Consider the following 42436-nt stretch of genomic DNA (forward strand, 5'->3'; position numbering starts at 1 on the left):
AGAGATGGTGATGCCTGGAGACAACGTCAGCATGACGGTAGAGCTGATCTCACCGATAGCGATGGAGAAGGAACTGAGGTTCGCAATCAGGGAAGGTGGCCGCACGGTTGGTGCCGGTGTCGTCACCGAGGTCATGGTATAAACGTGAATCAGAAGATAAGAATAAAATTACGGGCATACGACCATAAGGTCCTTGACCAGTCACTGAAAGAGATTGTGGATACTGCGCAGCGTACAGGCGCACGTGTTGCCGGGCCAATCCCCCTGCCCACGCATATCAGCAAAATTACCGTGTTGCGGTCTGTTCATGTTGACAAGAAGTCAAGGGAGCAGTTTGAGATTCGGACACATAAAAGACTGATCGATATACATGATGCAACGCCGCAGACCGTTGATGCGCTCATGAAGCTTGAGCTGGCGGCTGGCGTTGATGTGGAGATAAAATTATGACAGGTATTCTTGGCAGAAAGCTTGGGATGACCCAGGTTTTTGATGAAAGCGGCAGGATATATCCTGTAACTGTTATAGAGGCAGGACCGTGCTGCGTAGTTCAGATTAAGACAAAAGAAAATGATGGATACGAGGCGATCAAGGTCGGCTTTGGCGAAATCAAGAAAGAAAAGAATGTGAATAGGCCCATGAAGGGCATGTTCAAAAAGGCGGGAACAGCATCTTATCGGCTCCTCAAAGAGTTCCCTATGGCTGACCTGAAGGTGGGTGAGATGATTACAGCCGAAAAGTTTCAGAAAGGTGATCTCATCTCGGTAGCGGGCGTGTCGAAGGGCAAGGGATTTCAGGGCGTAATGAAGAGGCACAATTACTCAGGCGGTCCGGCTTCGCATGGATCGACATCCTACAGAGAGGTCGGCTCTATCGGTGCAAGCTCTTTCCCTTCCAGGGTTTGGAAGAATAAGGGGATGCCAGGGCATATGGGATCCGAGCTCATTACGGTCAAAAATCTGAAGGTTGTTGATGTTAAGGCTGAGCAGAACCTTATTCTTGTTTTGGGTGCAGTTCCTGGATCAAAAGGGACATATCTCGAAATCAGAAAGGAAAACTAAGATGGCAGAGATCGATATAAAAGATAAGAATAACTCATCTGTTGGCAAAATAGCCCTTCCTGAAACTGTTTTCAGTGTATCAGCAAGGCAGGGAGCTGTTCACGACGCCATTGTCAATTTCCTGGCAAACCAGCGTCAGGGGACTGCTGCTACAAAGACCAAGGGTCTTGTCAGCGGCGGAGGGAAAAAACCGTATAAGCAGAAGGGTACAGGGCGGGCACGAGCTGGCAGCAGCCGCTCGCCTCTCTGGAAGGGTGGAGGCACAGTATTCGGACCTCAGCCGAGAGATTACTCCTACAGCCTGCCGAAAAAGGCAAAAAGGGTTGCTCTGCATAGTGCGCTTTCGGCAAAGCTTTCTGATGGAGAGATAATGGTTATAGACAGCATATCCCTGGATAGACCATGCACTAAGGATATCCTTGCGCTTCTCAAGAACCTTGGGCTTGAAGGGAAGTCAACACTTATTGTTATGCCTGAGAAGAATGACAACGTTGTTCTTTCAGCAAGGAATATCCCCGGAGTCAAGGTTGCCAGAGTGACAGACCTCAATACCTATGAAGTGGCAGTGCATCATATAGTGCTGATCACAAAGCAGGCTGTTGAGATGCTTGCGGAGGCGAAAAAGAAATGAAAAATGTTTTTGACGTGATCAAGCGGCCTCTGTTTACTGAAAAAGGAAGCAGCCTTAAAGAGGCAGAGAATAAGGTGCTGATTGAAGTTGCAAGAGAATCAAATAAGATAGAGATCAAGAAGGCGGTCGAAGAACTGTTTAAAGTAAAGGTCGAGAAAGTAGCAACCATAAAGGCCCATGGCAAGATGAAGAAATATGGCAAGTTCGCCGGTAAGACATCTGACCGTAAAAAGGCTCTTATTACCCTCAAAGAGGGCGAAAAACTCGACTTCATCGAGGGTGTATAATGGGAATAAAAAAATATAAACCGACATCTCCAGGTAGACGATTTCGTACGGTTATGGACTATGCTGAGCTGACCACAGACAAGCCGCTTAAGGCCTTGGTCACGAACCTGAAAAAAACAGGTGGAAGAAATAATCTCGGTCGTGTGACAGCATGGCAGAGAGGCGGCGGCAACAGGACAAAATACAGGATTATCGATTTCAAGAGAGATAAGGTTGGTGTGCCTGCTACGGTTGCCACGATTGAATATGACCCAAACAGGTCAGCCCGTATCGCGCTTCTGAGCTATAGAGATGGCGACAAGCGTTATATCATTTCTCCGGTTGGTCTTGGTGTCGGCGACGAGCTCGTTTCAGGCAGGGGGGCCGAGATAAAGGTCGGCAATGCCCTTCCTCTTGGCGATATGCCGCTGGGCACATTTATTCATAATATCGAGCTCAAATCGGGTCAGGGTGCAAAGATGGTAAGGAGCGCAGGGACTTCTGCGCAGCTGATTGCCAAGGAAGAAGACTATGTCCAGATCAAGATGCCGTCCGGTGAAGTAAGGAAGGTGCTTTCCCGCTGTATGGCAACTGTTGGCCAGGTAAGCAACCCTGAACATGAGAATATCTCCTTTGGTAAGGCGGGCAGATCGCGTTGGGTCGGGAAGAGGCCTCATGTGAGAGGTGTTGTAATGAATCCTGTCGATCATCCGCTTGGCGGTGGAGAGGGACGAAGCTCCGGCGGAAGGCCTCCGTGTACCCCTTGGGGCGTGCCTGAGGGAATCAAGACGAGGCGCAATAAACGGACGAATACGTTCATAGTCAAGAGGAGGAAGTAAATTGCCACGGTCACTAAAAAAAGGTCCATTCGTGGAAGAAAAACTGCTGAAGCGGCAGCAGGAAATGGTCGCTTCTGGCGATAAGAAGCTTATTAAGACCTGGTCGAGGCGCTCTGTGATATTACCTGAATTTATAGGGTATACCTTTGCAGTGCATAATGGCAGAAAATTTATCCCGGTCTACGTAACGGAAAATATGGTCGGGCATAAGCTCGGCGAATTTTCTCCTACAAGAACATTCAAGGGCCATTCAGGCTCAGGAAAGACTACTACGGTAAAGGGCTGATTCTATGGAGGCAAAAGCTATTCAGAAGTACGCAAGATTAACGCCGCGCAAAGCGAAGCGGGTGATGGATCTCATCAAGGGCAAGAGGGCAGGGGATGCGCTCATATCTCTGAGGTTTATGCCGTACAAGGGTGCGCGGTTTATTGAGAAAGTTCTGAAATCCGCGATGTCGAATGCGGAACAGAAGAGCACGAACACGGATTCGGAAACATGGGTGATCAGCAGGGCTGTTGCTGATGCAGGATCTACCATGAAAAGGATTGAACAGAGATCAATGGGCAGATCGAATGTGATCAAGAAGCGGTCCTGCCACATAACGCTGGTATTAACCGAAGAATAATCAGGAGGAGATTTTGGGCCAGAAGACACATCCGATAGGAAACAGACTGGGCATTACCAAGACATGGGATTCAAGATGGTATCTCAAGAAAGGATATGCTGACCAGCTGCTCGAGGACATTGCGATCCGCAAGGAGATTAAAAAGAGGCTGTTCCATGCAGGTGTGTCGAAGATCGAGATCGAGCGCGCAGGCCAGAAGATCAGACTCATCATTTTTACTGCCCGCCCCGGCATTATTATCGGGAAGAAGGGCTCTGAGGTGGAGAAGCTTCGTAAGGATGTCGAGGCAATGAGCGGCAAACAGGCTTCCGTCGATATCAAGGAGATCAGAAAACCTGAGATCGATGCTCAGCTGGTTGCTGAAAATATTGCCCTGCAGCTCGAAAAGAGGGTTGCCTTCAGACGTGCAATGAAGAAGTCTGTATCTTCTGCGATGCGGTTTGGTGCTCTTGGCATCAAGATAACCTGCTCGGGCAGATTGGCCGGAGCTGAGATAGCAAGGACGGAATGGTATCGCGAGGGAAGGGTGCCTCTGCATACGTTCAGGGCGGATATCAACTTTGGTTTCGCTCAGGCCCGGACAACCTTTGGAATCATTGGCGTCAAGGTTTGGGTCTATCTTGGAGATGTGCTGCCTGAAGTGGCCAAGACTGAAGCCCAGGCAGCTGCGATATAAGGGGTATACGTTATGTTAATGCCGAAGAAAGTCAAATTCAGAAAGATGCAGAAGGGAAATATGAACGGCAAGGCCTATCGCGGGTCTGATGTTTCCTTCGGAGAGTTCGGGCTTAAGGCCATGGAGCCTGGCTGGATAACCTCGCGACAGATCGAGGCAGCAAGAATTGCGATCAATCGGCATGTGAAGAGGGGTTGTAAGGTCTGGATCAGAATTTTCCCTGACAAGCCAATTACCAAGAAGCCTGCTGAAACAAGAATGGGTAAGGGAAAGGGTGCTCTGGAGTATTGGGTGGCGGTAGTTAAGCCGGGAAGGATCATCTATGAGATGTCAGGCGTAACCGAAGATGTTGCAAAAGAAGCCTTAAGGCTTGCGTCTCACAAGCTTCCCCTGTCAATGAAGTTTGTTAAGAGGGAGGAGAGCGTACAATGAAGGCTGCAGAGTTACGCGAAGTAACAGTAGAAGAGCTCAGGAAGAAGGAGCAGGACCTGAGAAAAGAGCTCTTTAACCTCAGATTCCAGCAGGCAACGGGAGAGATCGAAAATCCTATGCGTATCCGTGCGATCAAAAAAAGCATTGCAAAGATATTGACCGTAATAACTGAGAAGAGCAAAAAGGCTTCATAAAAAGGATCTGGAAGGGAACCATGATTAACAAGGTCTATACAGGAAAAGTAGTAAGCAATAAAATGGAGAAAACCGTTGTCGTAGCGGTAACCAGAATGTTTCAACATCCTGTTTACAAGAAGACGGTGAAGAAGGTCTCTAAGTTCAAGGCCCATGATGAGGTCAACCAGTGTAAGGTCGGCGATGAGGTTAAGATCACGGAGACACGGCCCATCAGTAAGGACAAAAGATGGATTGTCCTTGAAATTCTTGATAAATCGGCGAGGAGTACCAAAAAATGATCCAGATGAGCAGCGTCCTTGAGGTAGCAGACAATTCAGGAGCTAAAAGGGTCTCGTGTATAAAGGTCCTTGGCGGATCAAAGAGGCGGTATGCCGGGCTCGGGGACGTTATAGTCGTCAGCGTCAAAGAGGCAATACCCGAAGGGAACGTCAAGAAGGGTGCTGTTGTGAAGGGTGTTATCGTGAGGACAAAGAGAGACTCAAGAAGGCCTGACGGATCATACATTCGCTTTGACCAGAATGCAGTCGTCCTGATCAATGCCCAGGGCGAGCCCATTGGAACAAGAATTTTCGGACCAGTCGCAAGAGAGCTAAGATGGAAAGAGTATATGAAGATAATTTCCCTTGCTCCTGAAGTGCTGTAGGAGGAGAGATGAGCTTAGGAATAAAGAAAGAAGATGCCGTGGTTATTATTGCCGGCAAGGAGAAGGGTAAAAAAGGCCGTGTCCTTGCTGTCAACAGGGATAAGCATCAGGTCCTTGTCGAGAAGATCAATATCATCAAGAAACATATGAAGCCGAACAAGAAGTATTCACAGGGCGGCATTATCGAGAAAGAGGCACCGGTCCATATATCCAATGTCCTTCTTTCCTGTCCCAAGTGCAGCAAGGCAACGAAGGTGGCTGCGACTGTCCTTGACAGCGGCGAAAAGCACAGGACATGCAAAAAATGCAAGGAGGTCATTGACTGATAATGACTCCACGACTGAAAGAAAAATATATCAAAGAGATCATCCCTGCCATGATGAAAGAGTTTTCATATGGCAATATCATGGAAGTCCCCAAGGTTCAAAAAATTGTACTGAACGTAGGGCTTGGCGAGGCTATCCAGAACATCAAGCTTCTTGAGGCAGCGCAGAAGGAACTTGCGACGATCACCGGCCAGAAGCCGGTTGTCTGTAAGGCGAAGAAGTCAATCGCAACTTTCAAACTCAGGAAGGATATGCCGATAGGCTGCAAGGTCACGCTGAGGGACCGATCCATGTATGAGTTTCTGGACCGATTTATCAGCATTGCTCTGCCGCGAATCAGGGACTTCCGGGGTGTTTCGGGCAAGTCATTTGACGGCAGAGGCAACTATGCCATAGGCCTCAAGGAGCAGTACATATTCCCTGAGATCGATTATGACAAAGTGGAAATGGTCCACGGACTTGACATAATAGTATGCACATCGGCCAAGACAGACAAGGAGAGCAAGGCGCTCCTTCGTTACTTCGGCATTCCTTTTAGAAATTAGAGAGGTATTGAAACATGGCAAAGACATGCATGATAGAAAAGTCAAAGAGGCCACCGAAATTTGCGGTTCAGGCCCATAACAGATGCAAGATATGCGGACGGCCGCGTGGCTATCTCAGAAAGTTTGGGATGTGCAGGATCTGTTTTAGACATCAGGCGCTTCGGGGGCAGATACCCGGCGTTACAAAATCAAGCTGGTAGAGGTGACGGATGGTAACTGACCCAATTGCAGATATGCTGACAAGAATAAGGAATTCGGTCATGATAAAGGCTGAAAAGGTTGATATCCCTGCCTCTAAGATGAAGCTCGAGATCGCGAAGATCATGAAAGAAGAAGGCTTCATAAGGGCATACAAGATCCTGAAGGACAAGAAGCAGGGCATCCTGAGGGTTACTCTAAAATACACGGCTGACAATGAGCCTGTGATAAGCGGAATTAAGAAGATAAGCAAGCCGGGAAGAAGGGTCTATGTTGGTCACGATACAGTTCCTATGGTGATGGGCGGAGTGGGTATTTCCGTAATGACTACTTCCAAGGGCCTTATGAGCGACAGGACATGCCGCCGCGAGAATGTCGGCGGTGAAGTGCTCTGCTATATCTGGTAAAAGGAGAAGCGGAATGTCAAGAATCGGAAAGAAGCCAGTAGATATTCCATCAGGAGTGAATATCACATTGCTGGATAATACGATAAAGGTGAAGGGGCCAAAAGGAGAACTGCAGTGGGCTCACCCTTTTGGCACAAAAGTATCAGTTGCTGCCAGCAGTATTGTTGTCGAGCGTGCTGATGATACCAAGAAGAACAAAGCGCTGCACGGCCTTACGAGAAACCTGATCTCTAACATGGTGACGGGCGTGACGACCGGTTATCAGAGAGTTCTTGACATAGTAGGTGTCGGATACAGGGCCCAGGTTCAGGGGAATAAGATTGTCATGACCCTTGGTTATTCTCACCCTGTCGAATTTTCCCTGCCGGATGGGATCACTGCCGTGGTTGACCAGAAGCAGACACAGATAACCTTGAGTGGAATCGACAAGCAGAAGATCGGGCAGGCTGCAGCCAATCTTAGGGAATTGAGAAGCCCTGATGCATACAAGGGCAAAGGTGTAAGGTATTCCGGCGAACGGCTAAAACTGAAAGTCGGCAAGACGGGCAAAAAGTAACTATCAGCAGCAGTATTTAGCTCATGGACGGAAATCATGGGCTTCAATCAGGAGGATATTTTGGCAAACAGTAAAGAGATAGGCAGGAAGAGGCGCCATGTGCGCATCAGAAGAAGGGTTGTCGGCACAGCAGAGAAGCCGAGACTTTCTGTATATAGAAGCCTGAATCAGATTTATGCTCAGGTTATCGATGACACCAAGGGTGTGACCTTTGTAGCTGCATCGAGCCTTGATGTATCTTTTAAGGGTGCAAAGGGAAAAGGAAGCATTGCGATGGCAAAAGAAGTGGGAAGCCTGATCGCAAAAAAGGCTGTTGAAAAAGGGATCAAGCAGATAGTTTTTGACAGAAGCGGGTACCTGTATCATGGAAGGATCAAGGCTCTTGCGGACGGCGCGAGAGAGGCAGGACTCGAATTTTAATGACGATTCATATTGTTGCAAGGAGGTAAGGTGGGAAGGATTGACCCGGAAGGACTGAATCTCAAGGACAAAGTGGTGTTTATCAATAGAGTCGCCAAGGTCGTCAAGGGCGGGCGAAGGTTCTCGTTCAGCGCCCTCGTTGTAGTCGGAGACGGTGCCGGTACCGTTGGCATAGGTAAAGGCAAGGCAACCGAGGTTCCTGAGGCTATACGCAAGGCGGTTGAGCAGGCAAAGAAGAGTCTCCTGAAGTTTCCGCTCAAGGAGGGAACAATCCCTCATCGTATTATCGGAAAATTTGGAGCGGGAAGCGTTGTTATGAACCCGGCCCAAAAAGGAACAGGACTGATCGCAGGTGGCGCTGTCAGGGCAATCCTCGAGGTTTCCGGCATCCAGGATATTGTCGCAAAGTCGCTTGGCAGCAATAATCCCTATAACACGGTTAAGGCGACCGTTGATGGTTTGGTGAATCTCAAAGACCCTGATGTTGTTTCAAGATTGAGGGGCAGGACTGAAGAGGAAGCACAGGAGGCTGCAATCTGATGCTGAAGATAACATTAAGGAGAAGTTATATCGGAATCCCTGAGAAGCAGCGCAAGGTTCTTGCGTCACTCGGCCTAAAAAAAATCGGTTGTAGTGTTACTCATGCAGAAAATGAGGCAATCAAGGGAATGGTTCATAAAGTCTCTCACCTCGTGGCAGTGGAACGAGCAGATAAATAGTTCGGAGGTCGGTGTCCTATGAGAATAGAAGATATACAGCCTGCTGAGGGAAGCAGGAAAAGAAGAAAGAGAGTCGGCAGAGGTGTCGGGTCTGGACATGGCAAGACGTCCTGTAAGGGTCACAAGGGTCAAAAAGCCCGCTCCGGCGGACCGAAAGGAGCCGGTTTTGAGGGCGGTCAGATGCCGCTTCAGAGAAGGGTACCTAAAAGGGGTTTTACAAATAACTTCAGGGTCGACTATGCCATTGTGAATCTTGATGCCATAGAAAGACTGAGATCAGAAGGCACTATCACCCCTGAACTGCTCTATAGCAAAGGGGTGATTAAGAACATGAAGAGCGGACTTAAGGTTCTCGGTAACGGTGCTGTTCAGGGACCCGTTATAGTTCGTGCCATGATTTTTAGCGCATCTGCTGCTGCAAAGATCGAGGCAGCAGGCGGAAAGGCTGAGGTGTTATAGCTTTGACCTTCCTTTCAAGAATACAGAACATATTTAAGGTCGAGGAGCTTAAGAACCGCATCTTTTTCACACTTGCCCTCCTCACCGTATATAGAATAGGCTGCCATATACCAACTCCCGGAATTAACGGAGAGGAGCTGAGCAAGTTCCTGACGCAAAACGCCGGTGCATTCATGGGCTTTTTTGATATGTTCTCGGGAGGTGCTCTCTCAAGGGTTACCATCTTCGCTCTCGGCATTATGCCCTACATCAGCGCTTCGATCATTATGCAGCTCCTTACGGTGGTTATTCCGTCCATCGGCAAGCTTGCAAAGGAAGGCGAGGCCGGCAGAAAAAAGATCGTTAAATACACTCGGTACGGCACGGTCGTCATTGCGGCTATTCAGTCATTTGGCATAGCCGCAGGACTTGAGAAAATGCAGGGCGGCCTGTTTGTACAGAATCCCGGGATTGCCTTCAAGTTGATCACCATGATTACGCTTACGTCAGGCACGGCTTTTATCATGTGGCTCGGTGAGCAGATTACAGAGCGCGGCATCGGAAATGGGATCTCGCTCATTATCTTTGCGGGAATTGTAGCCAGGTTTCCCAATGCCATTGTCGATACCATTCGTCTTATCCAGGCCGGCGAGCTGAATCTCTTTTTTGTGATATTCCTTGTTGTAATAATGGTGGGAGTAGTTGCCGCAATTATTATGCTTGAACGAGGACAGAGAAAAATACCAGTTCAGTACGCAAAACGCGTGGTGGGAAAGAAAGTCTATGGAGGCCAGTCTACTCACCTTCCGCTTAAGGTCAATACCGCTGGCGTAATTCCACCTATCTTTGCATCGTCAATTATCATGTTCCCGGCGACCGTCGCTGGATTTATTGAGATCCCCTGGGTGCAGGCCTTTGCAAAGCAGCTTTCACCGGGAACAATTATTTATACCATGCTCTATGTCAGTATGATATTCTTCTTCGCTTATTTCTACACAGCTATTGTGTTCAATCCTGTTGATATTGCCGACAACCTTAAGAAATATGGCGGCTTTGTTCCTGGCATCCGACCAGGCCAGAAAACGTCAGAGTATCTCTATAAAGTGCTGTCGAGGTTAACGTTCGTAGGTGCGATCTATCTGGCAGTTGTATGCGTTATACCGGAAGTGCTTATACGAAGATTTAATGTGCCTTTTTACTTTGGAGGTACATCGTTGCTTATTGCCGTAGGAGTAGCGCTGGATACGGTATCCCAGATCGAGTCACACCTCGTCACCCGCTCATACGAAGGATTTCTTAAAAAGGGCAGGATCCGGGGAAGAAAGAGCTAGGCCGGCAGCGCGATCGTCAGACATAAGGCTGCGCATGATAATACAAAACGCATCACCTTATTTGAGTAATTGGTGATTTTTCTTAAGTCTCCTCAAGAGATAGAGATTATGGCCCAAGCCGGTCGTATCGTTGCTGAGGTGATGAGATCGCTGAAAGAAGTTATTGCTGTCGGTGCAACGACCAATGAGATAGAGCAGTTTGCTGATAAACGGATCAGAGCTCTCGGCGGCAAATCAGCCTTCAGGGGATACCGGGGTTACCCATCGAGCATTTGTGCTTCGATCAATGAAGAAGTCGTGCATGGCATCCCCTCCTTCCGGAAGCTGAAAGAAGGGGATATCATCAGCGTTGATCTTGGTGTCCTTTACAACGGTTTTTTTGGTGACGCTGCCTGCACGTTTCCGGTCGGAAAGATCGACGAGGAAACAGCACTGCTTATGAAGGTGACCGAAGAGGCGTTATACTGTGGCATAGAAAAGGCTGTTGTCGGGAACCGGGTGAATGATATTTCTCATGCCATACAGCAACATGCTGAGCAGCATGGATTCTCCGTGGTAAGGACCTTTGTGGGGCACGGCATTGGCCGTCAGCTTCACGAGGAGCCACAGATTCCGAACTTTGGTGCTCCCGGGCAGGGTCCCCGGTTGAAGCAGGGCATGACACTAGCAATCGAGCCCATGGTTAATGCCGGGACCTTTGAGGTGAGAGTATTACAGGATGGCTGGACCGCGGTGACTGCGGACGGCAAGCGATCAGCGCATTTTGAGCATACAGTTGTGGTAATGCCCGACAGGGCAAGAATATTGACTAAATTCGATTAAAGCGGGTATAATTCTCGTTCTATGGCAAAAGAAGATAATATTGAAGTTCAGGGAACTATTGTCGAAACCCTGCCCAACGCAATGTTCAGGGTGGAGCTGGAAAACGGCCAGGTTATCCTGTCCTATGTCTCCGGCAAGATGAGGATGAATTTCATAAAGATCCTGCCAGGCGATAAGGTCACGCTTGAGCTTTCCCCCTATGATCTGACCAGGGGGAGAATTACTTACAGGTTTAAATAGGAGCTGAAGGAGATAGCGTATGAAGGTTCGTTCATCAGTAAAGCCAATCTGTTCAAAGTGTTCGGTAATAAAGAGAAAAGGCGTCATCAGAATTATTTGCGACAACCCGAAGCACAAACAGCGCCAGGGTTAAGTTAAGGAGGTTTCAATTGGCAAGAATCGCCGGAGTTGATTTGCCCAAGAACGAGCGTATCGAGATAGGTCTCACGAGGATTTTCGGTATCGGTCGTCCGCACTCGAAAAAGATACTCAGTGAGGCAGGAGTAAATCCTGACACCAGGGTCAAGAATCTTACAGATGAGGATACGGTCAAGATAAGGGCTGTGCTTGAGAGGGATTATCGGGTGGAGGGTGACCTGCGCCGTGATATTTCCCTGAGCATAAAGCGGCTCACGGACATTGGCTGTTATCGCGGCACCAGGCACAGAGCCGGCCTGCCGTGCAGAGGGCAGCGCACCAAGACGAATGCCCGCACGAGAAAAGGTCCGAGAAAAGCGGTTGTCGGCAAGAAGAAGGAGGCATAGGGAATGACGCAGAAGAAAAAAGGCATCAAGAGAGATAGAAAGAGCATAAGCTCTGGTGCTGCTTATATACAGGCAACGTTCAATAACACCATTGTGACCATAACGGATATGACCGGAGGCGTGATTACATGGGCAAGTGCCGGCCATATGGGGTTTAAAGGATCAAGGAAGGGAACGCCTTATGCAGCGCAGATGGCTGCAGAAACTGCGGCCAAGAAAGCAGTTGATGCCGGTATGAAGCAGGTTGACGTTTATGTGAAAGGTCCGGGATCGGGCAGAGAGTCAGCCATTCGAGCGCTTCAGGCTGCCGGGCTTGATATCAATCTCATTAAGGATGTTACCCCCGTGCCTCACAATGGGTGCAGGCCACCGAAGAGAAGGAGAGTGTAAATTGGCCAGATATTCAGGAGCATTATGCAGGATCTGCCGCAGGGAAGCGGAAAAACTTTTCCTTAAAGGGGATAGATGCTATACGGAGAAGTGTTCGATTGAGAGGAGGCAGTACCCTCCCGGACAGCACGGTCAGCGCAGGAGCAAGCTTTCTGACTATGGTGTTCAGCTAAGGGAAAAACAGAAAGTAAGAAAAATTTATGGCCTTCTTGAAAAACAGTTCAGAAATACCTTTGGCAGGGCTGAGCGGAAGAAAGGCGTTACCGGTGAGGTATTGCTTCAACTTCTTGAATCAAGGCTGGACAATGTAATTTACAGAATGGGATTTGCGCCGAACAGGAACAGTGCCCGACAGCTTGTGACCCATGGCCATTTCCTTGTCAACGGCAGGAAGGTAGACATTGCTTCTTTTGCGGTCCGCGTAGGGGATATTGTGGAACTCAAGGAAGCGAGCAGGAATATCGTTATCATTAATGACAATATCTCCAAGATGGAGCACCGTGGTGTTCCTGTCTGGCTTGAAATGGATTTCCCGAACTTTAAGGGGAAGGTCACACAGGTGCCTACACGGGAAGATATCCAGCTGACGGCGAATGAACAGCTCATTGTTGAGCTCTACTCGAAGTAATACCGGCAGCGGAGTTCGTCTTCAATAACGAACATTTAAGTAATAATAGAATATAAATATACCCTACGGGAGGCCTGATGAACCTGAAGAAAAAAGGCTTTCAGCTACCTGAAAAGATCAGGTTTGATGAAGAGACATTAACAGATACCTATGGCAAGATTGTCGTTGAACCGCTTGAACGAGGCTTTGGAGTTACGTTAGGAAACGCTCTGAGGAGGGTGCTTCTTTCTTCGCTTGAGGGAGCTGCCATTACGTCAGTGAAGGTTGCCGGCGCACTTCATGAATTCTCATCCATAAACGGTATCAAGGAAGATACGATCGACATCATTCTTAACCTGAAGAAACTGAGGTTCAGATTTCATGGAGATACCAATAAAATAGCCCAGTTTATGGTAAAGGGCCCGGCCCTCGTGACTGGCGCAGATCTACAGTGCGATTCTTCCATTGAGGTTCTTAATCCCGGGCAGGTGATTGCGACGCTTGACAAGAATGCGAATTTCAATGCCGAAGTCTACATAAAAAAGGGCAAGGGTTATCTTTCGTCTGAGTATGGCAAGAAGGAAGATCTCCCTGTTGGCATGATCGCTGTTGATGCTGCATTCTCACCGATCAGAAAAGTGAAGTTCGATGTGGAGAAGACAAGGGTCAAGGAGTCCACTGACTATGACAGGCTCATTCTTGAGATCTGGACCGACGGCAGCGTAACCCCGCAGAGGGCGCTTTCTGATGCAGCTTCAATCGTGATCGATCATATGGATATTTTTGTGGCGGATGAAGAATACGAGACTGTTCAGATTGAAGCGGCAGAAGCCGGTGAGGGGCCAAGCATTTCCGGTTCTAATCCTAATCTCAATAAGACCGTTGACGAGCTTGAGCTTTCAGTCCGTTCCTATAACTGTCTGAAGAATGCTGATATCAAGACGATAGCCGAGCTTGTTGCCAAGAGCGAGCCGGAGATGCTCAAGACGAAGAATTTCGGAAGGAAGTCGTTAAATGAGATCAAGGAGATCCTGAGCAGAATGGGACTCCACCTCGGCATGAAGATAGATGCTGATACTAATAGCAAATAAGAGTCATAAAGACCGGAGGAAATAGATACCATGCGTCACAAGGTAGATGGAAGACTATTCGGGCGGCCTTCGAACCAGAGGAAGGCATTGCTTCGCTGTATAGTTACAGCACTTTTTGAGAACCAGAGGATCGAAACGACTGTTGCAAAGGCAAAAGAGGCAAAAAGGATCGCAGAGAAAATGATCACGTTCGGCATCAAAGGAGATCTTCACTCAAAGAGGCAGGTGCTCTCCTACGTAACGGCGAGAGATGTCGCGTCCAAGCTTTTCAATGAGATAGCTCCCCGTTTTGCCGGAAGGCCCGGCGGTTATCTGAGGCTTGTCCAGACCAGACAGCGGCTCAAGGACTCAGCTCCCATGGCTATTCTTGAGTTCATTGATTACGAAGCGGTCAAGAAACCAAAGGGCAAGGCTGCGAAAGCAGATAAGGCCGACAAGGCCGAGAAGAAAGATTAGTGCACGACCTGCTTGTAGGCATAGGCATTATTGCAGTCTGGATCGTTCTGCAAGTATTTGTCTTCCCCAGACTTGGGGTTCCTACTTGAGCGGTACCTGATCCGAAGGCTTCGGGCAAAGAGAAAAAAATCTGTAAATAAAAAGGGCTCGCAAGAGCCCTTTGACGTTTTCTGCGTTAGCTGTAGAGCATCGTTTGATGGTTATCAGCCGGTGCATTGGCTGAAATAGTTCAGATATCGTCTTTCCTCCTCATTCCTCAAACCGGCAGAGCCCGATCCTGGCAGCACCGCAACCTTTACATGACTTGCCGCCTTCAAACATTATCACGGCATTGCCGCCCTCTAGCTTTGCTAACAGCGTGTAGAAATGATATGACGTAGATCATAGAAAGTCAGCGCGAAAAGGATCATATTATGATACCGGCGGCAGGCTATTTATAAAGTCAACTATATCTAAATATTATTACATTGACTGTACATTAGAGTTTGATAGACTAGAGTTATAGTTCCTACATTTATGTCGGATGAACTGGCTGTAGGTGCAAGCTAATAGATGAGCCAACTGTGACGAGAATGTTACGAAGAGCAGCTAACATCGTATCACCAAAAGAAAAAGGAGGGTTCCATGAAGAACAAAGTTTATGCAGCACTGATTATGGCAATAGCAATGATCACCGGAATGTATTACACGGGAGCGGAAGCAGAGAAATATAAGCCAGCAAAGGCTGCTGAGGCCAAGCCAGCAGAAAAAGACGTGAAGACTGATACCTGTTATGGCTGCCACGCAACGGTCAAAGATCTGCACAAGATGGGAAAACATGCGAAGCTCAATTGCACCAAGTGCCACAATGGACTGGCCAAGCACCTGAGCGCACCCGGACCGGATACCCGGCCTGATACTGACCTCTCCTGGCAGGCATGCGGACAGTGCCATAAGGAGCAGTTCGAGAGCTTTATGAAGGAAACCTATCATCGCCCTGCTCGTGATGAGAAGTCCCAGCTCACTAACAGGGCTCCAAATCCATTCTGGGACAAGTTGATGGCCGGACATGGTTTTACCAAGGAGCATAACCTTACCAGAAGTCATAACTGGATGCTGATCGATCACCTGATAGTCGATCGTGCATATGGCGGAAGGTTCCAAGGCAAGAACGGCTGGCAGTACATGTTTGAAAAGGGCATGGCATGGGATGTTCTGACCGATACCAAGCCAGAGAGCACGGAGCATAAGGCATTCATTCCGCAGTCAGCAGCTGCAGCCAATTCGGTCTGCCTTCAGTGCAAGTCACAAGACCAGATCCTCAAGTGGTCATATATGGGCGACAAGGTCGAGGGCAAGACAAGCTGGGACCGCACATCCAATGTTGTCGAATTCGTAAAGGACCTGCAGCACGGCCTGAACTGTATCACATGCCACGACCCGCATGCCGCAAAGCCGAGAATTGTCCGCGATGGACTTATTCAGGCCCTCACCAGAAAAGAGGCAGATACGCTCTGGCACAAAGACCCGAAGCATACCAACATCAAGGTCATTGATATGGGAATCAGGGGGTTCACCAGAAAAATCGCACTTCTCGACAAATATGACACCCGTCTGCAATGCGGACAGTGCCATGTTGAGTATAACTGCAATCCCGGCACAGATACAAAGACAGGCGAGGCGGTGAAAATGACAGACCAGAGGACAAATCACTTCCCGTACAAAGATGTGTTCGGCCTTTACGAGCACTATGTAAACCAGATCAATTTCCTGGACTTTAAGCATGGGCTCACTGGCGGATTGCTCTGGAAGGCCCAGCATCCAGAGTCCGAATCCTATTACAATTCGAAGCATGCAAAGGCCGGCGTCGGATGCGACAGCTGCCATACACCAAAGATGAAGAACAAGGCAGGTAAGGTATATACGTCGCACTTTGCAGTCACTCCCCGGGTCCAGCTCAAGGAGACCTGTCTGAAATGCCATCCAAAATGGACAGAGGAGATGGCACGGTATTCTATTGACTCGGTAAAAGCCCATATCAGAGGTAAGATGCGGAAGGCAGAATTCCATCTTTCAGCGCTGATCGATAAGATCGTGGAAGGCAAGAGGATCGGCCTTGGCAATGATGCGATCAAACAGGCTCAAGATCAGCACCTCCGGGCTCATATACTCTGGGAATACTGGACAGCGGAGAACTCCGATGGATTCCATAATCCGGAGATGGCCCGTGAATCACTGACAAAATCAGTAGATGAATCGATAAAAGGCATTAAGATCATCAACGATGCAATTGCTGCCAAGACGGCTGCAGCTTCTCCGGTACCGGCTAAGTAAATCAAGGTCTGAAAGAGGCGGCGGTGCTTTCCCTGCCGCCTCTTTCAGCAGAGCATATTCTCCAACTGACAGCAGCAAAAGAACTGAGTGACACCCAAGGTTAAGCTGGCAAAGATATACGACCGAAATATTAAGCATACGTCTCAAGGAGGGTCAGATGAAACTCACGAGAAGAGAGCTGTTGAAAACGACTGCAGCCGTTGCTGCAGCGACAGCGGTTGGGATGACCGTGCCGCAAGAGCTGCAAGCAGCAGCAAAAAAGACTGAGGCCGGCTGGCGATGGGATAAGGCGGTCTGCAGGTTTTGTGGCACAGGCTGCGGTCTTATGGTCGCAACCAAGAATGACAGGATCGTTGCCGTGAAGGGAGATCCTGCTGCGCCGGTCAATATGGGCCTGAACTGCATTAAGGGATATTTCAACGCCAAGATTATTTATGGTGCGGACAGGCTTACGGAACCGCTCATGCGTGTCAACGACAAGGGAGAGTTTGACAAGAAGGGCAAGTTTAAGCCGATTACGTGGCAGAAGGCATTCGATGAAATGGCCAGACAGTTCAAGAAACACTACAGCACACTCGGTCCAAAGGGTGTGGCCGTGTTCGGATCAGGCCAGTACACCATCATGGAAGGGTATGCAGCTGCCAAGCTGATGAAAGCAGGCTTCAGATCCAACAACTTAGACCCCAATGCCAGACTCTGCATGGCGAGCGCGGTTGCCGCCTTCATGGAAACCTTTGGCATTGACGAACCTGCCGGCAACTATGATGACATGCATCATTCAGATACCATTGTTCTCTGGGGAGCAAACATGGCCGAGATGCACCCGGTGCTCTGGTCCAAGATCACGAACCGGAAACTTGCGGACTCCAAAAGAGTGAAGGTTATAAACCTTACGACCTTTACGAACCGGTGTTCGAGCCTGGCTGACAGCGAGATCATTATGAAACCGAACACTGACCTGGCGATCCAGAACTTCATTCTGCGCGAGATCGTGTATAACCGGCCACAGGCGATTGACTGGGATTTTGTGAACCAGAACTGTGTCTTTACAACCGGTCACGTGGACATAGGCTATGGCCTCCGACCGAAGATTGACCATCCAAAATATCGCAAGGAAGAGCTCGACACTGCAAGCAAAGAGTCCTTCAAGATCATTACGAAAGAGGAAGCAGTTGCCATGGGTGCGCTCGGAATTAAGGAAGGCAGCAGAATGGATATGAAGAATACCAATACTGCCGGTACACACTGGGCGATCAGTTTTGAGGACTTCAAGAAGGGCCTCGATCCTTACACGCTCGACTTTGTCGCAGCACTTGCCAAAGGCGATTCCAATGAATCTCTTGAGGATTTCAAGAAAAAACTGACTGCACTTGCTGATCTCTATGCAGAAAAAGACCGGAAGGTCGTGAGCTTCTGGACCATGGGCTTCAACCAGCATGTGCGCGGCACCTGGGTGAACGAGCAGATCTATGCTATCCATCTCATCCTCGGCAAGCAGTCACAGCCCGGCAACGGCGCTTTCAGTCTTACGGGACAGCCTTCTGCCTGCGGCACTGCCCGCGAGGTCGGAACCTTTGCTCACCGGCTGCCGGCTGACATGGTCGTTGCAAATCCCAAGCATCGGGCGATGACCGAAAAAATATGGAAACTGCCTGAGGGAACATTGAACCCGGTTGTCGGCTCGCATTTTATCAAGATCATGAGAGATCTTGAGGATGGCACGGTCAAGTGGGCCTGGGTCCAGGTGAATAACCCCTGGCAAAATGCTACGAACGCCAATCACTGGGTTGCTGCTGCGCGGGAGATGGACAACTTTATTGTTGTTTCAGACGCGTACCCGAGCATCTCGGCAAAAGTGGCTGATCTGATCCTTCCTGCTGCCATGATCTTCGAGAAATGGGGTGCGTACGGAAACGCGGAGCGCAGGACACAGCATTGGAAACAGCAGGTGACGCCTATCGGAAACTCCATGTCAGACACGTGGCAGACCGTGGAGTTTGCAAAGCGGTTCACCCTTGCCGAGGTCTGGAAGGAATGGAAGATCGATGACAAGAACACGCTTCCGAGTGTCATCGAGAAGGCCAAGGCCATGGGATACAAGGAGACGGATACGCTCTTCGATGTTCTCTTTGCGAACAAGGAGGCAAAGGCATTCAAATGGCCCGATCCTGTAGGTACAGGCTTCATGAACTCTGAGGCCGGTGGTGACAAGAGGAACGTTGAGGGCTTTAAGGGATACGGGTTCTTCCTGCAGAAATATCTCTGGGAGGAATACCGGCAGTTCGGTCTTGGCCATGGCCACGATCTTGCGGATTTCGATACTTATCATAAAGTCCGGGGACTCAGATGGCCGGTTGTTGACGGTAAGGAGACACTCTGGAGGTTCAATGCTGAATATGACCCCTATGCAAAAAAAGAGAATCGCGGCAAGTTCGCCTTCTACGGTGATGCCATGAAGGAAATTCCAAAGGGCGATCTCATGGGGCCGAAAGGCGATGAAAAACTGAAACTGCCGAACAAGGCTAAGATATTTCTGAGGCACTACATTGAGCCGCCGGAAAATCCGAGCAGCGAGTATCCTTTCTGGCTCTGCACCGGCAGGGTGCTTGAACATTGGCATACCGGCACCATGACCATGCGCGTGCCGGAGTTGTACCGCGCAGTGCCTGAGGCACTCTGCTTTATGAACGGAAATGACGCCAAAAAGAATGGCTTCAAGGATGGTGATCTTGTCTGGGTCGAGTCCCGGCGAGGCAAGGTCAAGGCCCGTGTCGAGACCCGGGGAAGGAATCTGCCGCCCCAGGGACTGATCTTTATACCGTTCTTTGATGAAAATGTTTTTATCAATAAGGTGACGCTCGATGCCACCTGTCCGATCTCAAAGGAGCCGGACTACAAAAAATGCGCGGTAAAGATGTACAAGGCATAGAGGTGATGGTTTTTCATGGTAAGTGGAGATAAGGAAGAGAAGATGCCTGAGAGGAGAAAATTCCTGTTTGACATGGTCAGGGGCCTTGGCGCTGCAACAGTTGGAGGGCTTGCATGGACAGACATGCTTGACGGGAAAAAAACCTTTGCGACTATTCTGCGGCCTCCTGGCGCAGTGGTTGAGCAGGAGTTTCTTGCAAAATGCACGAAATGCGGCCTCTGCGTCGAAGCATGTCCGTACAAGGCGCTTCTGCTTGCGAAGCCGGGAGATGAACGGCCAGTCGGCACACCGTATTTTCAGATGCGTGAGAATCCCTGCAGAATGTGCAGGGACATTCCCTGTGCAGTGAGCTGCCCCACCGGCGCGCTTCTCCCTTCGCTGGTAAGCGACAGTGATGAGCAGGGGAAGTCACGTTTGGATGTCAACCTGACAAAGATCGGCCTTGCATTGATCGACAGGGAGACATGCATCGCTTACTGGGGAATCCAGTGCGATGCGTGTTATCGGGCATGCCCTTTGATTGATAAGGCGGTTACGGTTGAATACACGAAGAACGAACGGACAGGCAAGCATGCGATGCTTGCACCGGTTGTTCACAGCGACCACTGCACCGGATGCGGCATATGCGAACATGCCTGCGTTACGAAAAAGGCCTCGATCTTCGTGCTTCCAAGAGAGCTTGCCATGGGAGAGTCATCAGACCGGTACATACGGGGATGGGACGATGCTGATGAGGAACGGATGCAAGGCCTTCCTGAGGAGACAACGACCAGGACACCGCGGTCAGAAAAGTCCCCGCTTGACTACCTGAACAAGGGAGACCTTTGATATGCCAATGTTCAGAGAATATAAGTTTATGGTACTGCGCAGGACCAGCCAGATTTCTATCATGCTCTTATTTGTGTCAGGTAACCTGCTCGGATGGCATGTCCTGAGAGGCAATCTCAGCACATCAAAGGTGCTGGATAGTGTACCGTTGACCGATCCCTTTACCCTTCTCCAGATATTTGCCGCAAAACACCTTGTTTCAGGGCAGGCGCTTGCAGGTGCTCTGATCATTGTCCTTTTTTTCGGCCTGATCGCAGGCAGGTCCTTCTGCAGCTGGGTCTGTCCTCTCAACATGGTGACCGATCTTGCTAACTGGCTCAGAAAAAAGACCGGCCTTGATGCTTTGGGTAAAGGCCCTGTGATCAGCAGGAAGACGCGGTACTGGGTCATTGGTACCAGTCTTGCTGTTTCCCTGGCAACAGGCGTTGCTGCCTTTGAGTGGATCAGTCCTATATCCATGCTGCATCGGGGCATTATTTTTGGCATGGGCATGGGATGGACCATGATACTTGCAGTTTTTTTATTCGACCTGTTTGTAAAAAGAGATGGCTTCTGCGGCCACCTCTGTCCTTTGGGCGGCTTTTACGCTCTCATCACACGGTTCAGCCTGGTCAGAGTCATGCACAGCAAAGAGAAATGTACACTCTGCATGAACTGTCTTGAGATCTGCCCTGAGCAGCAGGTTCTGCCCATGGTCGGAAAGGTCAGCAGCGCAGTGGCATCAGGAGAGTGTACGAACTGCGGCAGATGCGTAGAGGTATGCAATGAGAATGCCATGAAGTTCGGAATCCGGTTTTCTCCGGAGAAAAACAAAACCAGTATTGCATGATCATATAAGGAGGGTCCCATGAAAGACATCTGCAGAAAAGGATTCATAGCAATGGGGATGGCCGTTATACTGTCTCTCGGAATCAGTCCGGCTGTTGCTGACGAGAAGAAGCATAAAGAAAAGAGCGAAGAGGAGCTTGGGATCAGGAAGGAGACACTCTATGACGAAAGTAAGGTCATGCCTCAGCATGGCGAATACGGCAAGGCTGAGCCCGGCAAGAGCAAGAGGATAGAGCGGGCTTTTGAGAACAGTCCGCCGCTTATCCCCCATGACCTGACCGGTATGCTTCCGGTGGTAGAGACGAACAATGCATGCCTTAACTGTCATATGCCCGATGCTGCCCGGGCAATGAATGCCACGCCCCTGCCAAAGTCTCATTTTGTGGATATGGATACAGGCAAAGACCTGAAGGGCAGTCTGGATGGGAAACGGTACCCGTGCATGCAGTGCCATGTGCCTCAGGTGAAGATACCTGAGGCGATCAAGAACACCTTCAAGGCTGAGTTCAGAAGTAAAAAATCGAAGACCAGCTCGAATCTCCTTGACTCTCTGAACGAAGGGGTCAAGAGCGAATGAACAAGGATTATGCTGTCGTGCTATCCGTTGAGAAAAGAGGCGCTCTGTGAGCATATCGAGCATGGTTGTTATGACTCTGCCGGAGAACCTCGAAGCAGTTCTCGCAGAGCTGGAAAGATCGCAGCTCTGCGAGGTTTTTCTTTCAGATCAGTCGGGAAAGATCATTGTCACGATCGAGGCCGATGAGGTCAGAGGCGGGATGCAGAAGATGGGGGAAATACAGAATCTTCCCCATGTCCTTTCGGTCCAGCTTGCCTATTCGTATTATGAAGAACATGAAAAAGGCTCAGAAATAAACAGCCCTCCTGCTGGGTGAATAGTTTTCACCAGACGCGAACCATTGTCGCCTTCTTGACTAACTCATAAATATATGTTTATATATTTCTATGCGAGGCAGGGAGATGGCATATGCTTGACGCATTTGCATCATATATTACATACAGTCTGTTCAATGTTTCTCAGGGCAGCAGGCTCGGTGATGCTCTTCATTTCTTTATATACGACACCATAAAGATATTCCTGCTGCTTTCGGTCATCATATTCGCTGTTTCTGTTATCAGGAGTTATTTCCCCCCTGAGCGGACAAGGAAAATACTCTCACATAAAAAAGAATTTATCGGAAATATTCTTGCTGCGCTTCTTGGCATTGTTACTCCTTTCTGCTCCTGTTCAGCTGTTCCCCTGTTCATAGGTTTTATAGAGGCCGGTGTGCCTCTTGGCGTAACCTTCTCTTTTCTGATCTCCTCACCCATGGTAAATGAGGTGGCGGTTGTCCTCCTTTGGGGACTCTTCGGCTGGAAGATCGCTGCGATCTATCTGGGAACCGGGCTTCTGGTCGCCATAGTTGCGGGGTTGGCAATAGGGAAGCTGAAACTCGAAAAATGGGTGCAGGAATATGTCTACAAAATTCAGATCGGGCAGGGACAGGAAATTATTAAACAGGTCTTCAGAGACCGCCTGAAGTATGCGAAATGGAATACCGCAGATATCGTGAAAAAGGTCTGGCCTTATATTATTGTTGCCATCGGCATCGGCGGATTCATCCACGGGTATGTTCCCCAGGATTTTCTGGTGAAATACGCGGGACCGCAGAACCCATTTGCTGTGCCGATTGCTGTAGCGCTTGGAGTGCCGCTCTATTCCAATGCAGCAGGCGTAATCCCGATTGTCTACGCCCTTATGGAGAAGGGTCTAAGCACAGGGACAGTCCTGGCGTTTATGATGGCAGTGACAGCGCTCTCCCTTCCGGAGATGATCATCCTCAGAAAAGTATTAAAAGTCCCCCTGCTCGCAGTATTTGCAGGAATTATGACCATAACTATTACGGCTGTCGGCTATCTCTTTAACGCTATTTTATAGGAGGCATGCATATGGAGATCAAGGTATTAGGCCCGGGGTGTGCTAATTGCCATGCCATGGAAAGACTGGTTCAGGCCGCTGTCAGTGAACTCGGCATTATCGCCAATATCGAGAAGATTGCCGATATACAGGAGATCATGAAATATACGATGTCTACTCCCGGGCTCGTGGTGAACGGCAAGCTCAAACACTCCGGCAAACCCTTGCCCAGTCTTGAGAAGGTGAAAGAATTGCTAAAGGCTGAGGACTGAAAATATGCGGGACCTGCTTATTATATTTAAGGCTCTCTCCGACGAAACAAGACTCAGGATCATCAAGCTGCTTGAAAGGGGTGAACTCTGTGTCTGTGATATTGTCGCAGCGCTTGATATGGTTCAGCCGAAGGTATCGTTTCATCTTGCGGCACTGAAAGATGCCGGTTTTATAAAGGACAGAAAACAGGGGCGGTGGACCCATTATAGTCTTGATGATTCGGATTTCTTCAAGAGATCCCTTCTTTTGTCTGTAATGGAAAGGACACCAGCGAAAGCAGTAGCTTTGGACCGGGAAAAGCTTGAGGATTTTCTGGAGGGCAAGCCGGCAAAAGGAGACGTTGTTCCCATGCAAAGCAAAAAAAGATGCTGCGGAGAATGATGATGGCCGAAATCGCAGACAAAAGGCTTTCTTTTCTCGACCGCTTTCTAACGCTTTGGATATTCGGCGCAATGGTCCTCGGTGTCGGCCTTGGATTTTTTATTCCGGGAACAGAGGGGTTCATCAACCTGTTTCAGGTCGGCACCACGAACATACCGATAGCCATCGGTCTTATCCTGATGATGTACCCTCCCTTGGCAAAAGTTAAATACGAGGAATTGGGGGAAGTATTCAGAAATAAGAAGATCCTCCTGCTTTCTCTCGCACAGAACTGGGTTATAGGTCCTGTTCTCATGTTCCTGTTAGCCATAGCCTTTCTTTCCGGATATCCGGAATATATGGTCGGCCTGATCATGATCGGTCTTGCCCGATGCATTGCCATGGTCATTGTATGGAACGATCTTGCCTGCGGCGATACCGAGTACGCAGCAGGACTTGTCGCCTTTAACTCGATATTCCAGGTGCTCTTCTTCTCTGTCTATGCGTATGTTTTCATAACCGTCCTTCCTGCATGGTTCGGACTCAGGGGCGTTGTGGTCAATGTGACCATAGGCCAGATAGCTGAGAGCGTTTTCATCTATCTCGGCATACCGTTTCTGGCAGGCATGTTTACCCGCTTTGTCCTGCTTAAAGTAAAGAGCCGGGAATGGTATGCGAAGGTATTTATACCAAGAATAAGTCCGATCACACTCATTTCGCTCCTCTTTACTATTGTGGTGATGTTCTCTCTCAAAGGCAATTACATCGTGAAGTTGCCGCTGGACGTCCTGCGGATTGCCGTGCCGCTGCTGATCTATTTTGCAGTAATGTTTCTTGTCTCCTTCTATTTGGGAAAGAAGATAGGCGCTGATTATCCAAAGACAGCCACGCTTTCCTTTACGGCAGCAAGCAATAATTTCGAACTTGCAATCGCGGTCGCTGTTGCGGTCTTCGGCATCAATTCAGGCGAAGCCTTTGCTGCAGTCATCGGCCCGCTCGTCGAAGTGCCGGTATTGATTGGCCTCGTGAATGTGGCGCTTTATTTCCAGAAGAAGTATTTCAAACTTGAATACTGTCGGGTGAATAATGCTGATCTGTTGTGAACTTTTCATGAAAGCTGGACAGGGATAAGGTAATGACAAGGGATCTTATCTGTTACTGTTTTGCCTACTCTGAAGAAGACATTGTCAGGGATGTCAGGGAAAATAATGGCATTTCCTCAATTCTGGAACGAATACGCAGTGAGAAAAAAAGGGGTGGGTGCAACTGCAAGACGAACCACCCTGAGGGCAGGTGATGTCTCGGCGATGTCCGCCGTGTTGCGGACGAGGCAAAGAAGCGGTTGATTAATGTTTCCGCGGAAGACAGGGGATGAGTTTAATCTTGCATGTTGTAATAGAGAAATCCAGATTATTATCGAGTACCGGAATGGATAATAGTTCAATAAAACGCCTCGGCTGGAGCCTGGTCGTTACCCTGGTCATATTCGTCGCCGAGGTGATCGGCGGCGTACTGAGCCGCAGTCTTGCTCTCCTGAGCGATGCCGGGCATGCGCTGACCGACGCCTTTGCGCTTGGCCTGAGCCTCATAGCCCTTCTGATCATGGAGCGGCCTTCCGACCACAAGGCAACCTATGGGTACCAGCGCATAGGCCTGCTCGCAGCCCTTATCAACGGCATCAGCCTTGTAGTTATAGCCCTGTTCATCTTTATGGAGGCGTATAAGCGCCTTCATGCTCCGCCCGAGATCAATTCATCGGTGATGCTTTTTATTGCGACAGCAGGGCTCTTTGGCAATTTGGTCATGGCATGGATTTTAGGACACAAGCATCATGACCTGAATATGAAGAGTGCGTGGCTCCATGTGCTCGGCGATACCCTGGCTTCAGCAGGGGTTATCATAGCCGGGCTGATCATTAAGTTTACCGGTTGGGTGCTTGCCGATACCATTGCGAGCGCCATTGTCGGATGCATGATCATCATCGGCGGGACCCGCGTCATAAAAGAAGCCCTCTGGATACTCCTGGACCTCAGTCCGATCGGCTTTCATGCAGAGGATTTTGCAAAGGTTATAGCAGAAATGCCGGGGGTGCGCAATGTACATGATCTGCATATATGGTCCATTGGTCACGGCATACCTGCTTTTTCGGCACATGTTCAGGTTCATGACCAGAAGATAAGCGAAGCCGATGCCATTCGGAAGGAGATCGAGCAAAGGCTCGAACAGAGGGGAATAAAGCATGCCGTGATCCAGATGGAGTGCGAAGACTGCTGTAATAATGAGATCTACTGCCGCGTGAATGCAGAAAGCAGCCACCTTGGGCACCATCATCAATAAAAATCCGGATTAAGGTGCAAAGATGCTCAGCATGAATAACGAATATGAACACGAGTTTCAAAGAGTTTATGAACGCTTCCATGAAAAGATTCGACGCTATCTGGCCAGAATGGTCAACGAAACTGAAGCTGATGATCTATCCCAGGAGGTTTTCGTAAAGGTCAGCCGGGGGTTGAAGGATTTCAAACGAAGATCCAGCCTTTCAACATGGATCTACAAAATAGCAACCAACACGGCATTTGACAGGCTGCGTTCGCTCTCATTACAGAAAGAGACTTCGGATATTCTGCACGGAAACGATGAAGGAGACGTTGAGGCTGCATATCTGGAGACGGAAGACCATAAACCTTCGCTTGAGGCATCTCTGATCAAAAAAGAAATGAATACCTGCATTCGTGGTATGGTGGATGGGCTGCAGGAAAAGTATCGGACTGTGCTGGTTCTGAGTGATTTTGAAGAACTGGCCAGTGATGAAATTGCCCACATTCTCGGCATATCTTCGGATACGGTAAAGATCAGACTGCACCGGGCCAGAGCGCGGCTCAGGAAGGAACTGAAGGCAGGATGCAATCTCTATCGTGATGAGCGCAATGAACTGGCCTGTGAAAGGACTTCCACTTCTCTTATGTTTCTCAAATAATAGATGTATCCTTTCCTGCCCCTTCTTCGTCTATAGGACAGGAAGGAGGTGATATGCCATGAAGCTTGATAACCGGATTACAGAATTGATCGCGATAGGGGCATCGGTAACAGCAAACTGCCAGCCATGTCTGCAGTATCATGTTGATAAGGCGCTGGAAAGCGGGGCCAGTGACCCTGAAATTGCACAGGCAATTGAAGTTGCAAAAACAGTCAGAAAGGGCGCTGCAGGAAAGATGGATCAGTTCGCTGCAACCATCAGTAAAACTGCACCGTCAAATGCAGGAGCATCGATGCAAGGATGCGGATGTAGCTAGGGCTGCCGGAAAAAGCCTTGCAGCGGAGTGCAGAAGATGCCTCAGCTGCAAGGCTTTTCTTATATAGGCGAACAACGGGTAAAAAAAGCAGAAAGTCCTGCATGGTGGAGAAAAGACTTGAAGTGCCTGCTCGGGAAACCCCTCACTCTGGTGCACTACTGCAACGGCATATTTTAAATTTACGTGTTGTTTCCATGAGATAGCACATACGACTCCGGTTACCCGGCAGGGGAAATCAGCTTTTGAGCAGCAATTTTCTCGCATCCCCCAGCCGGAGGGTTACTCTCGCTGCGTCGAGGTGTTCGAGAAAGGGAAGAGCGAATTTGCGGGATGTATTGAGAAGGTCTCGGAATTCTGCTACCGTGAGCTCCGGTTTCCTGGCGAAGAAGGTCTTCAAGGCTGTTATCATCTTGTCATATGCAGCGGCAGACAGGTAGATCGATTCGTTGACCCTTACCACAGCGCGCTCTTTTGCCAATATGTTGAGAATATCGGTTATCTGCTTCTGATCCATCTTCAGGGCCTCTGCCATCTCTGTCTTGGTGAGCGGCTGAAACTCTCCCTGTGCGAGAAGGTCGACGATCTTCGCCTTATGGGCTTCAGCAGCGCCGGATAGCGCTACTCTGAACGTTTTCAGCCTGAGCAGGTCCTTATCAACGGTCACATCTTTGAGCGATGTCAGAAGATAATTAAAGAGCCTCGGATCGCTGTTCAGAAGAGTTCTTGCCTCTTCTTTTGGCATGCCCGGCTTGAGGGGATGCTCTTTATGGAATATTATGAGCAGGTTGCGCACCCTGCTGTTCAGGAGGTCAAAGGCATGTTTATGAATAAGCAACTCCTCGTGTTTTATGATCAGGCCAGACTGCACGAGGCCATTAATGGCATTTCGTATGGCCGTAAGGTCAGCACTGATCCAGCCATGGAGCGCATGCGCTGAGATCCCAGCGGGCCCTGCTTTTTCGATCTTCAGTGCAAGCTTCTGATCGAGCTTGCCTGTATGCAATATTGATAGATCCTGAATGCCATCCTTTCTTTTTCTTCTGACCGGTGAAGGATCAAGCACTTCTCCGCCGCCGAGCGTTTCAAGAGGCGAGAATCTTCTGATGATATACCGGTCTCCTGACATGGCAATAACAGGAGTCTGAATCCTGAACTGGCAGAAACAGCTTTCGCCTGCCTTGAGCTCTTCTTTTTCGTAGAGGATGACGCGGGCGACCGTCTCGGCGGTACCAGCATAGAAATGCACAAGGCTCCTGTTTTTCAGTACAGGAACATTTGTCAGCAGTTCAAGAAAAAGATCCAGGGTTCTCGTCGGAACAAAACTTGAAGGAGCAACGGCAACGTCTCCCCGCTGAAGGTCATCCTTTTCGACGCCCTGGAGATTTATCGCGATCCTCTGGCCGGCATATGCCTTTTGGATGGCCTTGCCGTGGCTGTGGAGACCTCTTACTTTGGTTGTTATCCCCGCCGGAAGGATCTCGACCGGCGTATCAACCGCTATCATGCCGGATACCGCTGTGCCTGTGATAACAGTGCCGAATCCCTTCAGGGTAAAGACCCTGTCTATCGGCAGCCTGAATATCCCCTCTGCTGTCTTGGGGCGGATGGTGAGGGCAAGGTCCTTTATCGATTTTTTGAGAGAATCAAGATTTTCGCCGGTTTTGGAAGAAACAGGAATGACGGCAGCCTGTTCCAGAAAGGTTCCTTTAACAAAACCTTTGATTTCGTCTGCAACGAGACCAAGCCATTCTTTTTCGACAAGATCTGCCTTGGTTATCACGATCAGACCTGCCTTGATCTTCAGAAGATCGCATATGGCAAGGTGTTCGCGGCTCTGGGGCATGATGCCTTCGTCAGCAGCAATGACCATGAGCACAATATCTATGCCGCCTGCTCCGGCAAGCATGTTGCTTATCAGTTTCTCGTGACCGGGCACGTCCACGATTCCGACCGTGAGGCCGTCCTCAGGATAGGCGAGGTCGGCGAACCCGATATCAATGGTGATGCCCCGGTCTTTTTCCTCTTTCAGCCTGTCAGGGTCAATGCCCGTGAGGGCCTTTACGAGCGAACTTTTCCCATGGTCTATATGTCCGGCAGTGCCGAGGATGATATGTCGCATACTTTTTATTATAATATTTTTCAGACAGTTCTGTAATTTGTTATAATATTAAATTACAAGAAAAAGACGCTTACAAAATAAAGAACTGTATTACGGAGGTAGTGATGAAGAAACGTAACTGCTGGGAGGTCAAACAGTGCGGTCGTGAGCCTGGCGGCACGCATGAAAGCGACCTGGGGATCTGTCCTGTTACCGTGGAAATCCGACTCAATGAAGCTCACGGCGGCAAGAATGCCGGACGAAGCTGCTGGGTTGTGGCAGGAACGCTCTGTAAAGGCGAAACGCAGGGGACCTTTGCCCAGAAATACAAGAGCTGTGAGACCTGTGATTTCTATAAGCAGGTAAAACAGGAAGAAGCTCATCAATTTGTATTGTCTGCTGTGCTCCTCAGCAAGCTGAGAAGCAAGTAACGGGTAGAGAGAAAGGACCGGTTACGGCCTTAGTGCAGAAGAAACCATCTTGACGAGTTCTTTGATATCCTGATCCTGTATCGTTCTGGCGTCAAGCAGAATGGCATTGTCTCTTATCCGGGCTATGACCGGCGTTGAGCCTGTTCTCAGCCGCGTTTCCAATACATTTGCAGCGATATTTATTGGGTTTATTGAAACAGCAAAGGTCTCAAATTCGGCCTCAGGCAAAGAGCCGCCGCCGGCCTTTGAGGAGTCTCTTTCCACGGTCATTGTCAGGGCTATACCCGCTCCTTTCAGCTGTCTGCGGAGTTGTGCAGCGATCTTTTTTGCCCGCGACCTGATCGTTTCCGGCGACTGGAAGAGCATCCGGAGCACGGGTATGCTTTGCAATGCTTTCTCAGGATCAAGATAGTCCATGAGCGTTGCCTCAAAGGCTGCGATGGTCATCTTGTCGACCCTGACTGCGCGTGCAAGAGGATTTTTTCGGATCTTCTCAAGAAGATCCTGCCTGCCGACAATGATGCCGCCCTGCGGTCCCCCAAGAAGCTTGTCGCCGCTGAAGGTCACAAGATCTACACCGGATCTTACTATCTCCTGCACAGAAGGCTCTCCATGGATGCCGTGTGGTTTCAGGTCGATCAGGCAGCCGCTGCCGAGATCATACATGACAGGGATGCCGTGCTCTTTGCCCAATAGTGCAAGCTGTTCTATGGACACCTCTTCCGTGAAGCCGGTGATCTTATAATTTGACTGATGGACCTTGAGAATAAGACCTGTTTTCTCATTGACTGCCTTGCGGTAATCATGGAGGTGAGTCTTATTCGTTGTTCCGATCTCGCGAAGTGTTGCACCGCTTGCAGCCATCACATCAGGCACCCTGAAAGAGCCGCCGATTTCGACAAGTTCGCCTCTCGACACGATAGCTTCCCTGTCCTTCGCAAGAACGGCAAGAGAGAGAAATACCGCTGCAGCATTATTGTTCACGATCAGGGCATCCTCAGCCCCGGTTAGCTGACAGAGGATCCTCGTTGTATGGGAATGGCGCTTACCTCTCTTCCCTGCATTGAGGTCATATTCGAGATTAGAATATCCCCTGCTTGCGACAATCACATTGTGCACCGCTTTTTCGGAAAGCACTGCCCTCCCCAGATTCGTATGCAGCACGATGCCGGTCGCATTTATCACGGGAACCAGGCTGAAAGAGGAGAGCTGCTGAATTCTTGCGCTGATGCAGGATGAGAGGGCAGATGAGGCGATGTCCGGCTGTCCTCCTTCGAGTATCTTTTTTCTTTCCCCGGCTATGATATCCCTGATCGCCTGCACGACAATGGTTCTTGGGAACGAGGAAAGCCACTGGCCGCTGTCAGCGCCTTTCAGAAGTTCGTCGACAGACGGAAGCGCTGAAAGGACTGCGGCCTTTTCACTTTTGTCTTCTTTCACTTTGGCTCCATAATATCAGTTTGTTTACTGCACGTGAATGCCTTTCAGACCTTATTATGTCCTATAGCTGCTGCGATATCAAAGGGTCTTTTAGGCCTGCTTCCCGGAAGCCCTTTTCCCGCAGCCTGCAGCTGTCACATTTTCCGCAGGGGTAAAGGTTGTTGTGCGCGATATGTTGTGATGCGTGATCTGCGAATTCTTTCTTAACCCGTTGCCCGTTGCCCGTTGTCCGTTGCGTTATTGCCGGCTGAGGATCATAGCAGCTCCAGGTGAGCCCATAATCTATCCCCAGCGCTATACCTTTCTGTATGATCTCTGCCTTGGTCATGAAGATAAGAGGTGCTATTACATGAAAGTGAAAACTCCCTTCCACCGACGCCTTTGTCGCAAGATTGGCCATTTTTTCAAATGCCTTGAGATATTCAGGCCTGCAGTCGGGGTACCCGCTGTAATCAACGGCGTTGGCGCCGATAAAAATGGCTCCTGCCCCGAGCACCTCTGCCCAGGCAAGGGCAAAGGACAGAAAGATCGTATTGCGGGCCGGGACGTAAGTAGCCGGGATCGGTGATTCGTGATTCGTAATTCGTGATTCTGCGGTTTTTTGGGAGATGGCTTTTTTTGACTTGTTACGCATTACTGATAACGCATTACGGTTTTTCGGGACCGTCAGATCAGAAGTGAGCGCAGAGCCGCCGATATTGCGGAGGCTGAAGTCAACAATGAGATGTTTTTTTACCGCTAAGGCCGATGCAATGGAACGGGCTGATTCGAGTTCCCGCGCATGCCGCTGCTGATAGTCAAAGGTGACGGCATATAATTCATGGCCCTTTTCTTTTGCAATTGCCAGGGTCGTTGCAGAATCCAAGCCTCCGCTTAAAAGAACAACTGCCTTCCCAGGATTTTTGGCCCGCCTCATGTTATTTTTCCCGGCTGCATTCAAAATGATAACAAGGCGGCAAGCCAGAAGTAGGTGCTTTAAGCAGAGGAAGCGACGCAGTCATACTGCCTTGTATGTTGAGGAGTTGACAACCAAGCCAACGCAGTTTGCGCTTGAATGCCGCCCGGAATCAGTATACATCATCGCCTGTCCCAGGAGTCCGATCCGGTCCTGAGCTCTTTATAAAGAATCCGTCTTCTGACACCGTATAGATATAGGGACGACCCCAGGGATCTGATTCATTGGTTATCGCAGAAAGGTCAGGCGGATAGATCACGTTTTTTAATTTTGCTGCTTCTATGCTGAACCTGAGTTCCCTAATCTTTTTTGACGCATCAAAGACCTTCAGTGTCTCATCCTTCTGCATAAAAACAACAACAAAGGAGAGGATGAGAGATGCGGCCACCGCAAGATAGGGGATGTACTTCAGTGCAGTTCCTGTTTTCCTTGTCTCAGCGCTGCCCTCAGACGGGATGACAGGCGCAGCCTCCTGTGCATCGACCAATCCTTTTTCCATGAGCGAAAGGAGGGTTTTGGAGACTGTGTAGCTGTCCAGGCCGGTAAGGTCGATAATAGTACTGACATCATTCTGTCCGTCTACGCAGGCGAAAATCTCATTTTCCTCTTCGGTCAGGCCCGAGACATCATTTTCCTTTCGCATAAGAAGTGTGTCAAGGGTGATCCTGTCCTTGATAATGGAGAGCTCATCAAGGATCCTGAGACCTTCCATAAGAAGGTGTTGCGTATCAAGGGAAAAGGGAAGCTCCTTATCCTGCGGCACGCCCTGCGCTGCAAACTCATAGGTCCCCTGTTGCCAGCCGAAGAGCTGGACAACGGTCTCGGTAATCTGGCTGTTCAGGATCTCCTTTATCTTTTCCCTGTCAGCCAGTTCTCTCTGAATGAGCGCTGTGCCAAGTTTGATGCCGGTCCTGCGCTGTTCCTCAAGCACGGCCTTGAGATCTTCGTCCTTAATAACCCCTCTTTTTACCAGGATTTTGCCGAGGCGGTTATCCTCATTTCTTCTCTTGGAATCGGCCCCGACAATGTTCCCATCCACGAACAGGAGTTTTACCTTGTCTGTCTTGCCATCAAGCGCAAGGACTCCGGTCTTCCTCTGGAAGTAGATGAGCTGAAGGATATCAGCAAGTCCAAAATCTTTTAATGAGCCTTCTAAAGCCATCCCTTGGATATCCTCTGCCGGGTAAAGATATTGGAAATAATAAGCAATATAATTGCGATCACCAGCGACGCAAGGTTCACAACCCAGTGAGTCCCCCGGGCGTCAGGAGGCATGAAAGAAGTTGCGAGAGGAAAAAGCAGGAAGAACAGAAAAGGCCAGATGAAGAAAAAGCCGTACAGGATCTTCCCTGCATAGACCTGAGACGAACCGGGAATGATGAAAGAAAGCAGCTTCATGACATCCCTGCGGTGTTTCTGGTGTTCATAAATGGATAACAGTTGAGCAACGCGCTCTTTTACTTCGATCTCTTCGAGCTTTATGAGAGACCGAAAGCATTGAGGGCACATCTGCCCCCACATAATATGTTTTTCACATTGAGGACAGTAGATCTGATTGCATCGCCTGCAGCGGTATGCCTTGTTGCCGGCGTGGTTGTTCATCATATAAAAGGCGAATATCATCAGCACTGCGACAAGAGAAATGGACCATCCCGGAAAAACGGAAAGGTTGAATGTGGCCGCCTTAACCGGGGTTTTCCATGCAAGGGCCCAGAGAGATGAAGGGGGAATAGCCTCATCAGCCACTATCCTGTTCGGGTTCCTTCCCGCGATCGCCCGGTATCCTGTGACAGCATCCCGGTCGATCTGAAGCGCTTTTGCGAAGTATTCATTGCCCTTCTCGAAGTCCAGGCCCTCCCTATAGATCTGGGACAGGTTGTAATATGCTGAAGCAAGAGGCCGCATAGTTAACGAAGCATGATAACTTTTTATTGCTTCGTCCAGCTTATTCTGTCCGACATAGATATTGCCGAGATTTACATAAGCAGCTGCATCGGCCTCTGTTTTTATGAGATTGCTGTATGCTGCGGCAGCCTGATCATAATTTCCTGTGCGTTTCAATGCCAGTCCATAGGAAAACAGCGCGGGAGGCTCATCTGACGTCTTGAGAGCGGAAAGGGCATACGCATTGTCCTTTGATTCATTGACCTCGACAATGGCCTTCATGGTTCCTGACGATGAGACCTGCAGAAACCGCGCAGCAGTCCCCAAGAAAAAAGGAGAGACGACGAGAAAGAGCAGAAAGAAGTATACGAGTGTCTTGTCTATCTTCGGCATATACAGGCCAAGCAGGACCAGGATACCGGCAAGGAACAGGAGCGGACTGATCAGAGAACATACAAAGAGGAGGAACAGCAAGGTAATATTTTGCCGGGATTCTTCAAATTCATGGGAAAGCAGCGGCAGATCGCTGAATATGCGGATAATAATGATAATAAATATGGCAACGATGAACGAGAGCATAAGTCCCAGGTATGCAGCCCCGGCCAGGCTGAACGACCACCAGAAGTTCCTTGAATAGGCATTGAGGCCCGAGACCAGATGATCGACGCTGTCGAGAAGGCCGCTGTAGCTAAAAGAAAACGTTGATCTGGCATGAGCAAAGTGAGCTGCCGGAAGGTCGGGAGAGTACTCAGATGCCCTGCCGAGCAAAGCAGCTGCGTGCGATCTGTTTGCCGCTGACTCCTGCAGCAGAAGATATGAGGATACTTCCGAGTTTCTGATCCCGTTGTCAAGCCGGGATTCGGTAAACTCATCTGCAAGGCTGATTGCCGGCGACAATACTACGCAAAAAAACAGAAAAATAGTCAGCTTTCTCATGTCTTTCTGCCGACCTTTGATTCCGTGCCTGCTATCAGGCGCTTGATATTATCCTTGTGGCGCACTAGCAATATTATACTCATAATAATCGCAATGGGAAATTTTTCCTTCGTATCAAGAAAAAAAATGCTCAGGGGCAGGCTGCAGAAAGAGATCACTGCGCCGAGCGAGGAGTAGCGGGTCAATGCTACGGTCATAAGCCAGAGGATGATCGTGACCAGCGCTGCAAGCGGGGCATAGAGGCTAAGAACCCCGAGGCTGGTTGCGACACCCTTTCCTCCCTTAAATTTCAGGAATATCGAGAAGTTATGGCCAATTACCGCACTAATCCCTATAAGACCCTGATACGGTATCCCCACATCAAAAAATCTTGCAAGCAGAATAACCGCCGCTCCTTTGGCAAAATCTCCGATCAGGGTGAAGAGTGCCGGCAGTTTTCCGGTAGTGCGCAGGACGTTTGTAGCGCCGATATTTCCGCTGCCGGACTTCTGCAGGTCGATGCCGCGGTTTCCGGCAATAATCTGACCGACCGGTATGGACCCGATCAGAAAAGCGGCCAGCGACAGCAGAGCAAATTTCACACTTTTTTCCAGAACGAGATCGTGTATTGCACGCCTGATGTCACGGACAACACAAGGGCGATCCAGATAAATACCATGCCGATGTCATACAGATCGAAAGGAAGCTTATCAAAGATGCTGCCCATGAGTATGAGGCAGAGGACTGCTGTTATCTGGGCAGTAGTTTTAAGTTTACCTCCCATTTCTGCCGGGATAACAATATCCTTTGAAAGGGCCACGACCCTCAAACCCGTTACCAGAAAATCCCGTACAATAAGAATTATTGCAACGAATGCAGACACCCTTTCCATGTCAACAAGAACGATGAGCGCTGATATCACCAGGAACTTGTCTGCAAGAGGGTCCATAATGATGCCGAACTTGGTGATCTGGCCGGACCGCCGTGCAAGGTATCCGTCAAGAAAATCCGTGATCGAAGCTATGCTGAACACCAGGGCACCGATCACCGGATGGGTATAGACCGACAAAACGAAGAAGGGAATGAGAACGATCCTGCTCAGTGTCAGGATCGTCGGAAGGTTAAGCTTTAAAGTAGTCATCGCACATCCCTTTCCAGAGACCTTTAGCCTTAAGAATGAAATCCGTTACTTCTCTGACTGCTCCCCTCCCCCCCCTATTTTTCGTGACCATGACGGCATACTTCCTGGCTTCAGCATCAGCGTCAGCAACAGCGACGGGCAGACCTGCAACCGCCATGATCGGCGCGTCAATGATATCGTCGCCGACATAAGCCACTTCATGATCTTTCAGTGCATGCTGCTTCAGGAGCCTGGCATAGGCCGTCTTTTTGTTCAGACATTTCTGAAAGACGTCAGTGATGCCGAGTTCACGAGCTCTGCGCTCAACCACCTTCGAGTGTCTGCCGGTAATGATCGCGATCCGAATGCCTGCCTTCTGCAGCATTTTGATGCCATGGCCGTCCCGCACGTGAAATGCCTTGAATTCATTACCCTGATTATCCAGGATGATGCTTCCATCCGTGAGAACGCCGTCAACGTCCAGAATGAGAAGCTTTACACCTTTTGCGATTTCTTTTGCAGTGCCCTTTGCCGCTTGCCGCCTGCCTGCTTTGTTTCCTGCCCCTTGCTTTTCCATCTATGCGATCCCCTTCTTCAGAATGTCATGCAGGTGGAGCACTCCCGTTACCCGGTTATTCTCGCTGATCACGACAAGCGCTGTGATAGCAAGTTTTTCCATGATGCCCAGGGCCTTGGCTGCAAGTTCATCTTCTGCAATGATACGGGGATCCGTGGTCATTACTTCGCTGGCCATCATGTCAAAAAAGTCCTTGCCCCACTTTTCAATTCCTCTTCGCACATCGCCGTCAGTGATAATGCCGAGCATGGTTTTTTCGTTATCAGCGATAACGGTTATGCCCAGCCGCTTCGAAGATATGTTGATGACCGCCTCAGCAAGCGACGCGTCAGGCGGCGTGATCGGCAAAGAGTCACCAGAGTGCATAAGGTCCTTTACCCTGATAAAGAGTTTTTTCCCAAGGCTTCCGCTGGGATGGAAAGAAGCAAAGTCATCCTGCTGGAACCCTCGTTTAGTGAGGAGGGCAACGGCAATGGCGTCTCCCATGGCAAGTGCTGCCGTTGTTGAGGATGTCGGCACGATGCCGAGCGGGCAGGCCTCTTCCTGTACGGAAATATCGAGATTCACTTCTGCAGCCTTTGCAAGCGTGGAGCCGTGATTCCCTGTCAGAGAAATAAGCCCTACATTAAACCGCTTGAGAAAAGGTATGATGCTGATGATCTCGTCTGTTTCGCCGCTGTTTGAGATCGCTATAATGACATCGTCCGCTGTTACCATGCCGAGATCGCCGTGGCTTGCTTCAGCAGGATGCATGAAGAAGGAGGGTGTGCCTGTTGATGCCAGCGTGGCAGCGATCTTTTTGCCCACCAGGCCTGATTTTCCCATCCCGGTGACAACCACTCTCCCCTTGCTGTTGAGGATGATCTCAACAGCCTTTTCAAATGTCTGGTCGATCCTGTCAATGAGGCTGCGTACGGCATCTGCCTCGGTCTGCAGGACTTTTTTGGCAATGTCAATGCTGTTCAAAGAATTCATCAGTTCTAATCGAACTGGCATCTGAGCCAGCCCGGCGGTATTCCTTTTCTGTGGGCTTCGTTCTCTATGTCAGTGAGGTCTCTCTCTGCAGAAGACAGGTGGTCCTTTGCTTTCTTGAGCCTGCCCTGCAGCGTGTCCATTTTTCTGCTGGTGCGGACATGTTTTGACTGCTCCCGGGAAATGTCTTCTTCCCGCTCCCTGACATCCCTGCCTGCATCATCAATCTTTCTCTTCACGACCGCTGCCCTTTTGCACCAGTATTCCTGTTCCTGTTTTCCCCGTGCTTTCCTGCTGTCATCCTTTATTGCTGACGGGGGAGCTTTTCTCTGCTCCCTGGGTCTGCTGTCTGACGGATTGCGGTATTTATCTATATCATCATTGGTGAACGAAAGAGGCTTTTCCTCGCCGAAGCCTGCTCCCGTAAAAAAAAGAAGGACGGCAGCAGTCAATGCCAAAGAGAGCAGATGAGAAGAGAGGTTCTTCATATAGCATTTCCTCTTGTTGCACTGGCCTGCATTGCAACAAGGTCATGCACAGCCTTGACCCGTGTCAGAAAACCCTTCATCTCATCAAGTCTGATCATATTTGGGCCGTCACACAAAGCCCTCTCAGGGTCAGGATGGACCTCCATAAAGAGGCCGTCAATGCCTGCAGCAACAGCGGCTCTGGCCATCGGCTCGGCAAACTCTCTCTGTCCTCCTGAACTGGTGCCCTGTCCTCCCGGCAGCTGGAGGCTGTGCGTTACATCAAAGATCACCGGATATCCAAAGGAACGCATGATCGGAAATGACCTGAAATCGACAACAAGATTGTTGTACCCGAACGAGACGCCGCGCTCGGTGATAAAGAGATTCTCGTTTCCGCCTGATACGAACTTATCTATGATATTCCTGACATCCCAGGGAGCGAGAAATTGTCCCTTCTTAATATTCACCGGTTTGCCGGTCTCTGCTGCTGCCAGGACAAGGTCTGTCTGCCTGCAGAGGAATGCCGGGATTTGGAGTGCATCAAGCACCCCGGCTGCAGGACGGATCTCTGCCATGGCATGAATGTCGGCAATGACCGGGACCTGAAGCTTTGACCTGATATCAGAAAGTATTCTGAGGCCTCTGTCAATGCCGGGGCCCCGGAATGAAGAGACTGATGTACGGTTCGCCTTGTCAAAAGAGCTCTTAAAAATAAACGAGATGCCAAGATCCGAGCATATTGTTTTCAGCCTCTCAGCTGTTTCGCATGTTATGGCTTCGTCCTCGATGACGCAGGGGCCGGCTATGAGAAAAAGGTTCCCCGGATGCAAGGCTTCAGGGCCGACGCAGATAGTACTTTTCAACCCTGGCTCAGTCCCCTGACATCTGACTTGGCATCAGGAAAAAGAGAACGCTTTCCCTTGAGCGAGGCTTCAATAAATGCGCTGAAGAGTGGATGAGGCTCGGTCGGCCTGGACTTGAACTCAGGGTGGAACTGGCAGCCCAGGAACCAGGGATGGTCCTCTATCTCGACGATCTCGACAAGTTCACCGTCAGGGCTCGTTCCGCTGATCTTCATGCCCATTCTCGTGAGGACTCCCTTATATGCGTTGTTGAACTCATAGCGGTGTCTGTGGCGCTCAGAGATCTCCTTCTGTTTATAGGATGCCGAGGCATTGGTGTTCTGTTCGATGACGCAAGGGTATGCGCCGAGCCTCATGGTGCCGCCCTTATGAGAGCTCTCTGTGCGCTCTTCGATCCTGCCTTTTCTGAAGTCAAACCATTTTTCCATGAGATAGATGACCGGCGCCTGGGTGTTCAGATCGAATTCCGAGCTGTTTGCCTTGAGCTCGCAGACGTTTCTTGCGAACTCGATAACCGCGCACTGCATGCCAAGGCATATGCCGAAAAAGGGAATTTTCTTTTCCCTTGCATAGCGGACAGACTCGATCTTTCCCTCGATGCCCCGGTAGCCAAATCCCCCAGGCACCAGGATGCCGTCAACGTCTGAAAGATACTTTTCCGGTCCATTCACCTCGATCTCCTCAGAGTCGACCCAGAGGAGCTCTACCTTGCAGTCATTGGCAATGCCCCCATGGATCAACGCCTCGGTAAGGCTCTTGTATGAATCCTTGAGCCCGACATACTTGCCGACGATAGCAATGGTCACCTCATGCTTGGGCTCTTTCACCTTTCTCACGATGTCTTTCCAGAGGGCAAGATCCATCTCTTTTTGGGTCAGGTTGAGCTTTTTGACGATAAGCTGTTCTATGCCCTCGGCATTGAGCGCAAGGGGCACTTCATAAATGGTGTCAACGTCGATCGCATTGATGACCGCATCTGTTTCCAGGTTACAATGGATAGCGATCTTCTTTTTTGCCTCAGGCGGGATAAGCCTGTCTGTTCTGCAGAGCAGGATATCAGGCTGGATACCGATAGCACGCAGTTCTTTTACGCTGTGCTGGGTCGGCTTGGTTTTCAGTTCGCCGGATGTTTTGATATACGGAACCAGGGTCAGGTGAACGTACAGGCAGTTTTCCTTGCCCACGTCGTATCTCATCTGCCTGATCGCCTCAAGAAACGGCAGGCTCTCGATATCGCCGACCGTGCCGCCTATCTCAACGATGACTACATCGTTGCCCTCTCCGACAGACTTGATAGCCTGTTTGATCTCGTCGGTAATGTGGGGCACAACCTGAACCGTATCGCCGAGGTAGTCGCCGCGCCGCTCTTTGGAAATGACATTGTAATAGATCTTTCCGGTCGTGAAATTATTTTTCTGGGATGTCCTGATATGGGTGAACCGCTCATAATGGCCGAGGTCCAGATCTGCCTCAGCTCCGTCATCAGAGACAAAAACCTCTCCGTGCTGAAACGGGCTTAAGGTCCCGGGATCAACATTGATATACGGATCGAGCTTCTGGATCGTTACCGTGAGGCCGCCTGCCTCAAGAAGCGCACCGATGGATGCAGCAGCGATCCCCTTTCCCAATGACGACAAGACCCCGCCGGTTATAAAAATGAATTTAGGCATTGTTCCACCCTTTCTAAATCTTGGGGTGTATCCACCCCGATTGTTTCAAATAACGTCTGCCTGACCTTTATTCTGAACCCGTTTTCTATGGCCCTGAGTTGCTCAAGCTTCTCAATCATCTCCAACCGCGCCGGAGGAAGAGATGAGAGCTTCAACAGCACCTCGCGACGGTAGCTGTAGATCCCCACATGCTTAAAACAGTCGCGCACAACCAGATCGCTCTTTGCTCTCAGCTCCCTGCTCTGTGCAAGGGGGTCACTCCATTCATCCCGGTGATAGGGTATCGGCGCACGTGAAAAATACCATGCAAACCCTTCAGAATCAAATACAACCTTTACAATATTAGGATCGAAGATTTCCCTGCTGTCTCGAATCGGTATTGCCAGCGTGCCAAGAGATGCCCTTTTGTCGTCAAGTACAGAGATAACCGCATCGATCATCTCAGGCCTGATGAGGGGTTCATCCCCCTGGACATTGACCATTATATCACAATCCATCGCTGCTGCAACTTCAGCGATCCTGTCTGTGCCTGACTGATGATCAGGCGAGGTTATGATTGCTTTGCCGCCAAAGGAGATTACCGTTTTAAAGATCGTCTCGCTGTCGGTTGCGACAATTACCTCGCTCGCTAACCGGGAGTTGAGAGAGTTCTGATATACATGCTGAATTATGGGTATGCCTTTGAGGAGTGCAAGAGGCTTACCCGGGAAACGGGTCGATGCATAACGGGCAGGTATAACGACGATCGCGGACATAGATATCTTGGCACTCATTATATACTAATTGACCCAAATCTTGACAGCCGGAACGATAACCGTCCGACCTGTTTCTGAGATATACTGTACCCATGGAGATCCCAAAGAGAAAACTCGGCAGGACCGGCATTGATGTGACCATCCTCGGCCTTGGAGGCGAGGGTGTGCTTCGGACCTTTGGCCAGGAAAAGGAGGCGTACCAGCTCATCAACCGTGCAGTCGATCTGGGCATCACCTACTGCGAGTCTGCGCGGGCGTACTCAGGCAGCGAGTCCTATTACGGCCTTGCCCTGAAGGAGCGGAGGAAGGAGATATTCCTGACGAGCAAGTCGCACGCCCGGGACAAAAAGGGTGCCTTTGATCATCTCCATGAGACCCTCCGGAATATGAAGACCGACCATCTCGACCTCTGGCAGGTGCATGATGTGAGGACCGACGAGGAGATCGAAGAGATCTTCGGCAGGCAGGGGGCGATCGAGGCCTTTGTTGAGGCAAAGGAGAAGGGGCTTGTGCGGTTCGTCGGCCTGACCGGCCACCATGATCCGCTGATCTTAAGAAAGTGCATCGAGCGGTTCGCATTCGACACGGTCCTTATGCCGCTTAACCCGGCTGAACCCCATTACAACAGCTTTATCGGGCAGGTGATGCCGCTTGCTGTTGAGCGGGGCATGGGGGTCGTTGCGATGAAGGTCTATTTCAGGGGAGCCGCAGCGCAGATCGCACCGGGCAATCTCGATCTCTTCTTTCGCTATGCCCTGTCCCATCCGATAAGCACTGCAGTCATCGGCTGCGACACAATCGGGCAGCTTGAAGAGAATGTTCGCTTCGCCTCAGCCTTCAGCCCGCTGACAAAAGACGAACAGGAGATGCTCAGCGAGCAGCTTTCTCCTATCGCCCGGAAGTTGATGTATTACAAGCCATAAAAGGGGAGAACGCGCAGGTAAGCCGCTTGTCAGTCTTGACCTGCTTGATACTCATTAAGGCCCCCCTGAACCAGACCCGAAACAGGTATGATTCAGGGACCCAAAACCTTTTCCCACAGGAGGCCTTAAATGAGATTTTACACCACACAGCACAAATTTTACTGCGGTATCGATCTGCACGCA

60 protein-coding genes are annotated in these 42436 nt (G+C 49.8%); 47 read left to right on the forward strand and 13 right to left on the reverse strand.

All coding sequences use genetic code 11. The annotated features are described in order from the left end of the window. The 45 genes from tuf to HZB62_15505 all read left to right on the forward strand — a co-directional run. Window positions 1-142 (forward strand): elongation factor Tu (gene tuf / locus HZB62_15285; GenBank protein ID MBI5076513.1); only part of this gene is annotated, 142 nt, incomplete at its 5' end. A gap of 2 nt (window positions 143-144) precedes the next feature. After that, window positions 145-450 carry a 30S ribosomal protein S10 gene (gene rpsJ, locus HZB62_15290; GenBank protein MBI5076514.1) on the forward strand — a complete coding sequence of 102 codons (306 nt, stop codon included), beginning with the start codon at window positions 145-147 and terminating at the stop codon, window positions 448-450. Then, complete coding sequence (gene rplC / locus HZB62_15295) at window positions 444-1061, forward strand: 50S ribosomal protein L3 (GenBank protein MBI5076515.1); 618 nt, start codon at window positions 444-446, stop codon at window positions 1059-1061. Before rpsJ ends, rplC begins: the two co-directional genes overlap by 7 nt. A gap of 1 nt (window position 1062) precedes the next feature. Then, complete coding sequence (gene rplD / locus HZB62_15300) at window positions 1063-1692, forward strand: 50S ribosomal protein L4 (protein MBI5076516.1); 630 nt, start codon at window positions 1063-1065, stop codon at window positions 1690-1692. Further along, a complete protein-coding gene (gene rplW, locus HZB62_15305) occupies window positions 1689-1979 on the forward strand; it encodes a 50S ribosomal protein L23 (protein ID MBI5076517.1) in 291 nt (96 codons plus the stop codon). Before rplD ends, rplW begins: the two co-directional genes overlap by 4 nt. Further along, window positions 1979-2797: a 50S ribosomal protein L2 gene (gene rplB / locus HZB62_15310; GenBank protein MBI5076518.1), complete on the forward strand. Its 819-nt coding sequence runs from the start codon at window positions 1979-1981 to the stop codon at window positions 2795-2797. The genes rplW and rplB overlap by 1 nt, the downstream gene beginning before the upstream one ends. A gap of 1 nt (window position 2798) precedes the next feature. Continuing rightward, a complete protein-coding gene (gene rpsS / locus HZB62_15315) occupies window positions 2799-3083 on the forward strand; it encodes a 30S ribosomal protein S19 (GenBank protein MBI5076519.1) in 285 nt (94 codons plus the stop codon). 4 nt (window positions 3084-3087) lie between these two features. Beyond that, a complete protein-coding gene (gene rplV / locus HZB62_15320) occupies window positions 3088-3423 on the forward strand; it encodes a 50S ribosomal protein L22 (protein ID MBI5076520.1) in 336 nt (111 codons plus the stop codon). Between the two features lie 13 nt (window positions 3424-3436). Beyond that, complete coding sequence (gene rpsC / locus HZB62_15325; protein ID MBI5076521.1) at window positions 3437-4099, forward strand: 30S ribosomal protein S3; 663 nt, start codon at window positions 3437-3439, stop codon at window positions 4097-4099. A 12-nt stretch (window positions 4100-4111) separates the two neighbouring features. Continuing rightward, on the forward strand, window positions 4112-4531 hold the full coding sequence (rplP, locus tag HZB62_15330; GenBank protein MBI5076522.1) for a 50S ribosomal protein L16: 420 nt from the start codon (window positions 4112-4114) through the stop codon (window positions 4529-4531). After that, window positions 4528-4725, forward strand: coding sequence for a 50S ribosomal protein L29 (gene rpmC, locus HZB62_15335; protein ID MBI5076523.1), 198 nt, complete (start codon window positions 4528-4530; stop codon window positions 4723-4725). Before rplP ends, rpmC begins: the two co-directional genes overlap by 4 nt. A gap of 20 nt (window positions 4726-4745) precedes the next feature. Then, complete coding sequence (rpsQ, locus tag HZB62_15340; protein MBI5076524.1) at window positions 4746-5006, forward strand: 30S ribosomal protein S17; 261 nt, start codon at window positions 4746-4748, stop codon at window positions 5004-5006. Then, on the forward strand, window positions 5003-5371 hold the full coding sequence (rplN, locus tag HZB62_15345) for a 50S ribosomal protein L14 (GenBank protein MBI5076525.1): 369 nt from the start codon (window positions 5003-5005) through the stop codon (window positions 5369-5371). Before rpsQ ends, rplN begins: the two co-directional genes overlap by 4 nt. Window positions 5372-5379: 8 nt before the next feature. Then, window positions 5380-5697: a 50S ribosomal protein L24 gene (locus tag HZB62_15350; protein ID MBI5076526.1), complete on the forward strand. Its 318-nt coding sequence runs from the start codon at window positions 5380-5382 to the stop codon at window positions 5695-5697. Window positions 5698-5699: 2 nt separating this feature from the next. Beyond that, window positions 5700-6242, forward strand: a complete 543-nt coding sequence (rplE, locus tag HZB62_15355) for a 50S ribosomal protein L5 (GenBank protein ID MBI5076527.1) — start codon at window positions 5700-5702, stop codon at window positions 6240-6242. Between the two features lie 14 nt (window positions 6243-6256). Further along, the gene (locus HZB62_15360; GenBank protein MBI5076528.1) at window positions 6257-6442 is read left to right on the forward strand and encodes a type Z 30S ribosomal protein S14; all 186 of its coding nucleotides are present in this window, start codon (window positions 6257-6259) and stop codon (window positions 6440-6442) included. A 9-nt stretch (window positions 6443-6451) separates the two neighbouring features. Then, complete coding sequence (gene rpsH / locus HZB62_15365; GenBank protein ID MBI5076529.1) at window positions 6452-6847, forward strand: 30S ribosomal protein S8; 396 nt, start codon at window positions 6452-6454, stop codon at window positions 6845-6847. Between the two features lie 13 nt (window positions 6848-6860). Next, the gene (rplF, locus tag HZB62_15370) at window positions 6861-7403 is read left to right on the forward strand and encodes a 50S ribosomal protein L6 (GenBank protein ID MBI5076530.1); all 543 of its coding nucleotides are present in this window, start codon (window positions 6861-6863) and stop codon (window positions 7401-7403) included. A gap of 36 nt (window positions 7404-7439) precedes the next feature. Further along, window positions 7440-7823 carry a 50S ribosomal protein L18 gene (gene rplR, locus HZB62_15375; protein MBI5076531.1) on the forward strand — a complete coding sequence of 128 codons (384 nt, stop codon included), beginning with the start codon at window positions 7440-7442 and terminating at the stop codon, window positions 7821-7823. A gap of 30 nt (window positions 7824-7853) precedes the next feature. After that, complete coding sequence (gene rpsE / locus HZB62_15380) at window positions 7854-8363, forward strand: 30S ribosomal protein S5 (GenBank protein ID MBI5076532.1); 510 nt, start codon at window positions 7854-7856, stop codon at window positions 8361-8363. Next, on the forward strand, window positions 8363-8542 hold the full coding sequence (gene rpmD, locus HZB62_15385) for a 50S ribosomal protein L30 (GenBank protein ID MBI5076533.1): 180 nt from the start codon (window positions 8363-8365) through the stop codon (window positions 8540-8542). The genes rpsE and rpmD overlap by 1 nt, the downstream gene beginning before the upstream one ends. Window positions 8543-8560: 18 nt before the next feature. After that, entirely contained in the window at window positions 8561-9001 is a 441-nt protein-coding gene (gene rplO, locus HZB62_15390) for a 50S ribosomal protein L15 (GenBank protein MBI5076534.1), read from the forward strand. A 2-nt stretch (window positions 9002-9003) separates the two neighbouring features. Then, window positions 9004-10311: a preprotein translocase subunit SecY gene (secY, locus tag HZB62_15395; protein ID MBI5076535.1), complete on the forward strand. Its 1308-nt coding sequence runs from the start codon at window positions 9004-9006 to the stop codon at window positions 10309-10311. Window positions 10312-10383: 72 nt separating this feature from the next. Beyond that, the gene (gene map / locus HZB62_15400; protein ID MBI5076536.1) at window positions 10384-11133 is read left to right on the forward strand and encodes a type I methionyl aminopeptidase; all 750 of its coding nucleotides are present in this window, start codon (window positions 10384-10386) and stop codon (window positions 11131-11133) included. A gap of 21 nt (window positions 11134-11154) precedes the next feature. Further along, a complete protein-coding gene (infA, locus tag HZB62_15405; GenBank protein MBI5076537.1) occupies window positions 11155-11373 on the forward strand; it encodes a translation initiation factor IF-1 in 219 nt (72 codons plus the stop codon). Between the two features lie 19 nt (window positions 11374-11392). Then, the gene (gene rpmJ / locus HZB62_15410; GenBank protein MBI5076538.1) at window positions 11393-11506 is read left to right on the forward strand and encodes a 50S ribosomal protein L36; all 114 of its coding nucleotides are present in this window, start codon (window positions 11393-11395) and stop codon (window positions 11504-11506) included. Between the two features lie 16 nt (window positions 11507-11522). Further along, entirely contained in the window at window positions 11523-11897 is a 375-nt protein-coding gene (rpsM, locus tag HZB62_15415) for a 30S ribosomal protein S13 (GenBank protein ID MBI5076539.1), read from the forward strand. Window positions 11898-11900: 3 nt separating this feature from the next. Beyond that, the gene (gene rpsK, locus HZB62_15420) at window positions 11901-12287 is read left to right on the forward strand and encodes a 30S ribosomal protein S11 (GenBank protein MBI5076540.1); all 387 of its coding nucleotides are present in this window, start codon (window positions 11901-11903) and stop codon (window positions 12285-12287) included. 1 nt (window position 12288) lies between these two features. Continuing rightward, complete coding sequence (rpsD, locus tag HZB62_15425) at window positions 12289-12915, forward strand: 30S ribosomal protein S4 (protein ID MBI5076541.1); 627 nt, start codon at window positions 12289-12291, stop codon at window positions 12913-12915. A 77-nt stretch (window positions 12916-12992) separates the two neighbouring features. Continuing rightward, window positions 12993-13985, forward strand: coding sequence for a DNA-directed RNA polymerase subunit alpha (locus tag HZB62_15430; protein MBI5076542.1), 993 nt, complete (start codon window positions 12993-12995; stop codon window positions 13983-13985). Between the two features lie 30 nt (window positions 13986-14015). Next, a complete protein-coding gene (gene rplQ, locus HZB62_15435) occupies window positions 14016-14441 on the forward strand; it encodes a 50S ribosomal protein L17 (protein ID MBI5076543.1) in 426 nt (141 codons plus the stop codon). A gap of 624 nt (window positions 14442-15065) precedes the next feature. Then, window positions 15066-16754: an ammonia-forming cytochrome c nitrite reductase subunit c552 gene (locus tag HZB62_15440; GenBank protein ID MBI5076544.1), complete on the forward strand. Its 1689-nt coding sequence runs from the start codon at window positions 15066-15068 to the stop codon at window positions 16752-16754. A gap of 157 nt (window positions 16755-16911) precedes the next feature. Next, a complete protein-coding gene (napA, locus tag HZB62_15445; GenBank protein ID MBI5076545.1) occupies window positions 16912-19683 on the forward strand; it encodes a nitrate reductase catalytic subunit NapA in 2772 nt (923 codons plus the stop codon). Between the two features lie 15 nt (window positions 19684-19698). Then, entirely contained in the window at window positions 19699-20511 is an 813-nt protein-coding gene (gene napG, locus HZB62_15450; protein MBI5076546.1) for a ferredoxin-type protein NapG, read from the forward strand. A gap of 7 nt (window positions 20512-20518) precedes the next feature. Further along, entirely contained in the window at window positions 20519-21340 is an 822-nt protein-coding gene (gene napH, locus HZB62_15455; GenBank protein ID MBI5076547.1) for a quinol dehydrogenase ferredoxin subunit NapH, read from the forward strand. Window positions 21341-21397: 57 nt separating this feature from the next. Next, window positions 21398-21916 (forward strand): nitrate reductase cytochrome c-type subunit, encoded by a 519-nt coding sequence (locus HZB62_15460; GenBank protein MBI5076548.1) that lies wholly within the window; start codon window positions 21398-21400, stop codon window positions 21914-21916. Between the two features lie 46 nt (window positions 21917-21962). Further along, a complete protein-coding gene (locus HZB62_15465) occupies window positions 21963-22232 on the forward strand; it encodes a chaperone NapD (GenBank protein MBI5076549.1) in 270 nt (89 codons plus the stop codon). 92 nt (window positions 22233-22324) lie between these two features. Beyond that, complete coding sequence (locus HZB62_15470) at window positions 22325-23275, forward strand: permease (protein MBI5076550.1); 951 nt, start codon at window positions 22325-22327, stop codon at window positions 23273-23275. Between the two features lie 11 nt (window positions 23276-23286). After that, window positions 23287-23526 carry a thioredoxin family protein gene (locus tag HZB62_15475; GenBank protein MBI5076551.1) on the forward strand — a complete coding sequence of 80 codons (240 nt, stop codon included), beginning with the start codon at window positions 23287-23289 and terminating at the stop codon, window positions 23524-23526. Window positions 23527-23530: 4 nt separating this feature from the next. Then, on the forward strand, window positions 23531-23908 hold the full coding sequence (locus tag HZB62_15480; protein MBI5076552.1) for a metalloregulator ArsR/SmtB family transcription factor: 378 nt from the start codon (window positions 23531-23533) through the stop codon (window positions 23906-23908). A gap of 2 nt (window positions 23909-23910) precedes the next feature. Next, window positions 23911-24990, forward strand: a complete 1080-nt coding sequence (gene arsB, locus HZB62_15485) for an ACR3 family arsenite efflux transporter (GenBank protein MBI5076553.1) — start codon at window positions 23911-23913, stop codon at window positions 24988-24990. Between the two features lie 32 nt (window positions 24991-25022). Further along, on the forward strand, window positions 25023-25184 hold the full coding sequence (locus tag HZB62_15490; protein ID MBI5076554.1) for a hypothetical protein: 162 nt from the start codon (window positions 25023-25025) through the stop codon (window positions 25182-25184). Between the two features lie 131 nt (window positions 25185-25315). Continuing rightward, a complete protein-coding gene (locus HZB62_15495; protein MBI5076555.1) occupies window positions 25316-26224 on the forward strand; it encodes a cation transporter in 909 nt (302 codons plus the stop codon). A 31-nt stretch (window positions 26225-26255) separates the two neighbouring features. After that, the gene (locus HZB62_15500; GenBank protein MBI5076556.1) at window positions 26256-26864 is read left to right on the forward strand and encodes an RNA polymerase sigma factor; all 609 of its coding nucleotides are present in this window, start codon (window positions 26256-26258) and stop codon (window positions 26862-26864) included. A gap of 58 nt (window positions 26865-26922) precedes the next feature. Beyond that, complete coding sequence (locus HZB62_15505; protein ID MBI5076557.1) at window positions 26923-27180, forward strand: carboxymuconolactone decarboxylase family protein; 258 nt, start codon at window positions 26923-26925, stop codon at window positions 27178-27180. A 235-nt stretch (window positions 27181-27415) separates the two neighbouring features. Here the strand turns inward: HZB62_15505 and selB are convergent, their stop codons facing one another. After that, complete coding sequence (selB, locus tag HZB62_15510) at window positions 27416-29299, reverse strand: selenocysteine-specific translation elongation factor (GenBank protein ID MBI5076558.1); 1884 nt, start codon at window positions 29297-29299, stop codon at window positions 27416-27418. Window positions 29300-29403: 104 nt separating this feature from the next. On the opposite strand from selB, the gene HZB62_15515 reads away from it, so the two are divergent. Next, entirely contained in the window at window positions 29404-29709 is a 306-nt protein-coding gene (locus HZB62_15515; protein ID MBI5076559.1) for a hypothetical protein, read from the forward strand. A gap of 21 nt (window positions 29710-29730) precedes the next feature. Here the strand turns inward: HZB62_15515 and HZB62_15520 are convergent, their stop codons facing one another. The 12 genes from HZB62_15520 to kdsB form a co-directional block, all read right to left on the reverse strand. Next, entirely contained in the window at window positions 29731-31149 is a 1419-nt protein-coding gene (locus HZB62_15520; protein ID MBI5076560.1) for an L-seryl-tRNA(Sec) selenium transferase, read from the reverse strand. Window positions 31150-31210: 61 nt separating this feature from the next. Beyond that, window positions 31211-32065 carry a 7-cyano-7-deazaguanine synthase QueC gene (gene queC / locus HZB62_15525; protein MBI5076561.1) on the reverse strand — a complete coding sequence of 285 codons (855 nt, stop codon included), beginning with the start codon at window positions 32063-32065 and terminating at the stop codon, window positions 31211-31213. Between the two features lie 151 nt (window positions 32066-32216). Next, on the reverse strand, window positions 32217-33266 hold the full coding sequence (locus tag HZB62_15530; GenBank protein ID MBI5076562.1) for a DUF4388 domain-containing protein: 1050 nt from the start codon (window positions 33264-33266) through the stop codon (window positions 32217-32219). Beyond that, window positions 33257-34924 (reverse strand): tetratricopeptide repeat protein, encoded by a 1668-nt coding sequence (locus HZB62_15535; GenBank protein MBI5076563.1) that lies wholly within the window; start codon window positions 34922-34924, stop codon window positions 33257-33259. Before HZB62_15535 ends, HZB62_15530 begins: the two co-directional genes overlap by 10 nt. Beyond that, window positions 34921-35505 carry a glycerol-3-phosphate 1-O-acyltransferase PlsY gene (gene plsY / locus HZB62_15540; GenBank protein MBI5076564.1) on the reverse strand — a complete coding sequence of 195 codons (585 nt, stop codon included), beginning with the start codon at window positions 35503-35505 and terminating at the stop codon, window positions 34921-34923. Before plsY ends, HZB62_15535 begins: the two co-directional genes overlap by 4 nt. After that, window positions 35502-36044 carry a CDP-diacylglycerol--glycerol-3-phosphate 3-phosphatidyltransferase gene (gene pgsA, locus HZB62_15545; protein ID MBI5076565.1) on the reverse strand — a complete coding sequence of 181 codons (543 nt, stop codon included), beginning with the start codon at window positions 36042-36044 and terminating at the stop codon, window positions 35502-35504. The genes plsY and pgsA overlap by 4 nt, the downstream gene beginning before the upstream one ends. Further along, window positions 36025-36600 (reverse strand): HAD-IIIA family hydrolase, encoded by a 576-nt coding sequence (locus HZB62_15550; GenBank protein ID MBI5076566.1) that lies wholly within the window; start codon window positions 36598-36600, stop codon window positions 36025-36027. Before HZB62_15550 ends, pgsA begins: the two co-directional genes overlap by 20 nt. Then, window positions 36601-37575: a KpsF/GutQ family sugar-phosphate isomerase gene (locus HZB62_15555; GenBank protein MBI5076567.1), complete on the reverse strand. Its 975-nt coding sequence runs from the start codon at window positions 37573-37575 to the stop codon at window positions 36601-36603. A gap of 5 nt (window positions 37576-37580) precedes the next feature. Next, window positions 37581-38060, reverse strand: a complete 480-nt coding sequence (locus HZB62_15560; GenBank protein MBI5076568.1) for a hypothetical protein — start codon at window positions 38058-38060, stop codon at window positions 37581-37583. Beyond that, window positions 38057-38905, reverse strand: a complete 849-nt coding sequence (kdsA, locus tag HZB62_15565) for a 3-deoxy-8-phosphooctulonate synthase (GenBank protein MBI5076569.1) — start codon at window positions 38903-38905, stop codon at window positions 38057-38059. Before kdsA ends, HZB62_15560 begins: the two co-directional genes overlap by 4 nt. After that, window positions 38902-40575, reverse strand: a complete 1674-nt coding sequence (locus tag HZB62_15570; GenBank protein MBI5076570.1) for a CTP synthase — start codon at window positions 40573-40575, stop codon at window positions 38902-38904. Before HZB62_15570 ends, kdsA begins: the two co-directional genes overlap by 4 nt. Then, window positions 40554-41330, reverse strand: coding sequence for a 3-deoxy-manno-octulosonate cytidylyltransferase (kdsB, locus tag HZB62_15575; GenBank protein ID MBI5076571.1), 777 nt, complete (start codon window positions 41328-41330; stop codon window positions 40554-40556). Before kdsB ends, HZB62_15570 begins: the two co-directional genes overlap by 22 nt. A gap of 92 nt (window positions 41331-41422) precedes the next feature. On the opposite strand from kdsB, the gene HZB62_15580 reads away from it, so the two are divergent. Next, complete coding sequence (locus HZB62_15580) at window positions 41423-42253, forward strand: aldo/keto reductase (protein MBI5076572.1); 831 nt, start codon at window positions 41423-41425, stop codon at window positions 42251-42253. The last annotated feature ends 183 nt before the right edge of the window (window positions 42254-42436 follow it).

The sequence above is a fragment of the Nitrospirota bacterium genome, from assembly GCA_016214855.1.
GTDB lineage: Bacteria > Nitrospirota > Thermodesulfovibrionia > Thermodesulfovibrionales > UBA6898 > UBA6898.

Excerpts from the sequence above, each read along its gene's own strand:
- rplD (MBI5076516.1), top strand. The coding sequence starts at position 1,063 with ATGGCAGAGATCGATATAAAAGATAAGAATAACTCATCTGTTGGCAAA.
- rplW (MBI5076517.1), top strand. The coding sequence starts at position 1,689 with ATGAAAAATGTTTTTGACGTGATCAAGCGGCCTCTGTTTACTGAAAAA.
- rplB (MBI5076518.1), top strand. The coding sequence starts at position 1,979 with ATGGGAATAAAAAAATATAAACCGACATCTCCAGGTAGACGATTTCGT.
- rplV (MBI5076520.1), top strand. The coding sequence starts at position 3,088 with ATGGAGGCAAAAGCTATTCAGAAGTACGCAAGATTAACGCCGCGCAAA.
- rplP (MBI5076522.1), top strand. The coding sequence starts at position 4,112 with ATGTTAATGCCGAAGAAAGTCAAATTCAGAAAGATGCAGAAGGGAAAT.
- rpmC (MBI5076523.1), top strand. The coding sequence starts at position 4,528 with ATGAAGGCTGCAGAGTTACGCGAAGTAACAGTAGAAGAGCTCAGGAAG.
- rpsQ (MBI5076524.1), top strand. The coding sequence starts at position 4,746 with ATGATTAACAAGGTCTATACAGGAAAAGTAGTAAGCAATAAAATGGAG.
- rplN (MBI5076525.1), top strand. The coding sequence starts at position 5,003 with ATGATCCAGATGAGCAGCGTCCTTGAGGTAGCAGACAATTCAGGAGCT.
- HZB62_15350 (MBI5076526.1), top strand. The coding sequence starts at position 5,380 with ATGAGCTTAGGAATAAAGAAAGAAGATGCCGTGGTTATTATTGCCGGC.
- rplE (MBI5076527.1), top strand. The coding sequence starts at position 5,700 with ATGACTCCACGACTGAAAGAAAAATATATCAAAGAGATCATCCCTGCC.
- HZB62_15360 (MBI5076528.1), top strand. The coding sequence starts at position 6,257 with ATGGCAAAGACATGCATGATAGAAAAGTCAAAGAGGCCACCGAAATTT.
- rpsH (MBI5076529.1), top strand. The coding sequence starts at position 6,452 with ATGGTAACTGACCCAATTGCAGATATGCTGACAAGAATAAGGAATTCG.
- rplF (MBI5076530.1), top strand. The coding sequence starts at position 6,861 with ATGTCAAGAATCGGAAAGAAGCCAGTAGATATTCCATCAGGAGTGAAT.
- rplR (MBI5076531.1), top strand. The coding sequence starts at position 7,440 with ATGGGCTTCAATCAGGAGGATATTTTGGCAAACAGTAAAGAGATAGGC.
- rpmD (MBI5076533.1), top strand. The coding sequence starts at position 8,363 with ATGCTGAAGATAACATTAAGGAGAAGTTATATCGGAATCCCTGAGAAG.
- rplO (MBI5076534.1), top strand. The coding sequence starts at position 8,561 with ATGAGAATAGAAGATATACAGCCTGCTGAGGGAAGCAGGAAAAGAAGA.
- infA (MBI5076537.1), top strand. The coding sequence starts at position 11,155 with ATGGCAAAAGAAGATAATATTGAAGTTCAGGGAACTATTGTCGAAACC.
- rpmJ (MBI5076538.1), top strand. The coding sequence starts at position 11,393 with ATGAAGGTTCGTTCATCAGTAAAGCCAATCTGTTCAAAGTGTTCGGTA.
- rpsK (MBI5076540.1), top strand. The coding sequence starts at position 11,901 with ATGACGCAGAAGAAAAAAGGCATCAAGAGAGATAGAAAGAGCATAAGC.
- HZB62_15430 (MBI5076542.1), top strand. The coding sequence starts at position 12,993 with ATGAACCTGAAGAAAAAAGGCTTTCAGCTACCTGAAAAGATCAGGTTT.
- rplQ (MBI5076543.1), top strand. The coding sequence starts at position 14,016 with ATGCGTCACAAGGTAGATGGAAGACTATTCGGGCGGCCTTCGAACCAG.
- HZB62_15440 (MBI5076544.1), top strand. The coding sequence starts at position 15,066 with ATGAAGAACAAAGTTTATGCAGCACTGATTATGGCAATAGCAATGATC.
- napA (MBI5076545.1), top strand. The coding sequence starts at position 16,912 with ATGAAACTCACGAGAAGAGAGCTGTTGAAAACGACTGCAGCCGTTGCT.
- napG (MBI5076546.1), top strand. The coding sequence starts at position 19,699 with ATGGTAAGTGGAGATAAGGAAGAGAAGATGCCTGAGAGGAGAAAATTC.
- napH (MBI5076547.1), top strand. The coding sequence starts at position 20,519 with ATGTTCAGAGAATATAAGTTTATGGTACTGCGCAGGACCAGCCAGATT.
- HZB62_15460 (MBI5076548.1), top strand. The coding sequence starts at position 21,398 with ATGGCCGTTATACTGTCTCTCGGAATCAGTCCGGCTGTTGCTGACGAG.
- HZB62_15470 (MBI5076550.1), top strand. The coding sequence starts at position 22,325 with ATGCTTGACGCATTTGCATCATATATTACATACAGTCTGTTCAATGTT.
- HZB62_15475 (MBI5076551.1), top strand. The coding sequence starts at position 23,287 with ATGGAGATCAAGGTATTAGGCCCGGGGTGTGCTAATTGCCATGCCATG.
- HZB62_15480 (MBI5076552.1), top strand. The coding sequence starts at position 23,531 with ATGCGGGACCTGCTTATTATATTTAAGGCTCTCTCCGACGAAACAAGA.
- arsB (MBI5076553.1), top strand. The coding sequence starts at position 23,911 with ATGGCCGAAATCGCAGACAAAAGGCTTTCTTTTCTCGACCGCTTTCTA.
- HZB62_15490 (MBI5076554.1), top strand. The coding sequence starts at position 25,023 with ATGACAAGGGATCTTATCTGTTACTGTTTTGCCTACTCTGAAGAAGAC.
- HZB62_15495 (MBI5076555.1), top strand. The coding sequence starts at position 25,316 with ATGGATAATAGTTCAATAAAACGCCTCGGCTGGAGCCTGGTCGTTACC.
- HZB62_15500 (MBI5076556.1), top strand. The coding sequence starts at position 26,256 with ATGAATAACGAATATGAACACGAGTTTCAAAGAGTTTATGAACGCTTC.
- HZB62_15505 (MBI5076557.1), top strand. The coding sequence starts at position 26,923 with ATGAAGCTTGATAACCGGATTACAGAATTGATCGCGATAGGGGCATCG.
- selB (MBI5076558.1), bottom strand. The coding sequence starts at position 29,299 with ATGCGACATATCATCCTCGGCACTGCCGGACATATAGACCATGGGAAA.
- HZB62_15515 (MBI5076559.1), top strand. The coding sequence starts at position 29,404 with ATGAAGAAACGTAACTGCTGGGAGGTCAAACAGTGCGGTCGTGAGCCT.
- queC (MBI5076561.1), bottom strand. The coding sequence starts at position 32,065 with ATGAGGCGGGCCAAAAATCCTGGGAAGGCAGTTGTTCTTTTAAGCGGA.
- HZB62_15530 (MBI5076562.1), bottom strand. The coding sequence starts at position 33,266 with ATGGCTTTAGAAGGCTCATTAAAAGATTTTGGACTTGCTGATATCCTT.
- HZB62_15535 (MBI5076563.1), bottom strand. The coding sequence starts at position 34,924 with ATGAGAAAGCTGACTATTTTTCTGTTTTTTTGCGTAGTATTGTCGCCG.
- pgsA (MBI5076565.1), bottom strand. The coding sequence starts at position 36,044 with ATGACTACTTTAAAGCTTAACCTTCCGACGATCCTGACACTGAGCAGG.
- HZB62_15550 (MBI5076566.1), bottom strand. The coding sequence starts at position 36,600 with ATGGAAAAGCAAGGGGCAGGAAACAAAGCAGGCAGGCGGCAAGCGGCA.
- HZB62_15555 (MBI5076567.1), bottom strand. The coding sequence starts at position 37,575 with ATGAATTCTTTGAACAGCATTGACATTGCCAAAAAAGTCCTGCAGACC.
- HZB62_15560 (MBI5076568.1), bottom strand. The coding sequence starts at position 38,060 with ATGAAGAACCTCTCTTCTCATCTGCTCTCTTTGGCATTGACTGCTGCC.
- HZB62_15570 (MBI5076570.1), bottom strand. The coding sequence starts at position 40,575 with ATGCCTAAATTCATTTTTATAACCGGCGGGGTCTTGTCGTCATTGGGA.
- kdsB (MBI5076571.1), bottom strand. The coding sequence starts at position 41,330 with ATGTCCGCGATCGTCGTTATACCTGCCCGTTATGCATCGACCCGTTTC.
- HZB62_15580 (MBI5076572.1), top strand. The coding sequence starts at position 41,423 with ATGGAGATCCCAAAGAGAAAACTCGGCAGGACCGGCATTGATGTGACC.